The sequence below is a fragment of the Rhizobium sp. USDA 4016 genome (assembly GCF_056279705.1).
Genome location: NZ_JBWCCY010000004.1, coordinates 490,001 through 544,357 on the forward strand (window position 1 = coordinate 490,001; position 54,357 = coordinate 544,357).

General features: G+C 59.7%; 58 protein-coding genes, 1 tRNA gene, 2 rRNA genes and 6 pseudogenes (2 of these 67 only partly in view). 27 read left to right on the forward strand and 40 right to left on the reverse strand.

Going from position 1 to position 54,357, the window contains the following annotated elements; genetic code table 11:
- The 3 genes from ACZ9DP_RS17595 to ACZ9DP_RS17605 all read left to right on the forward strand — a co-directional run.
- Positions 1-2,196: ribosomal RNA gene (locus ACZ9DP_RS17595) — 23S ribosomal RNA — on the forward strand; it begins 617 nt to the left of the window's first position.
- Between the two features lie 131 nt (positions 2,197-2,327).
- Positions 2,328-2,442 (forward strand): 5S ribosomal RNA (rrf, locus tag ACZ9DP_RS17600).
- Positions 2,443-2,552: 110 nt separating this feature from the next.
- Positions 2,553-2,629, forward strand: a tRNA-Met gene (locus ACZ9DP_RS17605).
- A 236-nt stretch (positions 2,630-2,865) separates the two neighbouring features.
- Here the strand turns inward: ACZ9DP_RS17605 and ACZ9DP_RS17610 are convergent.
- Positions 2,866-3,252, reverse strand: coding sequence for a winged helix-turn-helix transcriptional regulator (locus ACZ9DP_RS17610; RefSeq protein ID WP_476203050.1), 387 nt, complete (start codon positions 3,250-3,252; stop codon positions 2,866-2,868).
- 126 nt (positions 3,253-3,378) lie between these two features.
- Between ACZ9DP_RS17610 and ACZ9DP_RS17615 the strand changes: the two genes are divergently transcribed.
- Positions 3,379-4,212 carry an enoyl-CoA hydratase/isomerase family protein gene (locus tag ACZ9DP_RS17615; RefSeq protein WP_476203051.1) on the forward strand — a complete coding sequence of 278 codons (834 nt, stop codon included), beginning with the start codon at positions 3,379-3,381 and terminating at the stop codon, positions 4,210-4,212.
- 482 nt (positions 4,213-4,694) lie between these two features.
- On the opposite strand, the gene ACZ9DP_RS17620 is transcribed toward ACZ9DP_RS17615, so the two are convergent.
- The 3 genes and pseudogenes from ACZ9DP_RS17620 to ACZ9DP_RS17630 all read right to left on the reverse strand — a co-directional run bounded on the left by ACZ9DP_RS17620 (position 4,695) and on the right by ACZ9DP_RS17630 (position 7,434).
- Positions 4,695-5,045 carry an ethanolamine utilization protein gene (locus ACZ9DP_RS17620; RefSeq protein WP_476203052.1) on the reverse strand — a complete coding sequence of 117 codons (351 nt, stop codon included), beginning with the start codon at positions 5,043-5,045 and terminating at the stop codon, positions 4,695-4,697.
- Positions 5,046-5,176: 131 nt separating this feature from the next.
- Positions 5,177-6,009: pseudogene (locus ACZ9DP_RS17625) on the reverse strand (alpha/beta fold hydrolase).
- A gap of 531 nt (positions 6,010-6,540) precedes the next feature.
- Positions 6,541-7,434 carry an AraC family transcriptional regulator gene (locus ACZ9DP_RS17630; RefSeq protein WP_476203053.1) on the reverse strand — a complete coding sequence of 298 codons (894 nt, stop codon included), beginning with the start codon at positions 7,432-7,434 and terminating at the stop codon, positions 6,541-6,543.
- A gap of 173 nt (positions 7,435-7,607) precedes the next feature.
- Here ACZ9DP_RS17630 and ACZ9DP_RS17635 point away from each other — a divergent pair, with 173 nt between their 5' ends.
- The 3 genes from ACZ9DP_RS17635 (at position 7,608) to ACZ9DP_RS17645 (ending at position 11,449) form a co-directional block, all read left to right on the forward strand.
- Positions 7,608-8,348: an SDR family NAD(P)-dependent oxidoreductase gene (locus ACZ9DP_RS17635; RefSeq protein ID WP_476203054.1), complete on the forward strand. Its 741-nt coding sequence runs from the start codon at positions 7,608-7,610 to the stop codon at positions 8,346-8,348.
- Between the two features lie 329 nt (positions 8,349-8,677).
- The gene (locus ACZ9DP_RS17640; RefSeq protein WP_476203055.1) at positions 8,678-10,441 is read left to right on the forward strand and encodes a monovalent cation:proton antiporter-2 (CPA2) family protein; all 1,764 of its coding nucleotides are present in this window, start codon (positions 8,678-8,680) and stop codon (positions 10,439-10,441) included.
- Positions 10,442-10,492: 51 nt separating this feature from the next.
- A complete protein-coding gene (locus ACZ9DP_RS17645) occupies positions 10,493-11,449 on the forward strand; it encodes a quinone oxidoreductase family protein (protein ID WP_476203056.1) in 957 nt (318 codons plus the stop codon).
- Positions 11,450-11,535: 86 nt separating this feature from the next.
- Here ACZ9DP_RS17645 and ACZ9DP_RS17650 read toward each other — a convergent pair whose 3' ends face one another.
- Positions 11,536-12,432, reverse strand: a complete 897-nt coding sequence (locus tag ACZ9DP_RS17650) for a LysR family transcriptional regulator (RefSeq protein WP_194730420.1) — start codon at positions 12,430-12,432, stop codon at positions 11,536-11,538.
- A 154-nt stretch (positions 12,433-12,586) separates the two neighbouring features.
- Here ACZ9DP_RS17650 and ACZ9DP_RS17655 point away from each other — a divergent pair, with 154 nt between their 5' ends.
- The 8 genes and pseudogenes from ACZ9DP_RS17655 (at position 12,587) to ACZ9DP_RS17690 (ending at position 19,145) form a co-directional block, all read left to right on the forward strand.
- The gene (locus ACZ9DP_RS17655) at positions 12,587-13,246 is read left to right on the forward strand and encodes a hydrolase (RefSeq protein ID WP_476203057.1); all 660 of its coding nucleotides are present in this window, start codon (positions 12,587-12,589) and stop codon (positions 13,244-13,246) included.
- Positions 13,247-13,425: 179 nt separating this feature from the next.
- Positions 13,426-14,457 (forward strand): LLM class flavin-dependent oxidoreductase, encoded by a 1,032-nt coding sequence (locus ACZ9DP_RS17660; RefSeq protein WP_476203058.1) that lies wholly within the window; start codon positions 13,426-13,428, stop codon positions 14,455-14,457.
- Between the two features lie 40 nt (positions 14,458-14,497).
- The gene (locus ACZ9DP_RS17665) at positions 14,498-15,373 is read left to right on the forward strand and encodes a LysR family transcriptional regulator (protein WP_476203059.1); all 876 of its coding nucleotides are present in this window, start codon (positions 14,498-14,500) and stop codon (positions 15,371-15,373) included.
- A 166-nt stretch (positions 15,374-15,539) separates the two neighbouring features.
- Positions 15,540-16,475, forward strand: coding sequence for a pirin family protein (locus ACZ9DP_RS17670; RefSeq protein WP_476203060.1), 936 nt, complete (start codon positions 15,540-15,542; stop codon positions 16,473-16,475).
- A gap of 636 nt (positions 16,476-17,111) precedes the next feature.
- Positions 17,112-17,885 (forward strand): DeoR/GlpR family DNA-binding transcription regulator, encoded by a 774-nt coding sequence (locus ACZ9DP_RS17675; protein WP_476203061.1) that lies wholly within the window; start codon positions 17,112-17,114, stop codon positions 17,883-17,885.
- A 162-nt stretch (positions 17,886-18,047) separates the two neighbouring features.
- A complete protein-coding gene (locus ACZ9DP_RS17680; RefSeq protein ID WP_476203062.1) occupies positions 18,048-18,263 on the forward strand; it encodes a hypothetical protein in 216 nt (71 codons plus the stop codon).
- Positions 18,260-18,559: pseudogene (locus ACZ9DP_RS17685) on the forward strand (ABC transporter substrate-binding protein); the annotation flags it as partial. The gene ACZ9DP_RS17680 and the pseudogene ACZ9DP_RS17685, both read left to right, overlap by 4 nt.
- A 67-nt stretch (positions 18,560-18,626) precedes the next feature.
- Positions 18,627-19,145, forward strand: coding sequence for an ABC transporter substrate-binding protein (locus ACZ9DP_RS17690; RefSeq protein WP_476203063.1), 519 nt, complete (start codon positions 18,627-18,629; stop codon positions 19,143-19,145).
- A gap of 91 nt (positions 19,146-19,236) precedes the next feature.
- Here ACZ9DP_RS17690 and ACZ9DP_RS17695 read toward each other — a convergent pair whose 3' ends face one another.
- From ACZ9DP_RS17695 to mdcA, 7 genes are read right to left on the reverse strand one after another with little or no spacing between them, the layout of a single operon-like run.
- Complete coding sequence (locus ACZ9DP_RS17695) at positions 19,237-20,163, reverse strand: acyltransferase domain-containing protein (protein ID WP_476203064.1); 927 nt, start codon at positions 20,161-20,163, stop codon at positions 19,237-19,239.
- Positions 20,160-21,014: a triphosphoribosyl-dephospho-CoA synthase MdcB gene (gene mdcB, locus ACZ9DP_RS17700; protein ID WP_476203065.1), complete on the reverse strand. Its 855-nt coding sequence runs from the start codon at positions 21,012-21,014 to the stop codon at positions 20,160-20,162. Before mdcB ends, ACZ9DP_RS17695 begins: the two co-directional genes overlap by 4 nt.
- Positions 21,011-21,664, reverse strand: coding sequence for a malonate decarboxylase holo-[acyl-carrier-protein] synthase (gene mdcG, locus ACZ9DP_RS17705; protein WP_476203066.1), 654 nt, complete (start codon positions 21,662-21,664; stop codon positions 21,011-21,013). The genes mdcB and mdcG overlap by 4 nt, the downstream gene beginning before the upstream one ends.
- Positions 21,657-22,379, reverse strand: a complete 723-nt coding sequence (locus ACZ9DP_RS17710; RefSeq protein ID WP_476203067.1) for a biotin-independent malonate decarboxylase subunit gamma — start codon at positions 22,377-22,379, stop codon at positions 21,657-21,659. The genes mdcG and ACZ9DP_RS17710 overlap by 8 nt, the downstream gene beginning before the upstream one ends.
- Entirely contained in the window at positions 22,366-23,286 is a 921-nt protein-coding gene (locus tag ACZ9DP_RS17715) for a biotin-independent malonate decarboxylase subunit beta (protein ID WP_476203068.1), read from the reverse strand. Before ACZ9DP_RS17715 ends, ACZ9DP_RS17710 begins: the two co-directional genes overlap by 14 nt.
- Positions 23,283-23,600, reverse strand: a complete 318-nt coding sequence (mdcC, locus tag ACZ9DP_RS17720; RefSeq protein ID WP_476203069.1) for a malonate decarboxylase acyl carrier protein — start codon at positions 23,598-23,600, stop codon at positions 23,283-23,285. The genes ACZ9DP_RS17715 and mdcC overlap by 4 nt, the downstream gene beginning before the upstream one ends.
- A 13-nt stretch (positions 23,601-23,613) precedes the next feature.
- Positions 23,614-25,260: a malonate decarboxylase subunit alpha gene (gene mdcA, locus ACZ9DP_RS17725; protein WP_476203070.1), complete on the reverse strand. Its 1,647-nt coding sequence runs from the start codon at positions 25,258-25,260 to the stop codon at positions 23,614-23,616.
- A 123-nt stretch (positions 25,261-25,383) separates the two neighbouring features.
- On the opposite strand from mdcA, the gene ACZ9DP_RS17730 reads away from it, so the two are divergent.
- Positions 25,384-26,091 carry a GntR family transcriptional regulator gene (locus ACZ9DP_RS17730; protein WP_476205391.1) on the forward strand — a complete coding sequence of 236 codons (708 nt, stop codon included), beginning with the start codon at positions 25,384-25,386 and terminating at the stop codon, positions 26,089-26,091.
- A 58-nt stretch (positions 26,092-26,149) separates the two neighbouring features.
- Positions 26,150-26,355: pseudogene (locus ACZ9DP_RS17735) on the forward strand (SLC13 family permease); the annotation flags it as partial.
- Between the two features lie 310 nt (positions 26,356-26,665).
- Here ACZ9DP_RS17735 and ACZ9DP_RS17740 read toward each other — a convergent pair.
- The 10 genes from ACZ9DP_RS17740 to ACZ9DP_RS17785 form a co-directional block, all read right to left on the reverse strand.
- Positions 26,666-27,700: a Gfo/Idh/MocA family protein gene (locus tag ACZ9DP_RS17740; RefSeq protein WP_476203071.1), complete on the reverse strand. Its 1,035-nt coding sequence runs from the start codon at positions 27,698-27,700 to the stop codon at positions 26,666-26,668.
- Between the two features lie 15 nt (positions 27,701-27,715).
- Positions 27,716-28,165, reverse strand: coding sequence for a type II 3-dehydroquinate dehydratase (gene aroQ / locus ACZ9DP_RS17745; protein WP_476203072.1), 450 nt, complete (start codon positions 28,163-28,165; stop codon positions 27,716-27,718).
- 28 nt (positions 28,166-28,193) lie between these two features.
- The gene (locus ACZ9DP_RS17750; protein WP_476203073.1) at positions 28,194-28,562 is read right to left on the reverse strand and encodes a 5-carboxymethyl-2-hydroxymuconate Delta-isomerase; all 369 of its coding nucleotides are present in this window, start codon (positions 28,560-28,562) and stop codon (positions 28,194-28,196) included.
- A 2-nt stretch (positions 28,563-28,564) separates the two neighbouring features.
- The gene (locus ACZ9DP_RS17755) at positions 28,565-29,467 is read right to left on the reverse strand and encodes a shikimate dehydrogenase (protein WP_476203074.1); all 903 of its coding nucleotides are present in this window, start codon (positions 29,465-29,467) and stop codon (positions 28,565-28,567) included.
- Positions 29,468-29,479: 12 nt separating this feature from the next.
- The gene (locus ACZ9DP_RS17760; RefSeq protein ID WP_476205392.1) at positions 29,480-30,202 is read right to left on the reverse strand and encodes an amino acid ABC transporter ATP-binding protein; all 723 of its coding nucleotides are present in this window, start codon (positions 30,200-30,202) and stop codon (positions 29,480-29,482) included.
- 64 nt (positions 30,203-30,266) lie between these two features.
- Positions 30,267-31,109, reverse strand: coding sequence for a transporter substrate-binding domain-containing protein (locus ACZ9DP_RS17765; protein WP_476203075.1), 843 nt, complete (start codon positions 31,107-31,109; stop codon positions 30,267-30,269).
- 51 nt (positions 31,110-31,160) lie between these two features.
- Positions 31,161-31,811: an amino acid ABC transporter permease gene (locus ACZ9DP_RS17770; protein ID WP_476203076.1), complete on the reverse strand. Its 651-nt coding sequence runs from the start codon at positions 31,809-31,811 to the stop codon at positions 31,161-31,163.
- A gap of 11 nt (positions 31,812-31,822) precedes the next feature.
- Positions 31,823-32,491, reverse strand: a complete 669-nt coding sequence (locus tag ACZ9DP_RS17775) for an amino acid ABC transporter permease (protein WP_476203077.1) — start codon at positions 32,489-32,491, stop codon at positions 31,823-31,825.
- A gap of 75 nt (positions 32,492-32,566) precedes the next feature.
- Positions 32,567-33,397 carry a sugar phosphate isomerase/epimerase family protein gene (locus ACZ9DP_RS17780; protein WP_476203078.1) on the reverse strand — a complete coding sequence of 277 codons (831 nt, stop codon included), beginning with the start codon at positions 33,395-33,397 and terminating at the stop codon, positions 32,567-32,569.
- A complete protein-coding gene (locus ACZ9DP_RS17785) occupies positions 33,398-34,114 on the reverse strand; it encodes a GntR family transcriptional regulator (protein ID WP_476205394.1) in 717 nt (238 codons plus the stop codon).
- A gap of 308 nt (positions 34,115-34,422) precedes the next feature.
- On the opposite strand from ACZ9DP_RS17785, the gene ACZ9DP_RS17790 reads away from it, so the two are divergent.
- The 4 genes from ACZ9DP_RS17790 to ACZ9DP_RS17805 are packed head-to-tail and all read left to right on the forward strand — an operon-like array spanning position 34,423 to position 37,660.
- Entirely contained in the window at positions 34,423-35,316 is an 894-nt protein-coding gene (locus ACZ9DP_RS17790; protein WP_476203079.1) for a dioxygenase family protein, read from the forward strand.
- A 21-nt stretch (positions 35,317-35,337) separates the two neighbouring features.
- Complete coding sequence (gene hpaH / locus ACZ9DP_RS17795) at positions 35,338-36,120, forward strand: 2-oxo-hept-4-ene-1,7-dioate hydratase (protein ID WP_476203080.1); 783 nt, start codon at positions 35,338-35,340, stop codon at positions 36,118-36,120.
- Positions 36,121-36,128: 8 nt separating this feature from the next.
- Entirely contained in the window at positions 36,129-36,896 is a 768-nt protein-coding gene (gene hpaI / locus ACZ9DP_RS17800) for a 4-hydroxy-2-oxoheptanedioate aldolase (RefSeq protein ID WP_476203081.1), read from the forward strand.
- A gap of 35 nt (positions 36,897-36,931) precedes the next feature.
- Positions 36,932-37,660 (forward strand): transporter substrate-binding domain-containing protein, encoded by a 729-nt coding sequence (locus tag ACZ9DP_RS17805; RefSeq protein WP_476203082.1) that lies wholly within the window; start codon positions 36,932-36,934, stop codon positions 37,658-37,660.
- Between the two features lie 345 nt (positions 37,661-38,005).
- Here ACZ9DP_RS17805 and ACZ9DP_RS17810 read toward each other — a convergent pair.
- Positions 38,006-38,560 (reverse strand): annotated as a pseudogene (locus tag ACZ9DP_RS17810) (IS110 family RNA-guided transposase); the annotation flags it as partial.
- A 436-nt stretch (positions 38,561-38,996) separates the two neighbouring features.
- On the opposite strand from ACZ9DP_RS17810, the gene ACZ9DP_RS17815 reads away from it, so the two are divergent.
- The gene (locus tag ACZ9DP_RS17815; protein WP_476203083.1) at positions 38,997-40,538 is read left to right on the forward strand and encodes a Fic family protein; all 1,542 of its coding nucleotides are present in this window, start codon (positions 38,997-38,999) and stop codon (positions 40,536-40,538) included.
- 211 nt (positions 40,539-40,749) lie between these two features.
- Here the strand turns inward: ACZ9DP_RS17815 and ACZ9DP_RS17820 are convergent.
- From ACZ9DP_RS17820 to ACZ9DP_RS17870, 11 genes and pseudogenes are all read right to left on the reverse strand, one after another.
- Positions 40,750-40,960 (reverse strand): annotated as a pseudogene (locus tag ACZ9DP_RS17820) (IS66 family transposase); the annotation flags it as partial.
- Between the two features lie 7 nt (positions 40,961-40,967).
- Entirely contained in the window at positions 40,968-41,192 is a 225-nt protein-coding gene (locus tag ACZ9DP_RS17825) for a hypothetical protein (protein ID WP_476203084.1), read from the reverse strand.
- Between the two features lie 240 nt (positions 41,193-41,432).
- Complete coding sequence (locus ACZ9DP_RS17830) at positions 41,433-42,476, reverse strand: aldo/keto reductase (RefSeq protein WP_476203085.1); 1,044 nt, start codon at positions 42,474-42,476, stop codon at positions 41,433-41,435.
- A 235-nt stretch (positions 42,477-42,711) separates the two neighbouring features.
- The gene (locus ACZ9DP_RS17835) at positions 42,712-43,536 is read right to left on the reverse strand and encodes an aldo/keto reductase (RefSeq protein WP_476203086.1); all 825 of its coding nucleotides are present in this window, start codon (positions 43,534-43,536) and stop codon (positions 42,712-42,714) included.
- Between the two features lie 198 nt (positions 43,537-43,734).
- A complete protein-coding gene (locus ACZ9DP_RS17840; protein ID WP_194728023.1) occupies positions 43,735-44,631 on the reverse strand; it encodes an NAD-dependent epimerase/dehydratase family protein in 897 nt (298 codons plus the stop codon).
- Between the two features lie 72 nt (positions 44,632-44,703).
- Complete coding sequence (locus tag ACZ9DP_RS17845) at positions 44,704-44,958, reverse strand: hypothetical protein (protein ID WP_476203087.1); 255 nt, start codon at positions 44,956-44,958, stop codon at positions 44,704-44,706.
- A gap of 25 nt (positions 44,959-44,983) precedes the next feature.
- Entirely contained in the window at positions 44,984-46,015 is a 1,032-nt protein-coding gene (mgrA, locus tag ACZ9DP_RS17850) for an L-glyceraldehyde 3-phosphate reductase (protein ID WP_476203088.1), read from the reverse strand.
- Positions 46,016-46,147: 132 nt separating this feature from the next.
- Entirely contained in the window at positions 46,148-47,050 is a 903-nt protein-coding gene (locus tag ACZ9DP_RS17855; RefSeq protein ID WP_476203089.1) for a LysR family transcriptional regulator, read from the reverse strand.
- A gap of 232 nt (positions 47,051-47,282) precedes the next feature.
- Entirely contained in the window at positions 47,283-47,489 is a 207-nt protein-coding gene (locus ACZ9DP_RS17860; protein WP_476203090.1) for a hypothetical protein, read from the reverse strand.
- A gap of 97 nt (positions 47,490-47,586) precedes the next feature.
- Positions 47,587-47,832, reverse strand: coding sequence for an SDR family oxidoreductase (locus ACZ9DP_RS17865; protein WP_476203091.1), 246 nt, complete (start codon positions 47,830-47,832; stop codon positions 47,587-47,589).
- Positions 47,738-48,148, reverse strand: coding sequence for an SDR family NAD(P)-dependent oxidoreductase (locus ACZ9DP_RS17870; RefSeq protein WP_476203092.1), 411 nt, complete (start codon positions 48,146-48,148; stop codon positions 47,738-47,740). Before ACZ9DP_RS17870 ends, ACZ9DP_RS17865 begins: the two co-directional genes overlap by 95 nt.
- A gap of 588 nt (positions 48,149-48,736) precedes the next feature.
- Between ACZ9DP_RS17870 and ACZ9DP_RS17875 the strand changes: the two are divergent.
- Together ACZ9DP_RS17875 and ACZ9DP_RS17880 are read left to right on the forward strand one after the other, a co-directional pair.
- Positions 48,737-49,123: pseudogene (locus tag ACZ9DP_RS17875) on the forward strand (copper resistance protein).
- Between the two features lie 78 nt (positions 49,124-49,201).
- Complete coding sequence (locus ACZ9DP_RS17880; protein ID WP_476203093.1) at positions 49,202-49,702, forward strand: cytochrome b; 501 nt, start codon at positions 49,202-49,204, stop codon at positions 49,700-49,702.
- A gap of 211 nt (positions 49,703-49,913) precedes the next feature.
- Here the strand turns inward: ACZ9DP_RS17880 and ACZ9DP_RS17885 are convergent, their stop codons facing one another.
- From ACZ9DP_RS17885 to ACZ9DP_RS17900, 4 genes are all read right to left on the reverse strand, one after another.
- Entirely contained in the window at positions 49,914-50,117 is a 204-nt protein-coding gene (locus tag ACZ9DP_RS17885) for a hypothetical protein (RefSeq protein WP_476203094.1), read from the reverse strand.
- Positions 50,104-50,343, reverse strand: coding sequence for a hypothetical protein (locus ACZ9DP_RS17890; RefSeq protein ID WP_476203095.1), 240 nt, complete (start codon positions 50,341-50,343; stop codon positions 50,104-50,106). Before ACZ9DP_RS17890 ends, ACZ9DP_RS17885 begins: the two co-directional genes overlap by 14 nt.
- A 129-nt stretch (positions 50,344-50,472) precedes the next feature.
- Positions 50,473-50,784 carry a hypothetical protein gene (locus tag ACZ9DP_RS17895; protein WP_476203096.1) on the reverse strand — a complete coding sequence of 104 codons (312 nt, stop codon included), beginning with the start codon at positions 50,782-50,784 and terminating at the stop codon, positions 50,473-50,475.
- Between the two features lie 108 nt (positions 50,785-50,892).
- Positions 50,893-51,261, reverse strand: a complete 369-nt coding sequence (locus ACZ9DP_RS17900) for a PepSY domain-containing protein (RefSeq protein WP_476203097.1) — start codon at positions 51,259-51,261, stop codon at positions 50,893-50,895.
- A gap of 188 nt (positions 51,262-51,449) precedes the next feature.
- On the opposite strand from ACZ9DP_RS17900, the gene ACZ9DP_RS17905 reads away from it, so the two are divergent.
- The 3 genes from ACZ9DP_RS17905 to ACZ9DP_RS17915 all read left to right on the forward strand — a co-directional run bounded on the left by ACZ9DP_RS17905 (position 51,450) and on the right by ACZ9DP_RS17915 (position 53,479).
- On the forward strand, positions 51,450-52,271 hold the full coding sequence (locus ACZ9DP_RS17905) for a glycosyltransferase family 25 protein (RefSeq protein WP_476203098.1): 822 nt from the start codon (positions 51,450-51,452) through the stop codon (positions 52,269-52,271).
- A gap of 97 nt (positions 52,272-52,368) precedes the next feature.
- Entirely contained in the window at positions 52,369-52,740 is a 372-nt protein-coding gene (locus ACZ9DP_RS17910; protein WP_476203099.1) for a response regulator, read from the forward strand.
- Between the two features lie 247 nt (positions 52,741-52,987).
- Positions 52,988-53,479 carry a phosphatase PAP2 family protein gene (locus tag ACZ9DP_RS17915; protein WP_476203100.1) on the forward strand — a complete coding sequence of 164 codons (492 nt, stop codon included), beginning with the start codon at positions 52,988-52,990 and terminating at the stop codon, positions 53,477-53,479.
- Here the strand turns inward: ACZ9DP_RS17915 and ACZ9DP_RS17920 are convergent.
- Positions 53,445-54,014 carry a dual specificity protein phosphatase family protein gene (locus ACZ9DP_RS17920; RefSeq protein WP_476203101.1) on the reverse strand — a complete coding sequence of 190 codons (570 nt, stop codon included), beginning with the start codon at positions 54,012-54,014 and terminating at the stop codon, positions 53,445-53,447. The two genes, ACZ9DP_RS17915 and ACZ9DP_RS17920, sit on opposite strands and share 35 nt — an antisense overlap.
- A 103-nt stretch (positions 54,015-54,117) precedes the next feature.
- A protein-coding gene (locus ACZ9DP_RS17925; RefSeq protein ID WP_476203102.1) for a sensor histidine kinase crosses the window boundary here: on the reverse strand, positions 54,118-54,357 show its 3' portion. 84 nt of this gene lie beyond the right edge of the window; 240 of the gene's 324 nt are visible here — the last part of the coding sequence; its start codon lies beyond the right edge, outside the window; the stop codon is at positions 54,118-54,120.

A 54,357-nucleotide genomic window follows, 5' to 3' on the forward strand; every position in this document is an offset into this window, starting at 1 on the left:
TTGTATAATGGGTCAACGACTTAGTGTAACAAGCAAGCTTAAGCCGGTAGGTGTAGGCGTAGCGAAAGCGAGTCTGAATAGGGCGATTGAGTTTGTTGCATTAGACCCGAAACCGAGTGATCTAGCCATGAGCAGGTTGAAGGTTGGGTAACACCAACTGGAGGACCGAACCCGCATCTGTTGCAATAGATTGGGATGACTTGTGGCTAGGGGTGAAAGGCCAATCAAACTCGGAAATAGCTGGTTCTCCGCGAAATCTATTTAGGTAGAGCGTCGAGCGAATACCCCCGGGGGTAGAGCACTGGATGGGCTATGGGGACTCACCGTCTTACTGATCCTAACCAAACTCCGAATACCGGGGAGTACTACTCGGCAGACACACGGCGGGTGCTAACGTCCGTCGTGAAAAGGGCAACAACCCTGACCTCCAGCTAAGGTCCCCAAGTCATGGCTAAGTGGGAAAGGATGTGAGGATCCCAAAACAACCAGGATGTTGGCTTAGAAGCAGCCATCATTTAAAGAAAGCGTAACAGCTCACTGGTCTAAATAAGGGTCTTTGCGCCGAAAATGTAACGGGGCTGAAGCCATGCACCGAAGCTGAGGATGTGTAGCAATACACGTGGTAGCGGAGCGTTCCGTAAGCCTGTGAAGGGACAGTCGTGAGACATCCTGGAGGTATCGGAAGTGCGAATGTTGACATGAGTAACGATAAAGAGGGTGAGAGACCCTCTCGCCGAAAGACCAAGGGTTCCTGCTTAAAGTTAATCTGAGCAGGGTTAGCCGGCCCCTAAGACGAGGCGGACACGCGTAGTCGATGGGAACCACGTTAATATTCGTGGGCCTGGTGGTAGTGACGGATTGCTCAACTTGTAAGGTCTTATTGGATTGATCTTGCAGGGACGCGGTTCCAGGAAACAGCTCCACCGTATAGACCGTACCCGAAACCGACACAGGTGGTCAGGTAGAGTATACCAAGGCGCTTGAGAGAACTATGTTGAAGGAACTCGGCAAATTGCACGCGTAACTTCGGAAGAAGCGTGACCCCATTTTGGGCAACCAGGATGGGGTGGCACAGACCAGGGGGTAGCGACTGTTTATCAAAAACACAGGGCTCTGCGAAGTAGCAATACGACGTATAGGGTCTGACGCCTGCCCGGTGCTGGAAGGTTAAAGGGAGAGGTGCAAGCTTTGAACTGAAGCCCCAGTAAACGGCGGCCGTAACTATAACGGTCCTAAGGTAGCGAAATTCCTTGTCGGGTAAGTTCCGACCTGCACGAATGGCGTAACGACTTCCCCGCTGTCTCCAACATAGACTCAGTGAAATTGAATTCCCCGTGAAGATGCGGGGTTCCTGCGGTCAGACGGAAAGACCCCGTGCACCTTTACTATAGCTTTACACTGGCATTCGTGTCGGCATGTGTAGGATAGGTGGTAGGCTTTGAAGCGGGGACGCCAGTTTCCGTGGAGCCATCCTTGAAATACCACCCTTATCGTCATGGATGTCTAACCGCGGTCCGTTATCCGGATCCGGGACAGTGTATGGTGGGTAGTTTGACTGGGGCGGTCGCCTCCGAAAGAGTAACGGAGGCGCGCGATGGTGGGCTCAGACCGGTCGGAAATCGGTCGTCGAGTGCAATGGCATAAGCCCGCCTGACTGCGAGACTGACAAGTCGAGCAGAGACGAAAGTCGGTCATAGTGATCCGGTGGTCCCGCGTGGAAGGGCCATCGCTCAACGGATAAAAGGTACGCCGGGGATAACAGGCTGATGACCCCCAAGAGTCCATATCGACGGGGTTGTTTGGCACCTCGATGTCGGCTCATCGCATCCTGGGGCTGGAGCAGGTCCCAAGGGTTTGGCTGTTCGCCAATTAAAGCGGTACGTGAGCTGGGTTCAGAACGTCGTGAGACAGTTCGGTCCCTATCTGCCGTGGGTGTAGGAATATTGACAGGATCTGTCCCTAGTACGAGAGGACCGGGATGGACATATCTCTGGTGGACCTGTTGTCCTGCCAAGGGCATAGCAGGGTAGCTACATATGGAAGGGATAACCGCTGAAGGCATCTAAGCGGGAAACCCACCTGAAAACGAGTGTTCCCTATCAGAGCCGTGGAAGACGACCACGTTGATAGGCCGGGTGTGGAAGTGCAGCAATGCATGAAGCTTACCGGTACTAATAGCTCGATCGGCTTGATCGTTCTCATTGACAATGCTCATCAAAATGAGCCAGGCGATAAGAAGCAGCATACAAGCGCTTCCCCGCCAATGACGTGTTCAACAAAACGAAGTGAAAACTTCACCAGCTTCTCAAATCGTTGCGCTTCGCTGACCTGGTGGTTATGGCGGGGTGGCTGCACCCGTTCCCTTTCCGAACACGGCCGTGAAACGCCCCAGCGCCCATGGTACTTCGTCTCAAGACGCGGGAGAGTCGGTCGCCGCCAGGTCTGCAAAACGCAACAACGCAATCACAATCTTCTCAACACAAAACAACGGCCATAAGCCGATATAAACCGGCCGCAACAACAGCGGTCCGTTCCGCTCAAAAAAACAATAACGCGGGGTGGAGCAGCCCGGTAGCTCGTCAGGCTCATAACCTGAAGGCCGCAGGTTCAAATCCTGCCCCCGCAACCACGCTACAGCACGCTACGCTAACCAAAGCTACGATCCAGTACGCCAGAGCACTGCGATCATTGGTGCTAAAGCCCCAGCACAAAACACAAAATCCAACATCATCAGGTCCACGGTGGGGGACCGCCAGCTCAGATCATGTCGCCTTCCTCTGGATAGGAGTAAGCGACAAGCAGGCCCATCTGGCGAGGCTCACAACGCTCACGCTAGGCGAACTGCTGTTCAACGCCACCCACCGTTCAGACTGCGGCCTGATCTTGGCGCGTGTCATAGCTGCGCTGGCAGTCCTGAATCACATCGATGTTCTCGACCGTCCAATCGAAAAGGATCGAGAACGGACCTTGCAGTGACCGGCCGAGCGGCGTCAGCGCATACTCGACGCCAAGTACGCGTCCATCCAGAACCCTGCGCGTCACCATGCCGTTGCGCTCCAGCTTGCGCAGCGTCTGGGTCAGCACGCGCTGGGTTACGCCATCAAGACGTCGCTTGATGGCGTTGAAGCGTCGGGGCTCGCTGAGCACCGCCAGCACCATCATCGACCACTTGTCCGCGATCTGGTCGAGGATCACCCGGCTCGGGCAGTCGGCACGGTAGATCGGGTCATTTTCATTTGTTGGTTCATCCATCGGTATCCTCCGGCATCCCTGGGATGCTTCAGGTGCGTAATTGACGCTAGGTATCCGATGAATACTTTAGGGTCAATGGTGCGAAACATCAGCGCCAGAGTTTCCCGAAGAATAGAGATTTTACGCATGACAGACACAGTTTTCGACCGGCTTCGAATTTCCCGGGCTGATGGTATTGCGACGATCACGCTCGACAATCCGCCGGTAAACGTCCTCGACGTCCCTCTCATGAGCGAGATTCGCCACTTTCTTCTCTCCCTTCGCGACGATCCGGACACCCACGTGCTGGTTTTCGAGAGCGCAGACCCGGAATTCTTCATCGCACATGTCGACATGACATTGATCGATGAGCCGCATGCATTCGACGATTTTGTTCGCGAGGCTCCGGAAGGCCTCAATCCGTTCCAGGCGTTTGGCGAACTTCTGCGGGAACAGCCGCAGGTGACGATCGTCAAGCTCGCCGGGCTGGCGCGCGGCGGCGGAGCGGAGTTCGTCGCGGCGGCCGACATGGCATTTGCCGCCGAAGGGCGGGCTGGGCTTGCGCAGTGCGAGGCGTTGATGGGCATCACGCCCGGAGGTGGCGCCACCCAATATCTGTCCGGTCGGATGACGCGCGGCCGGGCTCTTGAAGTGATCCTAGGCGCCGATCTCGTCGACGCGACGACGGCGGAACGCTATGGATGGATCAACCGAGCGCTGCCGGCCTCGGAGCTTGATGGCTTCGTTGACCGGTTGGCGCGCAACATTGCGGCGTTGCCCGAAGGCGTCATCGCCGCGGCCAAGAAGGTGCTGCCGCCCGCAGACCTGCGGGATGGCCTTCGCCGTGAGCACGACGCCTGGGCGGGACTGTTCGAACGCTCCGCTGCCGAAAAGCTCATCCGGGGCGGGCTCAAGGCTGGCGCGCAGACGAAGGACGGTGAGCGAAATCTGGAAGGCTTGCTCCGCGCGTTGGAGGCGTGAGGTCCCCGACTGAAGCAAGACGGCGAAACCGCTGTGGCGAAGTATCTCGCTTAGGCGTTTTCGGATGGCCTTTGCATGGCGCAGGTGCGCCCCTGAGGTGCTAGGGCTGGCTGCAAATCCTGCTTTGTCGGATGACATCGCGGCGCCTGCGGCCGATTCTGCCTCGTCCTCGATATCCTCTACTGCCTCGTGGCTCGGACCGAGGAAGAGGAAGACGACGAGAGCCGTCAGTGCCGTGATCCCGCTCAGCAGCCAGAGTGGCATGGCGAACCTGTCGCTATATCCATGTAGAAGGGCCGCCCGCTCAATCGATGGCACAAGCGCCGCGGCCTTAACAGGTCGCCGGTGACGAGCCGCTGGGTGATCGCGCCCGCCCGATCGCCGGCGGTTGTCCCGAGGTTGGCTGCGGTAAGTCCAGAAAACGCCGCCGATATTAACGCAAACCCCAAGCCCTCACCGACCGCGCGGGCTGCCTACGCCGATCAAGTTTCCGGCTGCTGCCAATGAGGATAGGTCACATAAGCGGTCACAGCGCCTGCCTCGTGGGAGCGGATAGTCACCCTGTCGCCTTTCTGCATGGCGATGATTTCTCCGCGACCAGCCGTCACCGATTTGTGAGCGTCGGAGACGGTGATCTTTCCTTCAAGGATCACCATTGTGTCGTGCACGGTCATAGTCTCCTCCAGTATCTGGTCTGGCCCATAGCGCCCGAACCCGATGGTGACCGGCCCGCCGTGGCGCTGATCGAGGAGGTTGCCGGTGAAGATGTCACCGTCCTGCCCTGGCGAGCGCTCGAATGCTGCGTCGGCAATGGTGAACTTGTGAATGGTCATGGACCGACTCCTTTGAGATTGGCTTGGGGAACTGAATGCGGCATGCTCCTCCGGACCCAACTGCAGGCCCGGGAAAGGCGATCGCTCGACTGAACTGCGGGACAGAGCCGGGCGCTCCGTCCCACAGGCTCTCAGTCGGTAATGAACTTCAAGAGATTCTCATTCAGCACATTGGCATTGACCGTCAGCATGCCGTGAGAATAACCGGGATAGGTCTTCAGCAAGCCGTTCCGCAGAAGCTTGACCGCCTTCAAAGCCGAGGCGGCGATCGGAACGACCTGGTCGTCCTCGCCGTGCAGCACCAGCGTCGGCAAAGTGATTACCTTCAAGTCCTCTGTCTGGTCGGTTTCCGAAAAGGCCTTGATGCCATCATAGTGCGCCTTGGCGCTGCCCATCATGCCCTGCCGCCACCAGTTCTGGATCACGCCTTCATGGACCGTCGCGCCCTCGCGCTTGAAGCCGTAGAACGGCCCCGACGGAACGTCGCGGAAGAACTGGGCACGGTTGCTGGCCAGTGCCGACCGAAAGCCGTCGAAGACCTCCATCGATGTGCCTTCGGGGTTGTCAGTGGTCTTCAGCATCAGCGGTGGGATGGCGGCGACCAGAACGGCCTTGGCCACCCGGCCGGCCGGCTCGCCGTGCCGCGCCACATAACGTGCGACTTCGCCGCCGCCGGTGGGCCAATGTGAACCGCGTTGCGCAGATCCAGTGCCTTTGCTACGGCAAAGGCGTCGGCTGCGTAATGGTCGATGTCGTGACCTTCGGCAACCTGCTCCGAACGCCCATGCCCACGCCGGTCATGCGCGACGACGCGATAGCCCTTCGACAGGACGAAAAGCATCTGCGCATCCCAGTCGTCGGAACTGAGCGGCCAGCCATGGTGAAATACAATGGGCTGGGCGTCCTTGGGGCCCCAATCCTTGTAGAAAATCTGAACGTTATCGTCGGTCGTGACAAAGCCCATGGTAAGTTCTCCTGGGGTGTTGATTGTGACAGGTTACGCGGCACGCACGGTGCCCGGCAATAATGTAAAGCTCGTGGCAAGTGCCGCGCCCGCGATCAAGGCATCGCGGCGGCCGAGCGGTAGGCCTGGGGTTGATATTGGAGGCATGGAGACGTTCCGTGGTTTAATCAATATGTGGCTGTTGCTCACGAAGGAGCTCTGTCCAGCATTCCATGACGGTCTCGGCGATGGCGCAGCAAGTGGATGTGCGGCTAAAGGGTATGAGTGTGTCCTTGGCTGGCTTTCGAGCTTGTAGGTTTGCCGGCAGATATGCTCCCGAATGCTGCCTGAGCCTTGATGTCATTTCGAACGGAGACGCGGTAGTGCACTGTCGCGCGAAGCTGTGTCGCTGAACGAGGAACGCCGAAATGAATTTGGCCCCCTCGCGCCTCCTGAAGCTGATAAACGCGGAAGGAAACGCCGTGATCTGCATCGCAGATCGCGGCTGGTGTAAGTCAACGCAAGAGAGCGGCGGGCTATCCGCGGCAGAATTTAGCGTTGCAGGTCAGCCACGGGCGCAGTCCCAAACATGCTTTTATACTCTCGACTGAATTGCGACGGGCTTGTGTAGCCTACCTCATATGCCACGCGCGATACATTGGTGCTCCCGGCGGCAAGAAGCTTTCGAGCTTCCAGCAGGCGTATATGACGTTGGAAGGCCAGCGGGCTAAATCCTGTGACAGCCTTGAAGTGCCTGTGAAAAGAGGTGACGCTCATGCCGGAAGAAGCCGCCAGGTCGGGGATGACAATCGGTTCGCTATGATTGGCGGCAAGCCAGTCAGCCGCCGTCTTGAGCTGTTGAAACCGGTCGTTTCGCTGGCCGACCTGACGGAGCGTATCGCCCATCGAGCTCTGCAGCAGGCGATAGTAAAGCTCGAACTCGTAGTGCGGGGCGAGCACGCCGACGTCATCGGGCGTGGCCAGGAGCCCGACGAGACGAGCGAACGCGTCGCCGACTTGGCCGTTCAGATCGCCCGCCGCGACCGCGCACGTCCAGCGATCCTCCTGTTTGGGCATATCGAGCATGACGCGCGTGAGCGTGCCGATATCCAGATGAAGGCTGATACCGACGTAAGGGAGCTCGGGCGTCGCGCCAGTCAGTTGGTGGATATAGGGCAGGCCGAAGGACGATGCGGCGCAGGCACCCGCAAGCAGTTCGAAGCGATTGGCGCCCATGGTCAAAACCTTGGTGCCCCGTAGAACAGCGTAGAACATGGGTTCGAACACGGCCGGTGTGGGTGACGTGGCGCGTGTGCTTGTCCATAGCGTCAGGCGCGGAACGGAAGTCGGGAGGCCAACAGTTCCCCCACGTCGCGCAACAAAGGGAGCAACGTCGTTCAGGAGCTGAGTGGTTGGTTTCACAGGATCGGCCATCACCTCGAGCATGTAGTGATTTGGAAGGATCAGGCAAGTCTCTGGGAAAATCGGGAATGTGGCCTCCGTCGTGTCTGCCTATCTTCTGGCTCAACGAAGGAAACCTGCCGTGATCCTCGGTACCCAAGAGGTACGGGCCTCGAAACCGCGCATCAGGGCGACACGATATTGAAAGGGTTCGGATTATGCAGGAACTGGCTGGGAAGAATGCTCTGGTGACGGGTGGGTCGCGCGGCATAGGTGCAGCAATTGCACGCGCGCTTTCCGAGAAGGGGGCGAATGTAGCGATAACGTATGAGCGGTCAGCCGACAGCGCGGCGCAACTTGTTCAAGCGATCGAAGGCAAGGGGCGCAAGGCCGTCGCGATCCAGGCTGACAGCGCCGATCCAGCGGCAATACAGCGATCCGTGGACGAAGCCGTCCGCGCACTGGGCGGTCTCGACATTCTCGTCAACAATGCCGCGATCGCACGGTATAACAATATTGCCGATTTCACGATCGAGGATCTCGACGCGCTGCTTGCGGTTAACGTGCGCGGGCCGGTTCTCGCGTCGAAGGCGGCCATTCCCCACCTCAAGGAAGGCGGCCGCATCATAAATATCGGTTCAGCGGGCGCGGATCGTATCGTCGGCGTACCCGGCACGGTCTACTATATGACCAAAGGTGCGCTTCAAGCATTCAATCGCGGTCTTGCGCGCGAATTGGGTGCTCGGGACATAACGGTCAATCTCGTTCAACCGGGATCGACAAACACCGACTCGAATCCTGAGACGGGCGAATCGGCGGATTACCAGCGTAGCCTGACCCCCCTTGGCCGTTTCAATCAGCCCGAAGATGTCGCAGCCGCGGTCGCCTTTCTCGCGACGCCTGCCGCTCGGCAGATCACCGGGACGATCCTCACTGTGGACGGCGGCGCGCTTTCATGAAGGCGCAATGCAGTTGGTGGTCGCTCGATGAAGGTCGGGCGAAGGCTGGTCGGTGCCCCAATCCTTGTAGAAAAGCCGGGTGCCGTCCTTGGTGGTAAAGTAGGTCATCTCAACTCTTATCGTTGTACTCGCGATTATTTGCAGAGTTGTATCGCTGAAGTCAGGGACTTTGCGTTCCGCTTCTTGCGACATAGTTTTGCGAATGTGGAGACTATTCAGCCTAAAATTGCAACGATACCAAACGCGGTGGAGAAACTGAATGGCGGGGCGTGGTCTTTCTTTAGCCGGCGCCCGGTTGCTCAAGCATGTGAGATCGGAAGGGCGAATGCATGGCTGAAGCGAGCTTGGGGCAGACGATCGGACCTGCGATCGTCCTGATGGGGGCGGCCGTTGTCGCGGTGCCCTTGTTTCGTCGGCTCGGCCTCGGATCGGTTCTGGGCTATTTCGCTGCCGGCGTGCTTGTCGGTCCGTCGATCTTCGGGCTCTTCGCCGATGCCCTGTCCATCTTGCATTTCTCGGAGCTCGGCGTGGTGATGTTCCTGTTCGTCATCGGACTGGAGTTGCGCCCATACAAGCTGTGGGCCATGCGTGGCCAGATCTTCGGACTGGGCCTCGTGCAGGTCGCGGCTGCAACCGCAGCCCTTACGCTGACGGGCATGCTGGTCTTTGGCCTTTCCGGCCCTGTGGCCTTCATCGCCGGGGCAGGTTTCGTCCTTTCCTCGACGGCCGTCATCATGTCGGTCCTGCAGGAGCGCGGCGAGATTTCGAGTGCCGAGGGCCAGAAATCGGTCTCCATCCTCCTCTTCGAGGATTTGATGATCGTGCCGCTTCTGGCGGTGGTCGCCTTCCTGTCGCCTCTGTCCCAAGGACAGTCGGGGTGGATCGAGGTTTTGCTGGCGCTTGGCGCGTTGCTGGTTCTTTTAGGGGTATCAAGATGGGGCCTGAACCCATTTTTCGCCTTGCTGGCGCGTGCGCGAACACGCGAAGTGATGACGGCGGGTGCGCTGATGGTGGTGCTTGGAGCAGCACTGCTGATGGCCGGCGCTGGTCTTTCCATGGCGATGGGCGCATTCCTCGCCGGGGTGATGCTGTCGAGCTCCAGCTATCGGCACCAGATCGAAAGCGACATCGAGCCGTTTCGTGGCCTGCTGATGGGCCTGTTCTTCATGGCCGTAGGCATGTCGCTCGACCTTTCCGTCGTTGCCGCGGAATGGCGGTTTCTACTGTCCATGCTGATCGCATTCACCGTCGCAAAAGGCGTCGTGGTCTATACGGTTGCGCGTTTGTTTGCCAGTTCCAGCCACCAGGCATTGCATCGCACCTCGATGTTCCTGCAGGGCGGCGAATTCGCCTTTGTGCTCTACGCCGCGGCGTCCACAGGCGGCGTGATTGATGCGCGCGAGAATGCACTGTTCACCACCGTCGTGATCTTCTCCATGGCGCTGACGCCGCTTCTCATGATTGCGGCAGACCGGCTTCTACGATGCGAGGCATCTATGGAGGGCATTGAGGCGGCCCGGGATCTCAATGGACGAGTGCTCATCATCGGTTTCGGCCGCTTCGCGCAGATCGCTTCGCAACTGCTGCTTTCCAAGGGAGTCAGGCTCTCCGTGATTGATATGAGTCCCGATCGGATCCGTGAAGCGGGACGGTTCGGGTTCAAGGTCTTTTTCGGCGACGGCACCCGGCTCGATACTCTGCGCCATTCCGGCGCGGGTTCCGCCGAAGCACTGATGATCTGCATCGACGACCCGAGGGCCGCAATGCAGATCGTGGAGCTGGCGCAGCATGAATTCCCGCAGGCAAAGATTCTCGTGCGCAGCTATGATCGCGGCCATGCGGTCGACCTGATCCGCGCCGGCGTGGACTATCAGATTCGCGAGACGGTCGAATCCGCCTACATGATGGGAGCGGAGGGCCTGCGCGCATTGGGTTACGCCGAGCTTGACGTGGAGGAAGCCGCCGAAGATGTCCGTCAACGGGACAATGAGCGACTGTCCGAGCAGGTGCAGGGAGACGCCATGTCCGGCAGCGACCGCCTGCACGTCCGGCCCGTTCCTGAGCCGTTGAGCGGAGTAGCAGTGTCGAAATAGACAGCGGCAGGTACTCCATCGCAAGCTTCCCTCATCAAAAAGGAAAAGCACATGAAAGCCGCAGTCTACGACAACCCCGGTCCTCCGGCAGTCTTGAGATATGCCGATGTGCCCGATCCGACTTGCGGGCCAGAGGATGTTCTGATTGCCGTCGAGGCGATTTCGATCGAGGGCGGCGATCTGATCAACCGCCGGTCGACGCCACAGCAAACCCCTTGGATCGTCGGCTACGCGGCTGCCGGGACCATAATATCGGTCGGTGAAAATGTTCGCGACCGGGCAGTCGGCGAAAAGGTGGCTGCCTTCGATATGCATGGATCGCATGCGGAGCTCTGGTCCGTCCCCGCCTCACGGACATGGCTTGTCCCGGACGGCGTGGACATGGCACATTCCGCCGCGCTGCCGATTTCCTTCGGCACGGCCTATCACTGTCTGATCACCAAAGGCGGCTTGGGCGAAAAAGAAACAGTCCTGATTCAGGCTGCCGCCGGCGGTGTCGGTCTGGCGGCCATCCAAATGGCGCGTGGCGCAGGGGCGATCGTCATCGCCGTGGCCGGTGGCAGCGAACGACAAGCGCGCCTGGCTGAGCTCGGCGCATCACATGTCATCGATCGCCTGGAGAAGGATGTCGTGGAGGAGGTTCTTCGGCTGACCGGGCGCAAGGGTGCCGACCTCGTCATCGATCCTGTCGGTTCGACCTTGCAGGCCTCGCTATCCGCACTCGCGCCCGAGGGTCGCCTCGTATTCGTCGGGAATGCAGGTGGCGGCAGCCTCAATGTCGACCTCTGGCAACCGATGCAGAACAATCAAACGCTTCACGGCGTCTTCATGGGGCCGCTTTTCGAGAGGCCGGCCGTATACAGGACCGTCAGCCAACTGCTCGAGGCCCTGGCCGAGGGACGCATGGAGGTTGTGATCGATCGCGTGTTTCCGTTGCATGAAGCATCAAAGGCGCATGAGTATGCGGAGACAGCCAAGCCGTTGGGGCGCGTTGTGATGGTGCCCTGATTTCCCAATGATCTGACGATCTCAAGATGCCGTTGCTGATCGCTAGCCGAGGCATCGCGGACGTCGTTGGGAAGAGTGCCGCGATACTACGGGTAAGCTGTTTTCGGCAATGCCGGGCCATGGTCGAAGCACTCGATCAGCATTTCGGTCAGCACCCGGACTTTTCTTGCAGGATGCTGCCCGGGCGGTCTGACGACATATATCCCGATCGGGGTTGGTGGATGGCGTTTCATGACCGGAACCAACTCGCCTGAGGCCAGATAATCTTTTATAAGCTCGTCAGGGAGCGCGGCGATACCCAAACCGGCTACTGCGGCGACAGCGAGAGCAACCCCGTTGTCGGCCTTGAAGCGTCCCTGTGGGCGAACGGTTATCACCTTGTCTCCATCCATCACTTGCCAGGTTTCCGTTCCCTGCATGAGAGCCTGATGGGCGACAAGCTCGTCCGGTGTCTCCGGAGAGCCATGGGCTTTGATATAGTCCGGGCTTGCAACGAAACTCCCATAGAGGGGACCGACGCGTCTTGCGATCAGGCTGGAGTCCTGAAGTGTGCCAACGCGGATCGCACAATCATAGCCTTCCGCGATCAGATCCACGAAGCGATCACTGTAACAGGTCTGGATCTGGAGATGAGGATGGCGGCGTGCCATTTGCGCAATCACCGCTGCGAAATGCGTCGGACCGAAGGAAAGCGGCGCGGCAACCCTGAGGCGGCCGCGGAGCTCACCGGCGGGCACAATTGTTTCCCTGGCCACATCGATCTCGGCGGAAACCCTGGCTGCATAGTCCCGGAACGTTGCGCCGGCCTCGGTCAGGGAAGCCCCGCGGGTGGATCGGGCAAGGAGCTGGACACCAAGCTCCGCTTCGAGCCGCATGAGCCGTCGGCTGACCATCGACTTGGAGATGCCAAGTCGCAGCGCGGCAGCTGAAACGCCTCCGGCATCCGCTACTTCAACAAAAGTCCGCAAGTCCTCAATGTCCACTTTGGCGTTCCCCGTTTTGCGACACAGCTCATCAGGAACGAGCACTACCGCATCACAAACAGGAATGACAAGTTTCGTCCCGCGGCAGCGCCTCGGAGGGCGCATGTCTTTTGAGTAAACGCGCTTCAATAAACCGCTAACATAGGATGAAACCATGACCTTTCGTAACGGCCTTGACTCACTTCTCCGCCCCGAAGACTCCGTCCTCGTTCTGATCGATCATCAGCCTTACCAGCTGGCGAACCTGAACAGCCATGATCCTCATATGGTGGTCAACAACACGACCGCGCTGGCAAAGCTGGCAAAAGCCTTCAATGTTCCGACCATTCTCACCAGCGTGATCGCGGCGCGCGGTGGACTTCTCTTTAAGCAGATCACCGACCTGTTCCCTGGCCAGGAAGTCATCGATCGCACCTGGGTGAACACCTGGCAGGACGAGAATGTGGTGAACGTCGTCAAGGCGACAGGCCGCAAGCAGCTGATCATCGCCGGCCTGTGGACCGAGGTCTGCGTCGCAATGCCTGTCATCCAGGCTGCCGGCGAAGGCTGGGACGTGACCGTGATCACCGACGCGTCGGGCGGGATTTCGAAGGAGTCTCACGAAGTTGCCATCCAGCGAATGATCGCGGCCGGCGCGAACGTGATGACCGTGATGGCGCTGGCGGGCGAATGGCAACGCGATTGGGCGCGCATCGAGCATGTCGAGGAGCTGACCGAGATTCTCATCCAGCACTTCGGCGGCAGCGGCATCGCGTATCTTTGGGAGCAGCAGCTTCTCAACACGCCGGTGCCGACCACCCAAAGCGGGCACTAGAACCTAACGGGGATGACGGGGTTCTCGATGAACGTATCGCAAAAGCCCGGACGGTGCGTTGAACCTCGTCGTCCTTTTTCAATACAGGTCGAAGTATCTGAGGCACCGGCTTGATTGTGCGCAGATGAATTTCCAGCGTCAGTCACCGGCGTAGACTGGCAAATATCCAGGGGCCAAAAATGGAAATCGGTATCGACAGTTTTGCAGCCATCCTCCCGGATCCGACCACAGTTAAGCTTCCTTCGGCGACCGGGCGTATGGCCGAACTCATCGAGGAGGTCGTCGTCGCGGACCGTGTCGGGCTCGATGTCTTCGGCATAGGCGAGCATCATCGCGGCGAATTTCTCGATTCCGCGCCGACTGTCATTCTGGCCGCGGCAGCGGCCCGGACCAGCCGGATCAGATTGACGAGTGCGGTGACCGTTCTGAGCGCCGCCGACCCTGTGCGGGTTTTTCAGGAATTCGCAACTCTCGATCTGATTTCCAAAGGCCGTGCGGAAGTCGTTGTCGGCCGAGGTTCCTTCGTGGAAGCCTATCCGCTATTCGGTCTGGACACACGCGACTATGACGACCTTTTTGCTGAAAAGCTTGACCTGTTTCTCAAGCTTGGCGAGACGACCAATATTACATGGGAAGGTCGCTTCCGTCCGGCCCTCAAAGGGCAAGGTGTTTTTCCGCGTCCCCATCAACCACAGCTACCATTATGGATCGGGGTCGGCGGCACGCCGCAATCCTTCGCTCGTGCCGGTGCGCTTGGCCTTCCGCTGATGATCGCGATCATCGGCGGCAGCTTCGAGCGCTTCCGCCCGCTTGTCGATCTCTATCGCGAAGCTGGCAAGCGTGCAGGGCACAGCACCGAGACGCTCAAGGTCGGCGTGCATGCAATGGGCTTCGTCGGCGAAACCAGTACGGCAGCGAAGGATGCCTTCTTCCCCGGATGGGCGCATCTGACGACGAAGATCGGTCGCGAACGCGGCTGGTCGCCGCCGACGCGCCAGCAGTTCGAAGGCATGACAGGTCCGCAGGGCGCATTCCTGGTCGGTGACCCGAAGACGGTCGCAGCCAAGATGCTGCAGGCCAGTGAGACGCTTGGCGGCGTCTCGCGCATCACCTTCCAGATGAGCACGGCCTCTCTCGACACGGCAGCGATGAAGACATCGATCGAACTTCTCGGCACTGAAGTCGCACCAATCGTGAGGGCAGCGCGATAGGCATGAACGCCAGGCTGTATTGCAAAGCGGGGAACACAATATGGACATCGAGGAACTGCGGACATTTGTCGAAGTTGCCGATGCCGGGGGCGTTTCTCCCGCAGCACGTCGTTTGGGTATCTCCAAGTCAATGGTCAGTCGGCGCCTCATCCGGATTGAGGAAGCGCTCGGCATCCAGCTTCTTGCACGAACGACCCGTGGCGCCGGTCTCACGGAAGCCGGGACTACGTTTCGAGAACATGCCGCCAGGATTTGTGCCGAGATCGACCTTGCGCGGGAAACGATCTCGCCTGCCGGTGATCTTCGCGGGCGCTTGCGGGTGGCCGTCCCGCTAACATCGGGCCCGATACATTTTGCACCCGTGCTCGCGGAGATGGCACGCCACCATCCGCAGCTTCAGATCCATGCCGAGTATAGCGATCGGTTCGTCGACCTCATCGCCGATGGGTTCGACTGTGCAATCCGGGTCGGTGCCCTGCGCGACTCGAACCTGATCGCAAGACGCGTCGGTCAGATCTACGGCAAGCTGGTAGCGAGCCCGGACTATATCAGAACGTATGGTTCGCCTGAAACGCCGGACGAAATCGCCGCTCATCAAGCCCTGGTCGGTGCCGAGGCGTGGCGGTTTATGGATGGCGACAAGGTCGTCACTGTGCAGCCGCAGGGGCGCTTCAGTTCCGACAACGGCGCGGCGCTCGCCAGCGCGGCCGCAGCAGGGCTTGGTATAGCGTGGCTTCCCGATTGTGTTACCCATGAATATCTTGCGTCCGGCGCGCTCGTTCCAGTCATGACCCGTTTTCCGCTACCGGTCGGTGGGGTCTACGTCGTGCGGCCACCCAGCCCGCACCCGGCGCGAAAAGTGCGCATCCTCTCGGAGTTCCTGATCGAAGCATTCGAAAGAAATCCGCATTTGTAGGATCTGCGTGTTGACACATCGACTGCGCGTTCCGCTTTTTGCGACACAGCTCACCGCGCCACGCAACTAGTCGTGAGGGCGCTCACCCGTTAGTCACTTGGGGCCATGCAGCGACCCCTGCGCTCTACGCAGGCAGGAGATCGCCCAACGGATGAGGTGAAGGCGCATGAGTTGGAACCCTGCAATCGAACCAGGCTGTCCTGACGAGGTCGGCATCGACGCGATCGAGACCCTAATCGTTCCTCGGGCCCGTGACCTTGGCGGCTTCGAGGTTCGGCGCGCCCTGCCGGCGCCGAAGCGGCAGATGGTGGGACCGTTCATTTTCTTCGACCAGGCTGGCCCGGCCGAGCTGTTGACCGGCCAGGGCATCGATGTTCGGCCGCACCCCCATATCGGTCTTGGCACGGTCACCTATCTGTATCGCGGTGACTTTCACCACCGTGACAGCACCGGGGCCGACCAGATCATCCGTCCCGGTGAGTTGAACTGGATGGTCGCAGGGCGAGGTGTTTCTCATTCCGAGCGGACATCCGCAGCGGCGCGGACAGGGCCGAACGGCTTGTTCGGGATCCAGACCTGGCTGGCTTTGCCGGAAGCCCACGAGGACATGGCGCCGATGTTCGAACACCACGGCAAGGAGACGCTTCCGTTGATCGAGGACCATGGTGTCTCGGTGAGGCTCATTCTCGGGAACGCCTATGGCAAGTTCGCTCCCGCGACCATGTTTTCCGAAACATTCTATGCTGATGTTAAGCTTGAAGCAGACGCTCGCCTGCCGATGCCGGACAATCATGAGGACCGGGGCATCTACATTGTCGAAGGCTCGATCTCGATCGCTGGCCGGGAGTTCGAAGCACCCCAGATGATGGTGTTTCGTCCTGGTGACAGGATCACGGTCGCAGCCGGGGAAAAAGGCGCGCGACTGATGATCTTAGGCGGGGCGACACTTTCCGGCCCACGCTACATCTGGTGGAACTTCGTCGCCTCATCTAGGGAGCGTATCGAGGAAGCCAAGGCTGAATGGCGGGCACAGAACTGGGGCGAGGGGCGTTTCGATCTTCCGGTCGACGACCGGGATGAGCACATTCCGCTTCCAGAGTGATGAGGGCGACCTTTCATCGGATAATAAATTGCAAAAGATCGCCTAACCCGTTACCGAGCGCATCGATGTTGCAGATGCCTGTTTTGGCGGGACGGTCGTGATTGATCTCGATGGTTTGAGTACAATGCCGCCAGCCGTACAGGAAGAGTGGTCCTTGGGTCCGGTGATACGTCCGCATTCGGCGAAACGGTATGAGCGCCGATGCGCCGCAAAGCTTGAGAGGTTGAGCCCTCGGTTGGCGACATGTGTGCCCGCGAAGACCGAATGCGGAACAGGCTTATTGAATCGATGGGTTGAAATCAGGCTCGTAGCGAACTGGCCTCAGGGCGCTGCTCGTTGCAATAAACACTTCCACGTTCCTTCCCTTTCGATAGCTGGTTAGAGCGGCAACCTTTCCATCTTCAGGTCTCGCAATGGTAAACGGTGCCTCTGAATACGGGCCAGCCAAACGTAAGTTGCCGCAGCGGCGTAGTGATCGATTTCGCTCATTTGGTGTCCTAAAAGCTAAGTCGGCGCAGACATCTGCATGAACACGCCCAAAATCCCGCAATATGTCACATCATTGTCACTGATAGGCGATAGATATCGCTCGCAAATGAGCGATATGCATCATTTCGGTGACAAGGAGTCAGACCATTGTTGACACAGGCCGAAGATCGTCAGGCAAAGATTGTCGAACTGTTGGGCGAGCAGAATTTTCTCAACTTGCGCACGCTGACAGAGCGCTTTGACGTTTCGGTAGCGACGATCCGTCGCGATCTCGGAGACCTGGAGAGCGCCGGATTGCTCCGCCGCACCCACGGCGGCGCCGTGAGTATCAATCAGGTCGCTCAGGACAAGACGAATGCGGCCCGTTCCGTGTTGAACCAGGAGGAGAAGGCCGCCATTGCAGCCGTTGCATCCGGCCTGATCGTCGATGGCGACACGGTTCTCCTCGATGCCGGAACGACTGCGTTGGAAGTCGCCAGGAAGCTGGCCGGCCGGAGCAATCTCACGTTCATTTCAAATGGGCTGGACATCATTGCCGAACTGACACGCGGCGAAGGGCAGAACATCTATTCCGTCGGAGGCGAATATACCGACACGAACCGCTCCTTCTGGGGACCCTTGGCAGAACAGTTCATTCGCCAGTTCAATGTCGACAAGCTCATCCTCAACGCCGCCTCGATCGACGTCGATCGCGGCCTGATCTGCACGGTTTCGCCCGTGAACGCCAGCGTCGCCCGCGCCATGATCGAGGTGTCGCGGCGCGTGATCGTGGTGGCGGACCATTCCAAGTTCACGAAGTCCAGCCTGTCGGTCACGGCAAAAATTGAGGACATCGGCGTCGTCGTCACCGACGCCGGCGCGAAATCCATCATCGACGCGGCTCCTGAGAAGCTGCGCAAGAAGTTCATCATCGCAAATTAGGCGCATCCACCTTTCCCTCAACAGCATCTCGCCAAGCAGGAGACAACAGATGCTCAAGACCAACCGCAGAAAATTCATCATCGGTGCAGGCGTCGCGGCGCTGGCATCCTTCCCCTTGCCTTCGCGCAGGAACGGCGCGCGCTGAGGATCGGTGTCAACGGCGTGCCCGCGTCGCTGGAGCCGGTGAATGCCATCAGCAATGTCGGCCCCCGCATCGTCAACCAGATCTTCGACACCCTTATCACCCGCGACTGGTTCGCCAATGGCGCTCCAGGCAACAGCATCGAACTGGTGCCGCAGCTTGCCGAAAACTGGGAGCGGCTCGACGACAAGTCGGTGCGCTTCAAGCTGCGCCAGAACGTCAAGGCGTCGATCTGACCGCCGACGATGTCGCCTACACCTTCTCGTCCGAGCGTCTTTGGGGCGACGAGGCGATCAAGACGGTCCCGAACGGCCGCAATTTCTCGCCGGATTGGGACGAGCCGCTAGTCGAGGACAAGCACACCGTCGTGCTGCGCACCAAGACCCCGTCCTTCCTCATCGAGCGGTTCCTGGCCTCTTGGCTCGGCCGCATCGTTCCGAAGGAATATTACAAGAGCCTCGGCGCCGTCGCCTTCGGCAACAAGCCCGTCGGCACGGGTCCCTATAAGTTCGTCGAGTTCGTGGCCAATGACCGCGTCGTGCTCGAAGCCAACGACGCCTATTGGGGCGCAAAGCCGACCGCCTCGAAGATCCTATCAGGTGGTGGCCGAGCCCGCGACCCGTGTCGTCGGCCTCATCAGCGGCGAATACGACATCGTCACCACCTTGACGCCCGACGACGTGGCGCTGATCGACAGCTATTCCGACATCGAGACCCGCGGCACGCTAATCGAGAACTTCCATATGTTCACGTTCAACATGAACAAGCCGATGTTCAAGTCGAAGACCCTGCGCCGTGCGCTGGCTCTTGCCGTCAACCGCCCGCTGATGGTCGAATCCCTGTGGAAGGGCAAGGCTTCCATTAACTTCCCGCATATGGGCAAAACGTTCGATCCCAATCGCCGCGCCATGGAATACAATGTCGAGGAAGCCAAGCGTGGTGTCGTCAGGCTGACATGCTCCTCCCGGCAGGCTTCGTTCACCAGGAAGCGGCTGCGCGAAGTCTTTGTGGTCAGGGCGGCCGGAAAGCGTGCCGCCTCTCGCATCGAGATGGGCTCGGTTCCTGCCAGCGGATCACTGCTGGAGACCAGCGCGACCCTATGCTTGACGGGTAAGTGATAGGTCTCCACCGCCCACCGCTACCTCTAGGGCCATATCTGTGCAAAGCGAGGTCTCGCTCTGCGTTTAAGGAGCCTCTTTCTGAATTACTTCAGAAGAGCCCGGCAAGCCAAGCGCGCACGCCATCGGTGCTGCGAAAATCCTCGATGCTGCGTGCCGGGATGGTTGAGTAGGCCGACGCTGCCATCTCTGCGAGGGCGCGGCCGGGTCCGAGCTCGAGGAACATTCTAGCCCCGCGCTCCACTGTGGCCTCGAGGCAGATGTCCCAGCGCACTGTGGTGCTGAGTTGCCGGGCGAGCCCGTCCGCTCCGCTTGCGGTGTCGAGGACTGCCGAACCGTCGAGCCCGCTCAACAGGATCTTGCTGCGGTCTGACCGTTTCGGTTCATGAGCGTCGATGACATCGCGGAACGGGGCGACGGCACGCTTGAGGCGCGAGGTATGCGATGCCACAGCAACGGGCAATAGCCCCGCGCGCGTTGCCCCGGCGGCAAGCGCGGCGTCGCAAAAGGCCAGGAGCGATGTCCGCGATCCGCCGACGATGAACGCGTCACCGGGATTGACGATGGCGATTTCGACGTCGTGCTCAGAGCCGAGCGCCACCACCCGTTCACGGGGCAGTCCACGCAAGAAGCCAAGACCATCGCCGTCGCTGCTCGCGCCATCCATGATTTCCGCACGGATCCTGGCGAGGTCGATGGTGGCCGGAAAGCTCAAGAGACCGGCAATGCCCCAAGCGGCGACCTCGCCGACACTGTAGCCCGCGACGATGATCCGGCGGGGGAGCGCGTCCGCGATCATCGCCGCAGCGGCCAATGCCTGCGTCACGCACAGAATCTGGGCAGCGCGGTTGGCGTGCAATGCCCTGTCGTCGACAGCAAGCACGAACTCGCGTGGATCGGTGCCCAATGCTTTCGTCGCTGCGGCGAAAATGCCAGCGGCTGCGGGCAGGCCGGCCGTGAGCCGGAACATCTCGCGATGCTGCACACCCTGTCCCGAACACAGCAGCGCGACCGTCAAAGCCGGCTCTCCATCATTCGTGCGAACAACGCCATCGCCAGGATGTCGGCGGCCCCGCCCGGGCTGAGATTGCGCGCGACAAAGGCGACATGCGTCGCCACGGCTCGCTCTCGCCAACCGGATCCACCGATACCTCCGGCAGCGATGAATGCCTGGGCTTCGGCACGTGCGAAGGCGAGGCCACCACAGCCACCACGGTGGAGGAGATTGGTGTCCTCGACGGTCGCGATGAGAGCAAAGCACGCATGGACTCGTGCGGCCTCGGGATTAGACGGCACCAGCCGTTCGCCATCGGCGAGTGCGGGCAGTGCAATACCGTAAACCGAGGGAAAGCCGGTTGCCGCCTCCATTCGCGCGCCACCAGCGCCATAGCGTCGCCCCACCTGCGCGCCATGGCTGCGCAACGACACAGGCCCGTTGAGGATCGCATCACCCCAGCGATCAGCGACAATCCGGCCGAGGCGGGTGGTGCCGCCATAGCTACTCCGAAAACCCGCCGCTGCGGCGAGCAGGCCAAGCCCGAAGATCGCGCCGCGATGCGTGTTGACACCACCGGTCGCAAGCAACATCGCCCGCTCGGCCTCTATGCCGATTGTCCGTAAACGGTTCATCTCGGCACCTGAAGCGCCAGCGGTTGCGAGATCAGCGAAGTAAGGACCAAGCACATCGGCGCTGTGGCGAAGGAGCGCGGCGTCCATATCGGCATGCGCCCCTGGGTCAACGGGACTGACGAGACCAGGCTTTGGATAGGTGTCGACCTCCAAGTGCAGCGCGTGGACGGCGCACGCGGCTATTTCGGTTGCTGCGAGATCGGCATCGGGTAACCGGCACAATTGGAGCGGTGCGTTCATGACCTGAAATGTCCTGTGATGAAGTCGTCGCTTCGCATCGCAATAAGCGCGTCCAACCGTTTGCCGATCACCTCGGTCTGTCCCGACTGCAACTCGCGCCAGTTCACGGCTGTCCCGTCCGCGGCGACGAATTCGCCGTCGACGCGCATCGGCGCGGCGGTATCGATCGCTTTTAGTCCGGCAAGAAGCGTCCTTGTGGCTTCCGGATTCCGCCAAGCCCAAATGAGGTCGATATCCGAACGATCGGAGAGATAGGCGAGTGCGGTCAGGTGCTCCCAGGCAAGGCTCCCGTAGGCGCGGACACCGGCATCCAGGCGCAGCAACGCCTCGATGCACGCCCGCCACGACGAAGGCGCCGAAGTCACTATGTCGGCCAGTAAGGGCGGTGGCGTGGTGCGGGTGATCGCATATGGGGATACCACAAAGGCCACCCTTTTCTTGCCGGCTTCCGGCGGCAGCGGCACGCCGACCGGCACGAGGCCTGCGGCATCGTCGCAAAGTGGCCGCCGCACGATCAGCGGCCACCCGCGCTCGACCCAGTCGGCCAATAGAGGTTCGCCGCGCCATTGGGGCGCCGCATCGAGCGTCGCTGCCCAGGCAGAAGGTTCGATCCAGACCAGATCGTGTCGCCGCAGCTGTGGTTCACGCATTGCCCGCTGCCTGTTGCGCCACGCGCGCAGCTATGGCGGCGGCCTTGGGACGGCCCTGTCGCTGTTGTCCGAGAATGTCGCGCGTATCCTCGCCCGCCGGTCGAGCAAGCAGCATCTCCAGTTGCGTGGCAAGCGACCGTTCCGGATCCCAGATTTCTTGAACGCCTCCCATACGTGCGAGATTGTCGAGCCCGGGCGCAAAGACCGGGGTCGCTTTCGCCTTCTCCCGCAGAAGATCGATCGAGAGTTTGGTCACTCGTGCCATCGAGGGCAGATCCATCACCTCCGGGTGCGCACCCGGCAGCGCAACCAGCGTACCGGTCGCAAGCGCAGTGGCGATGAAGGCTCCGGCGGCACTGCCGCCGTAGAGCAGGCCGATGGTGCGGTGCCCCGCGTTTTCGGCAAGCAGCAATGCCTTCGCCAGATGAGCCAGATATTCGTTGAGGCCAAGAAGTTCGTCCCGCCGGCTCATGCGCTGGCTGGACGAGTCGATCAACATCAGGATCGGGGTTTCGTCCGCTGTCCGCGCGATTTCCAGAACCTGTCCAGCGAGGATCGAAGCATCGTCGATGCCGAGGGCAATACCGTGCGACAAGCCGAGGACATGAACGCGGCGTGCCCCACCAAGGCCGCCTTGGCCGGTGATGCGGCCGTTTTCTACCCACACCTCGCAGCCGGCGGGAAAGAGCGAAACGAGTATATCATCGAGCGTCATCGGCGGTCTCCTGTCTACCGGCGGTGAGGGCCAGGAAAGTTTGCGTGGCGAGTGCGGGAATTTCGTCCGCGTCGTCAATGCCGAGCGCGGTCCAGATCGCGGTCGCATCCGTCTTGTCGCCGAAGCGGGCGAGGCGACCTTCCAGCCGTGTCTGCTCCGCGGCAAGCGTGGCAAGGTCGAATTTGGCCGGCTCCGATAGCGCAGCAAGCGTGGCCTCGCGGAAGGCGGCGCAGTTGTCCTCGACGAAACGGTTCGCTCCGCCCATCAAATATCGATGCTTGCCGCCCATGGTCCGCCATACGAGCGCACGATCCCTGGAATCGAACTCCTCCACCCCCCTGTTCGTCTCGATCACCTCGGGTCCCGAGACGCTGATCCGGCCTTGTTCCGAGACAATCAATGTCGAGCAGCACCCGGCAATGAGGCCGCCGCCGCCGTAGCATCCCGCTCGTCCGCCGATCAGCCCGATGACGCGCACGCCGGCAAGCCGTGCCAGGACGAGCGCGCGCATGATTTCGGCGATAGCGAGTTCGCCGGCATTGGCTTCCTGCAGGCGCACGCCGCCGGTATCGAAGAGGATGATCAGGTCGCGATTGGTCGCCCGGGCCGAACGCAGCAGACCGACAAGCTTGGCGCCATGGACTTCACCGAACGCGCCGCCCATGAAACGGCCCTCCTGAGCGGCCACCAGTACCGTCTTCCCTCCGACCGTCGCGCGTCCGACGATCATACCGTCATCAAACTGCTCCGGCAGATCGAAGATCGCCAGATGCGGACTGGTTTCCCGTTCGTCGGGGCCGACGAATTCAGTAAAACTGCGCGGGTCGACCAGTCCGGCGATCCGTTCTCGAGCGCTTGCTTCGTACCAGCTTATTGTTTCGTTGCTCATGGAGGCGGAGATTCTCATTGCTCGTCCTCCTCGATCAGGCGCACGCCTTGGGCGAGCCGCAGTGCAACGGTGTCAGGTCGCGCACCGCCGTCGTTGATGGCGATGCGCAAGCCGCCGGCTGAGCGGCGCGAGACAAAGTCCTGGAGCACCGCTTCCCAGACGGGGCCGAAGCCATGCGCAGCGGTCGCGATCTCAATCGTGCATGTTCCGGCTGGGCCATCGCGTTCCAGAAGCACTTCCAGATTGCCGGAGGCGACGACACCGATGATCGCCTGGCGCCTCGTCCCGCCGGCGGGTGTGGCTGCCATCAGCGTATAAGACAACTTCTCCATGATTTGTCCTTTCTCACCAGTTCCGGAACCGGCTGGGGGGGCGATAGAGCCCGCCGGAGGAAAGCATAAGGTCCTTGATCGAGTGTGCAGCGAGCATCCTGCGGTCGACGTCCAGCGGATCGATGCCGAGATCCTCCGGCCTGCGGATGACACCTCGCTTGCGCAGCCGCTCGACCATCTTCCGATCGCGGTTGCGACCGACATCCGTGTAACCGGCGACGCCACGGATCGCTTGCTCGCGCTCGTTCCGGTCGCGACAGAGGAGAAGGTTGGCTATCCCCTCCTCGGTGACGACGTGAGTGACGTCGTCACCGTAGACCATGATGGGCGCAAGTTCGAGATCGAGCTTTTCAGCGAGCGCCAGCGCCTCCAGACGTTCGACGAATAGCGGCACGTTCTTTTCGCCGAAGGTTTCGCCGATCTGGACGACGAGCTTGCGGCCGCGTCGCAGATGGGCAGGCGTATCGGGGTCCGCCTCGGCACCGGCCTTTAGCCAGGGCTCGCTCGGATGTCGCCGCCCGCGCGGGTCCGACCCCATGTTCGGCGCGCCGCCGAAACCGGCGATACGGCTCGCGGTCACCGTCGAGCTGTGGCCTTCAAGATCGATCTGCAGGGTCGAGCCGATGAACATGTCGCAGGCGTAGAGCCCTGCTGTCTGGCAGAAGGCGCGGTTGGAGCGGAGCGACCCATCTGCCCCGGTGAAGAAAATGTCGGAGCGGGCGGCAATATAGTCTTCCATGCCCACTTCCGAGCCGAAGCAGTGGATCTGCTCGACCCAGCCGGCCTCGATCGCGGGGATCAGCGTCGGATGCGGATTGAGTGCCCAGTGGGTGCAAATCTTGCCCTTGAGACCGAGCTTCTCCCCATAGGTTGGGAGGAGAAGCTCGATCGCGGCGGTGTTGAAACCAATGCCATGATTGAGCCGGCGGACACCATAAGGAGCATAAAGCCCCTTGATCGCGAGCATTGCCGTCAGAATCTGGGTTTCGGTGATGGCGGCCGGATCGCGGGTGAAAAGCGGCTCGACGTAGAAGGGCTTGCCTGCCTCCACGACGAAATGAACCTGATCGCCGGGAATGTCGACGCGCGGCACCCTGTCGACGACCTCCTTCACTTGAGCGATGACGAGGCCGCCCTTGAAGCTGGTCGCCTCGACGATGGTCGGCGTATCCTCGGTGTTGGGGCCGGTATAGAGATTGCCTTCGGCGTCGGCGCTTACCGCCGCGATCAGAGCGACGTTTGGAGTGAGGTCGATAAAATAGCGCGCGAAGAGTTCCAGATAGGTATGAACCGCGCCAAGCTCGATCTGACCGTCAAACAGCATCCGCGCGATGCGCGCCGACTGCGGCCCCGAATAGGAATAGTCGAGTCGTCTGGCTATGCCGCTTTCGAACACATCCAGGTGTTCGGGCAGCACCACGCCGGACTGCACCATGTGGAGATCATGGATATTCGCCGGATCGAGGGCAGCAAGGGCAGCAGCGAGAACATCAGCCTGCTTCTGATTGTCTCCTTCCAGGCAGACCCGATCGCCCGATCGCAGCACTGATCCGAGCAAAGCGGAAACATTATCAAGCGTCACCAGCTTACCGCGAGCGTATCTGGAGCCGGCGTTCAGGCGGTCAGACCGGGCCACCTTTTGTGTTTGCCAGACCGTCATTCTTGTTCTCCGATCGTGCATTTATCTTTATAATGGTATGCATTATTGCCAGTATGTCAAGTTTACGTATACTTAATGTCGAAGAAGTTGATATTTGGTATGCAATAGGAGGGTGTTGTGACGATGTTGACCGCAGTGGATGAATATCACGGGGAAGACCGGGAGCTGCTCTCGGACCGTATCCGTAACGCGCTTACCGACGAGATCGCCGCAGGCGTTCTCGCGGCCGGTTCCGCGCTCGACGAGCAGCAGCTTGCCGATCGTTTCGGGGCCTCACGCACGCCTGTTCGCGAGGCGCTGCGCCAGCTCGCAGTGAGCGGCCTCGTGGAGATACGCCCGCGCCGCGGTGTGGTCGTTACCCGCATGACGGCCGAGCGGATCATGGATATGTTCGAGACCATGGCCGAGATCGAAGCCTTGTGCGTGCGTCTTGCGACCTATCGCATGACGCCGCTCGAACGAAGCCATCTCCTCACGCTGCATGACGCCTCGCAGGCGATGGTCGAGGCCGGAGACTATGATGCCTATGACGCGTTTAATCGCGAATTCCACGAAAGCATCTACCGTTCCACCCACAACGAGTTTCTCGCCGAGCAGGCGATGGCGGTCCGAACGAGGCTCAGCGCTTTCCGCAGAACGCAGCTCCGTCAGGGAAATCGCATCGTCCGTTCGCGCGACGAGCATGACGGCGTGATGGAGGCTATTTCGCACGGAGACGGCGAGTTGGCGGCGCGGCGAATGCGGGCGCACATGCTGAATGCGGCGAGCGCCCTCGACCGCTATGTCGCGGCGCATGACGGCGAAGCACAGGGCCGGACATCAGAGGAATGATAGACCCGCAATAGATGTGGCGGGAGGAGCCGCTACATCGCCACAGCAATGGGGACCGGCCGCCGGGCGGCTGGGCGCCATCGCGATCTCGACGACCATCGTCGACACCAGCCCGTTCTCAACCAACGGCGCTCTCGTGGTGGCCAACGCTCCCGAGGCAGAACGTGACAGCGTGCTGCGCAAGCTACTCGTTTACAGCGCACTATCGCGATCATCGGACCCATCTCTGCCTGGCTGGAGTTCGTCGTGCCAGGCGCGATCTGAGAGCAGGATTGTGAAGCGGTACTAAAGATTCCCCTACCAGAACTAACGACAACAATTTGAAATTGCTGAGGAAATGAGAATCCAAAGAGTCACGATCGGCGCTGGCGGTGACCCTTGAGAACAACGAGTTGTCGCCCTCCAGAAGGGGCAAGCTTTGGAGCCGCTTCACAAATCTGCGAAATCAGGGTGAAGACTCGGGATTTCAGATGGGTGGATCGAGGCCCGTGACATAAGACGACAGGCCCAATATGGCGCCCACGATAGGTTGAATTCGCCAAGAATCGCTGGGAGATGCCCCCGGTATCGGTTTCTATAGGAAGATGCGTTCGCCGCTTGCTGCGGATTGCTTGACGGCCATAATGACCTTCAGCGTGTTCAGCCCTTCGCGCCCGCTGACTAGCGGCGCTTCCTCACCGCGGATCACCTTGCAGAACTGCCGGATCTGCAGCACGAGCGGGTCTTCGTCCTGAACGGCGACGCGGCGCTTTTCGAAGGGCTCCCACCAACTGCGTTTTATGCCGTTCTTCCACACGTCGAGGGCCGGGATCGTCAGGGATCCGTGCGTCCCGCCGATCAGGTAGCATGCCTCTTCCGTCTTCGGATAGGCGGGATTTTCGCCCGTCGTCATCTCCCAGCTCCAGGGTGCGACGACGGCATCCGAAACGGTGGCCGTGGCAAGAAGACCGCTCGCGAACTCCATCAGGATCACCGAGGTTTCCTCGACAACATTGCCGCGGACGGCGTTGGATTCACGTGCCTGCACGGCAACGATATCGCCGAAAAGGTAGCGCAGGTTGTCGACGTCGTGGATCAGGTTGAGGAAGACCGGGCCGGCTCCGGCCTGGCGCCGCCAGTCGATGTCGAAATAGTCGTCCGGCTTGAACAGCCAGAACATCGCATTGGCCACGAGGATGCGGCCAAGCGCGCCGCTGTCGATGATCTCTTTCGCCTTCTGGATCATCGGATTGTGGCGGCGATGGTGGCCGACCAGAAGCGGAACGCCAGCGGCTTCCGCCGCGCCGATCAGCTTTTCACCGGCAGCGATATCGTCGGCAATCGGCTTTTCGATTAGCGCCGGCACCCCTGCGGCTACGGCTTCGAGGCCGTTGGCGACATGCACCTGATTGGGCGTCGCGACGATGATGCCGTCGGGACGATGCGTTTCGATCATTGCCGCAAAGCTTGGAAACCATTTAGCGCCGGATTCCTGGGCGATCTTCTGCCCAAGCGGCATCGGATCGATGACGGCCAGAAGTTCCGCCTGCGGCTCGGCAAGCACATGCTGGATATGTCGCTTGCCGATCAGGCCGGCGCCGAGCACCGCAAGTCTCACTTTCCGTTCCATGCTGAGCCCTTCCCGTCACTTCTTTTCGGCAGACGTAATCAGGCTTGCCACCCGGCGGATCGCAAACTGATAGCCTTCGGTTCCAAGCCCGGAGATGATCCCGTCGGCGCGGTGCGAGACGAAGGAATGATGGCGGAATGCCTCTCGCTTGTGGACGTTGGAAATATGCACCTCGATGACCGGCTGCTCGAAGGTGTTCAGCGCGTCGAGAATGGCAACGGAGGTGTGGGTGAAGCCGGCTGGGTTGATCACGATACCGGCGCCGTCCTCGCGCGCTTCATGGATCCAGTCGATGATCTCGTATTCGCGGTTGCTCTGGTGAAAGCGGATGTCATGGCCTAGTTCGGAAGCCACCCGGCGGCAATCGGCCTCGACATCGGCGAGCGTCTCATGACCGTAGATATGCGGCTGGCGCTTGCCGAGCAGATTGAGATTCGGACCGTTGAGAACATAGATTAGGCTCATGCATCTTCCCTTCGACTTGCCGGAATGGTCACGGCAGTGTGGTCTCGTGGATCGCAAAATTGGGATCCGACTGGATAAGATCGGCGCGCAAAGCGCAGCGTCCCTCGTTCAGGGCCGGACGCGCGATGCTGGCCGCGGCGTCATAGACCGTTTGCAAGATCTGTTGCTTCTCGGCGGCCGGGCGGCCGGGGGCGATCCGCAGGATAATCTGCACGAAGTCATTGGCCGGGTCCTCATCGGCGACAAGCGAATACGTCGCCTCGCGGGCAAAGGTACGGACGGCGTTCGGCTTCACCGCACCGCTTTCGCGGATACTACGATGCACCGCCTTGACGAGTGCTGGCATGTCGATGCGACTTCCGGCTCCCTTACTGTATTCGATAACGATGTGTGGCATTCTCAATTTTCCCTTCGCGTGCGGCCGCTTTGGGCGCCGATGCACAATTCGGTAAAGTGAGCGCTCATCCGATCGGCGTCGGGCTCAATGCCGCAGAAGAGCTTGAAGGCTGCTGCCGCCTGAAACACCGTCATCCCTCCACCCGGCAAGGTGCGGCAGCCGAGACGGGTGGCAAGCGCCAGAAGCTCGGTCACCAGCGGCATGTAGACGATGTCGGCGACCCAATGATGGGGCTCCAGCCACCTTTCCTCGATCGGCAACCCGGGATGGTTCTTCATTCCAGTCGGCGTGGCGTGGATGAGTCCGTCGGCGCTCTGCATCGCCTTGCCGACATTGGCGATGGCGACGGCCCGCTCAGAGGAAAACCGCGTGTTCAATTCCTCGGCCAGCTTTGTCGACCGTGCAATATCCTGATCGAAAATCGCCAGATGCTCGATGCCGAGTTTCATCGCGGCGTGTGCGACCGCGACGCCCGCGCCGCCGGCGCCCAGAAGGACAGCCCGATGCCGCGGGATGTCAGGAAGGCCGCGCCGAAAGTTTTGATAAAAGCCGTACCAGTCCGTGTTGTGACCGGTCCGTCTTCCATCCTTGAACACGACCGTGTTGACGGCGCCCAGCATGCGGGCATCCTCGGACAGATCCGTCAGATGCGGAATCACCGTCTGCTTGCAGGGGTGGGTGATGTTGCTGCCGGCAAAGCCGCGCGCCTCCTCTTCCGCCAGAAGGTCAGGCAGGGCGGTGGCCGGAAGGCCGCGCTCCGCAAGGTCGAGGAGTTCATAGCGATAGTCGAGCCCCTGAAGCAGACCTTCGCGCTCGTGCAGGGCAGGGGATTTCGACATCTGGATATCCGCGCCGATCAGTCCCACCAACACAGCGCGCTTCATCGTTTCGTTTGAAACAGTCATGTGGGGATCGCCTTAATGATGGGCCAGGATTTCGCCGAGGAAGGCTTGGGTGCGCGGATGCGACGGATTGCGAAAGAAGGTTTCCGGCGGCGCTTCTTCGACGATCTCGCCCGAGGCCATGAAGATCACGCGGTCGGCAACCTGCCGCGCAAAGCCCATTTCGTGGGTGACGCAAATCATCGTCATGCCGTCTCTGGCCAGACCAATCATCGTGTCGAGGACTTCCTTGACCATCTCAGGGTCGAGTGCACTGGTCGGCTCATCGAACAGCATGGCTTTTGGTTCCATGCAGAGCGCACGAGCAATGGCTACGCGCTGCTGCTGCCCGCCCGAAAGCTGCGCCGGGAACTTCTCAGCCTGGTCGAGAATGCGGACGCGTTCGAGATATTTGCGGGCGACTTTCTCGGCATCCGCCTTGCTGGTGCCGCGTACGCGCATCGGCGCAAGCGTGCAGTTTTCCAGGATTGTCATGTGCGGAAACAGGTTGAAACTTTGAAACACCATGCCGACTTCGCGCCGGACGGCGTCGATCGACTTGCCGCTGTCATCCAACTTTGTCCCTTCGACCATGATCGTGCCTTTCTCGATTTTCTCGAGCGCATTGATGCAACGGATCAGCGTGGATTTACCTGATCCTGACGGTCCGCAAAGGACGATTTTCTCGCCTTTGCGAACCGTAAGGTTGATGTTCTTCAACGCATGGAATGCGCCGTACCATTTATCCACCCCTTCCATGGAGAGGAGCGGGCTTCGATTGTCAGCTGCGTGCGGCACGGCGACCTCCTGCATAGAACGTGTATCAGTTGATGGTGAAGGGGATGTTCGGAATGGACTCGGGAAACTTCGGAACCTCCACTTTCATCCACTTCGCGTAGACCTTGGCGTGCTCGCCGTTCGCCATGATCTTGTCGAGAAAGGCGTTGACGGTTTCATTCCAGTCCTTCTCGCCAAGTCGTGTTCCGACGCCATTGAATGTCGTGAGGAAATCGATCTTGCGTTCATATGTGCCGGCACTGGCCGCTTCCAGACGGTCGAGGTAGAACTGGTTGCCGCCGACAGCCTGAACCTGGCCGGAAAGCAGCGCCTGGATGGTCGCCGCATCGTCGTCGAAGCGGCGGACTGTTGCGTTGGAGCCGACCGCGTCGGTCACCGCCTTGTCCTGAGAGCTTGAGCGTGGAACGCCGATGTCGATGCCGGCAAGATCTTCGACCTTGGCCATCGTCTTGTCCTTCGGTCCGTAAAGCGAAATCGTGTTGCCAGCATATGGCTTGCTGTACTGGATCGACTTGGCCCGTTCCTCCGTCATTGCCATGGTGGCAAACAGGATATCGACCTTGCCGGTGACAAGCGCCGGAATGCGGTTGGCGACCGCGAGCGGTGCGAATTCGACCTCCACGCCCAGTTCCTTGGCGAAGAGCTTGGCGATGTCGGCATCGAAACCGTCCTGAACGCCGCTCGAATTGACAAAGCCCCAGGGCGCGTTGTCGCCCTGAATGCCGACGATGATCTTGCCCTTGGCTTTGACCTCCTCCACCGTCGCGGCTTGGGCAGACATCGGCGATAGCCACGGGGCCATCATCAGAGCTGCTACTGCGAACAGAATTCCACGGCGCTTCAGACCGGTCTTAAAGCTGCTGATCATTACCTTCTCCTCCTTGGTTGATAGAGCTTATGCGTTCGTTGGATTGCCAACTTACCGGACGGCCTTTGCCATCCGATTTTCGAGCCAGGCCCCATAGAGAGACAAAGGCCAGCAAATGACGAAGTAGATCGCGCCGACGATGCCGAAGATAAGCAACGGTCTGTAGGTCTGGTTCGAGACGATCTGTCCGGCGCGGGCGAGCTCGATAAAGCCGACGATGGCGGCAAGCGACGTGCCCTTGATGAGCTGAACGAGAAAACCGATGGTTGCCGGCAACGAGACTTTGAACGCCTGGGGAAGGACCACGTCCTTCATCCGCGACACATAGTGAAGCCCCAGCGCATTGGCGGCCTCGGTCTGGCCCTTCGGGATTGCCTGGATACCACCACGCCAGACCTCGCCCAGGAATGCGCTGGCATGCAGCGTGAAGGCGATCGCGACAGCCACCCAGGCCTCGACGCTGACGCCGAGAAGCGCGATCCCGTAGTAGACGACGAAGAGCTGCATCAGCAGCGGTGTACCCTGGAAGACTGAGATATAGCCCGCCGCCGTCTTGCGGAGGGCTGAGAGTTCAGATGTGCGGGCAAGCGCGATGACGAGTCCGAAAACCCCGCCGCCGATGAAGCCGATCGCAGATAGAAGCAATGTCCACTTCAGGCCCTGCAGCAGGAATAGCATTTCGTTTTGGCCGATAACACCCATTGTCCTGCTCCTCACCGCACCGGATAGCTGAAGAAATGCCGCGAGATCAGCGCAAACAGCCCCATCATCATCCAGGAGATGACGAGGTACATCAGCGTGATCGTGAAATAGACCTCGAAGCTGCGGAACGTGTCGGACTCGATGATCTGCGCGACGGAGGTCAGCTCGTAAGCCGCGATAGACGTGCAGACCGATGTCGTCAGCGTCAGCATGATGAACTGGCTGGTCAGCGAGGGGTAAATTGCCCTGAGCGCCGGTTTCAGAACGATCAGGCGAAACACCTGCGCCTTGTGCAGGCCGAGTGCCAGACCGGCTTCAACCTGACCTTTGTGGATGCTGTCGACACCGCCACGAATGATTTCGATGGCATAGGCGCCGCCATTGATGGCGAGCGCGATGATCGCCGTGACAGTGGGATTGAGGCGAACACCCATCATCGGCAGGGCGAAGAAAATGAAGAAGATTTGCACCAGGAAAGGGGTATTGCGGACCACTTCGACGAAGGCGATGACCGCCGCGCGCAAGGGACGGACTTTCGATGACCGGGCCGCGACGCCGATCACGCCGATCACCAGCGCCAGCGACATGCCGGCCAAGGCCAGACCGATCGTGGCCAGAGCCGCCATCAGCAGGTCGGGCATCTTTTCGAAGACAACGCTGAAATTCAGCACGTAGTTCATGACAATATCTCTCTCCGCCGACAGGCTCCTCTGCCTGTCCCCGTGTCGTATTAGCTTTTGCGCTGTTGTTCGTGGTTAGCCGGTCAACGCACGGGTGGTATCGTGAAGGTGCCGCAAATGCTCCTCGGGCGTCTGGCTGGAATGGATAGGCACCTCCACCGAAACGGCAGCGCCTGCCGGCAACACTTGAATCAGGCTCACGACGGCAAGCTCACCCAGCCCCGGCGCAAAGCGTCCCGTTCTGGCCTCGCTAATCATTTGTTCCACCATGAGCGGTGCAGGTCCGCGGGCGTCGCAGAGTTGAATGCTCCTGACCATGCCTTCAGGAGCAGAAGAGACGTCCTTCGCCTGCCCGCCATTGCGGAAGAAGTGCAGCGCATCGACCAGCGCACCGCCATTGTTCCGTTCGGAATCCTGCACGATCGACAGGCTGTCATGGAAGCTGGCGACGGTGCGCCAGCCCATGTTCTCAAGATCGACGCCCATGCCGAACGTGGCCGCGAGGTCGCAAAGCGCTGCGAAATTGGCAACAAGGCGCTCCCGATCCGGGTCGTCGCCGCAAACACTGAGACGCCGCGCACCGAGCGCGCTGGCGGCTTCAAGCATGGACGTCAGAGCAGCGGCATCAAAGTCCGGTCCTATGACAACGAATTCGATGTCATAGAGCGAAATCCCTTCGCCCTCCAGCCGGGCCCTTACCTCACGCGCTGAGTCGCTTCCCGCCGGGAGATCATAATAGGGAGCGCCGGGAAAGGCCGGATGAAGGCGCAGACCGACCGATGAAAAACCGGCTATGGCTGCGAGCGACACAAATTTTGCCGGCTCGACATCAATCGCTGAAAAATGCGCGACCCCCAGCAGTGGCGCGGAAGTCCTGGCTGCTATGGTTTCCTCCCGGGTCTCCATTCAGGTAATTCCCTTTTCAGCGAGATGCCGTCGCAGATTTGTGCCGGTGCGATGGATGTGTTCGCGCAGCCGGTCGCAGGCATAGTCCATATCCCGCGCCACCGTTCCCTGTGCGATTTCGCTGTGTTCGACACTGACATTGCGGTCGCCGGATGTTCGGGTGAGAAATGTGCGCCGGTAGCGGTCGTTCAGGTTCAGCATGGTCTTGCAGAAACTGAGAAGCAGCGGTTTACGGCAGCCCGAAATCAATGTGAGATGAAACTCCCGGTGGACGGCCTCCCACTGCTCAAGCGTTTCGGGTTTGGAAGCATCCCGTTCCGTGCGATTGAGACGATGAAGCGCACGCATGACGTTGCCTTCCCAATCGACATCGCCGACGCGCATGGATTCCCGCAGCGCATAAGTTTCGAATTCCTCGCGCAAACTGGTGATCTCTTCGAGGTTCGACAGCGAAACGGGCGAGACGCGGTAGCCGCGATTGTCTTCGAACTCGACCAGCCCGTCCGAAATCAGACGCGCCAATGCCTCGCGCAAAGGGCTGAGGCTGACGTTAAAGCTCTGTTTTGCCCGATCGAGATTGATCTTGCTGCCGGCCTCGAGCTGGCCGGAAATGATCGCTTCGCGCAACCGCGATACGAGCTGGCTGGCGATCGTGTTCTTGCCGTCATCCGGAAAGGATGGCGTGGGCGTTGCCGCCTCAACGCCGCTTTCCGAAATGAGGCTTCCAGGCCCTGATCGCAATCGACATCCTCCCAGATGGTTTCGCCACGTTTTCTGGTGGCGGATTTCATTATCGACGATCGATATAATAAACGATTATTTATGTCAAATTGTTTTGGAGAAATTTATCCAGGATCTCCATGCTCGGCCGCAGGAAGCTCATAATATGTAATTAAATCAGTATTTTGGAATCAGATACTGAGTGAACTAAGCGTATTTTCCCTAAATCGCGTAAGTTGAAGTCGTGTCAGGCTTGACAAATAATCGATGATTTATCAAAACAGGCCTCCACAGGGAGGCGTGAGATGGTGATACGGACGCAAGAGGATGTGACGGCCGCTGTTTTGAAGGTTATGGAGCAGACCTCGGATGACCGACTTCGCGAGATCATGACGGCGCTTGCGAAGCATCTGCACGCATTTATTCGCGAAGTCCGCTTAACGGAGCCGGAGTTTCGCGATGCCACGGCGGTCCTTAACGAAATCGGCCAATTGCAGACGGACAGCCATAACGAGTTCGTCCTGATGTCGGGGTCTCTGGGTGTTTCGACGCTGGTTTGCCTGCTCAACAATGGCGACCAGGGCCAGACGGAAACGTCCCAGTCGCTGCTTGGCCCCTTCTGGCGCCTCAACTCGCCGCGCGTTGAAAATGGCGGCACCATCATCCGGTCGGATACGCCGGGTTCGCCGCTGTTCGTTCACGCGCGGGTGGTGGATGCGCAAGGCAGCCCCATTGCCGGCGCCGAAGTGGATGTCTGGCATGCGTCGCCCGTCGGTCTCTACGAGAACCAGGATCCCGATCAGGCCGAGATGAACCTGCGGGGCAAATTCACCACGGACGCAGACGGTCGCTTCTGGTTCAGCACGGTCAAGATGGTGGGCTATCCGATCCCGGTGGACGGTGTCGTCGGCCGGCTTTTGAAAGCGCAAGGACGTCACCCCTATCGCCCGGCGCACCTGCACGCGCTGATCTTCAAGGAAGGGTACAAGACTCTGATTTCGCAAGTCTTCGATCCTAGCGATCCGAATATCGATTCCGACGTTCAGTTCGGCGTTACCTCGGCGCTGACCGGGGATTTCGTGCAGCATGACGAACCGCATCCGGACGATCCGAATGTGAACGTTCCCTGGTTTTCCCTGGAATACACATACGTGATGGAGCCCGGCGAGGCAGTTCTGCCGCGTGCGCCAATCAAATAAACAAACGGGAGAACGACACCCATGTTGACGGATGAAGAGCGCCGCGTTGCGGCACAGGCACTGCTGACCGCCGAGGAAAGCCGGGTGCCGATCCCGCAGCTCAGCAAGACCTATCCGCACATCGAGATCGAGGACGCTTATCGCATTCAGGATCTTTGGGCGGAAGGCAGGATTGCCAAGGGTGCGCGCGTGGCAGGGCACAAGATCGGACTGACCTCACGCGCCATGCAGATGGCATCGAAGATGACCGAGCCGGATTACGGGCGCATCCTCGACGACGCTCTGTTCAATGACGGTGCCCAGATCAGGGCCGACCTTTTCATCAAGCCGCGGCTCGAGGTTGAGCTGGCTTTCATCATGGGCGAAGATCTCCAAGGCCCAAATTCGCGCATCTATGACGTCATGCGCGCCACTGAATTCATTGTTCCGGCACTCGAAATCATCGATTACAGAACCGAGGTCCCCCGCGCGATCACCGATACGATCGCCGACAATGCCGCCTTTGGCGCCATCGTTGTCGGTGGCCGTGTCATTCGTCCGATGGATGTCGATATCCGATGGATCGGCGCAACGCTCTCCAAGAACGGGATCATCGAGGAATCCGGCGTTTCGGCGGCCGTCATGGGACATCCCGCAGCAGGCATCGCCTGGCTCGTCAACAAGCTCCATGCGGTTGGCGGCAAGCTGGAGAAGGGGCAGATCGTGCTGGCGGGTTCTTTCACGCGGCCTGTCGACATCGCGGCGGGAGACGTCATCCATGCGGACTATGGCCCGGTCGGTGCGATCGGCGTCGCTTTTGTATAGGGGAAAACATGAATCTTCCGGAAAATCGCTTCAAGCGGGCGCTGCGCGAAAAGGGGCAGCAGATCGGTCTCTGGTGCAGCCTGCCGGGCAGCTATGCCGCGGAGATCGTGGCGCCTTCGGGCTTCGACTGGCTGCTGTTCGACACCGAACACTCGCCGAGCGATGTGCTGACAGTCTTGCCGCAATTGCAGGCGGTCGCCGCCTACGACGTCTCGGCGATCGTGCGGCCTGCCAGCAATGACGCGGTGCTGATCAAGCGGTACCTCGATATCGGCGCGCAGACGCTGCTCATTCCCTATGTGCAGAACCGTGCGGAAGCGGAAGCCGCGGTTTCCGCCATGCGCTATCCTCCGGCCGGTATCCGAGGCGTGTCCGGGCTAACGCGGGCGACGCGTTTTGGGCGTGTCGCCGGTTACGCGAAGCGGGCAGAGGAGGAGTTGTGCCTGCTGGTGCAGCTGGAAACCCGTGCGGCACTGGAGGCCTTGGAGGCCATTGCACAGGTTGATGGTGTCCATGGTGTCTTCATCGGCCCGGCGGATCTTGCCGCCAGCCTTGGACATCCGGGGGAGCCCGGCCATCCTGAGGTCGTGGCTGCCGTCGAGGATGCGATCAGCCGCCTTGCGGCTCTCGGCAAGCCGGCCGGCATTCTGACGCCGGACATCACCTTCGCTGCACGCTGTATCGAACTTGGCACGACCTTTACGGCGGTCGGTGTCGACGCCGGCCTTCTCGCACGCGGAACCGAGGCGCTGGCAGCGAAATTCAGGCAACAGTGACCGCAAGATTGCGCTGTCCGGCAGGAGATCGAGACATGACCGACGATATCGCAGCTTCGCTCACCGCACTGATCCCGAAAGGCTATCTGCGGGCGGCGGTAAACCTCGCCAATATGGCTTTGGTGCAGCTCGATCCGAATACAGGAGCCTTTGAAGGTGTCAGCCCACAACTCGCTAGAGAGTTTTCAGAGCGCCTTGGCTGTCGTGTCGAATTCGTCGCCTACCCTTCGGCAGCCAGTATCCTGGACCGGGTCGATCAGGACGAGTGGGACATCGCCTTCCTGGCCGCCGACCCGGCGCGCGAAGACAGGCTGCTGTTTTCGCCTGCCTATGCGCTGATCGAGGGTACGCTTGTGGTTCGAGAGGGAACACCGTATCGCACCATTCAGGACGTCGACGCGGAGGGCGTGGAAATTTGCGTCACCCGAAACGCTGCCTATGAGCTATATTTGTCCCGGCGTCTCGCGCATGCCAAAATCGTTCATTCGTCTACGCCGGGGGAAGCCCTTGAAATGCTTGTCGAAGGTAAACACCACGCCGCGGCGGGTGTATGGCAAGCGCTTGAGCGCTTTGCGAGCGCGCGTAAGGGTTTCCGCGTCTTAGCGGAACCATTCCTCATTATCAGGCAAACGATCGCTGTCAGTTGTTCCCATCCAGCTGCGGGTCTCTTGGTGCGCGAATTTGTCGAGGAGGTCCTTCGAGGAGGTTTCTCGGAAAACGTCATCCGCGATGCGCAACGCAATGGCGTTGCTTTGGCAAATTGAGCTAATCCAAATTGGGATAGCGACCGCAGGACCCGTTCATTCGAGCATAGAGGTGATGGGTTGTTGTCTTCTCTATTCGGCGTGGTGAGGTCAAGCACCTTCTGACTATCCGTACCTATGGTTGATGTCTTCGCAGTATCGCGCTTCTCTCCGGGCTCGGCCTGTGTGGCCCTCCCATTATGGGACCAGAAGAATGGGGCGAAACAATCTAATCGGCGACCTGATCGCGATGAGCGACCGCAACAGACAACCACGCGAACTTACCCCATCCGTCGTCCTGCGAAGGACATCTTTCCACCGGCGGCGGAATCTCTTGTCTCCTCTGGTTCTCGTTACCCTGGTTGCTTACGCAGCAACAGGCAAGCTCTCCCGTGTCCAGCAGAATTCGGTTCCGTCACTCCACATGCGATGCATGATCACCGCAAGCCGTCGGGCCAGGGCTACAACCGCCTTTTGCCGGCCGCGGCGTTTGGCGATATTCATCGCCCAGGCTCTTAGCCACGACCATTTCTTAACTTTTGCCAGCAGGACTTGCGCTGCTTCGTAAAGCAGGGATCGCATCATCGCGTCACCACAACAGGATACTCGCCCGACCCGTTTGCTTTCACCAGACTCGTTCAGTCTCGGCGTCAGGCCGAGCACAGAACCGACCGCTTTTGAATGTGCAAACCGCGCAGGAATATCGATGGTTGCCACATAGGTGAGAGCGACAACGGGGCCGACGCCGGGGATCGTCGTCAACCGGCGGCAGACTTCATCCTCACGGACCAAATCCAAAACCTTTTTGTGCAGCCTGGTGAACTCTTCACGCAGCAGTTTGCGTGCAGTCAACAAAGGCTGCATGATTTCGCGAAGATCAGGCCTGTCTTCGACGAGCTCATTGATCCGCTCCTCGAATTTGTGTTGTTACCAGATGTTCGTTTCATGATGTATCGCCGAATAGGCGATACCGCGTGTCCCCTCAAGGACCGCTTGGCGGAGCACCTCAATGGGATGGGACGACTGGGGTAGACTCGCAGTCACTTCGCCTGTCCGATCTTGTAAAGCCACCTCCCTCTCAGGGGCGCGCTGCGGGGTCTCCCTGCAGATGGGGGGTGTAAGAAGCCCGAGACGGTTCCTAGCCGCCAGCAATACCCGCATAGGCAGGGCACCCATGGTTGCTGCAAGTTAAGATGAAATCCCCGACCGGCCTGCTGCTATTACCGCGAAACCTATCAAGCGGGCGAGAATCAAAAATCACGCACGTGCGCCATAGTCATCAAAATTCATTGCCTATAATTGTTTTTCAGGCGATGCTTTCTCTAGTATGGATTCTCAGGCGCGAGCATCGAAAATCATGGAACAGGGGCAGAAGAAGCCGTTTTCAGGGCCAGTCAGCGTTCTTCACGGCCGCTGGCTGCCGAAAACGGCTATCCCGGCCGGTTATGCCGCTCTGATTGACGCCTTCGATCTGGCCGTGCCGATCCCCATCACCCTCGCTGCGATTGGCCCCCGACATAAGGTCTATCAGGCGGAGGGCTGGAAACTCTATACGCCCCGCCATGAGCCCGAAGCCAGTCTGACCGGCCACCTGACCTTTGCGTTGCGCTACGAGGGGCTGGATCTCGCTGTCCTGAAAATGCTCTTTCGCGCGACGGGTCCGGAAGCCATCGTCGAGATCGTTCGCGCGGCCCCGACTGGGGCCTATGCGCGACGGCTCTGGTTCCTCTACGAATGGCTGCTCGATCAGCCGCTCGATCTTCCCAACGCCACCCGCGGCACCTATGCCCTTGTCGTCGATCCTGAACAGCAATGGACATCGGAGGGTGAGACCTCTTCACGCCATCGTGTGAAAAACAATCTGCCCGGAACACGTGCCTGGTGTCCGATGATTTTCCGCACGCCGGAGCTGGATGACTTCGTCGCCCGGAATCTGGGCGAGGAAGCCCGTCGCGTGATCGCTGAGGTTCCGGCAGACCTTCTGGCCCGCACCGCCGCCTTCCTCCTGCTCAAGGACTCGCGATCCAGTTTCCAGATCGAGGGCGAAGACCCGCCTCAAGACCGCATCCAGCGTTGGGGCCAGGTTATTGGCGAGGCGGGGCGCCGCCCAGTGGACCGCATGGAACTGGAGCGATTGCAGCGCATCGTCATTGGGGATGCCCGCTTCGTTCACCTCGGCCTGCGTCAGGAAGGCGGGTTCGTCGGTGAGCATGACCGCGTGAGCGGTGCTCCGATCCCCGACCATATCAGCGCCCGGCATGAGGACCTGCCGGACCTGATCGACGGGTTGACCGCATTCGATCAGGGGCCGGCCCGGCATCTCGATCCGGTCCTTGCCGCTGCCGCGCTCGCCTTCGGATTCGTCTATATCCATCCTTTCGAGGACGGGAACGGCCGCCTGCACCGCTATCTCATCCATCATGTGCTTGCCGAGCGTGGTTTCAATCCGCCCGGGCTGGTCTTTCCTGTCTCAGCCGTCATCCTCGACCGCATCGATGAGTATCGCCGCGTACTAGAAAGCTACTCGCGGCGTTTGCTGGCCCATGTCCTCTGGAGGCCGACCGACCGGGGAAATGTCGAGGTGTTGAACGACACCGCGGATTTCTACCGCTATTTTGATGCGACGCCGCATGCGGAGTTTCTCTTCCGATGCGTGGCGCGTACGATCGATGTAGATCTGCCGGAGGAGGCCAGGTTCCTGAGGGCCTATGACGGATTCAGGGCCGGCCTGTCGCTTATGATCGACATGCCGGATCGTCTGCTCGATCTTCTTTTCCGCTTCCTGCATCAGAATGGCGGGACACTCTCGAAGCGGGCGCGGGAGAAGGAATTCGCCGCGCTGACAGAAGACGAGATTGCAAGGATCGAGGCGCTCTACGCGGACCAGCGGCACGATTGACGCCCTCTGAACCTCCAAGAACGGCTGGCATCGCTGCTAAACGTTGAGATGCGCTCGGAAATGCGTTGATAAACAAGGGAGTTTTCGCGTCTCAAGCCTGCAACCATTATTACTTGCGGCGAGCGCGAGTAATAATTAAATCCTCCCACCAACCACGCTACTATAGGCTGTAGCGGCCGAAACTGCGATCCCACACGATACGCTGCGCGCTCAGATGCCCCATCCACTGCACTATCAACGACCGGCTGATTGGATGCCGTCGCGCAGGTAGATCGCCTCCTGCCGGTAAAGCGAAGACCGCCAGGGTATTTGGAGACTGCAATATAGGCAAGCAGTCGTTCTGTCGGCAGACCGCTTTCGACGATGTGCGCCGGCGCCAGGGCCTGGATCACGCCGTCGCGGCCCCGGAAGGCGTATTGGGGCGTCCCGTCAGCCGGTGATCATCGGCGAAAAGGATAGTTTCTCGCAGAATCCTATGAGCTTCCGCACCGCATCGGAACCCGGCTCCGTCACTGCGGGGTCCGTGCCTATGAGGGTGATCACGCATTGGGCTCTACCCTGCCAATCGAGGATAGGTGCGGCAATCGCAACGAGGCCGGGAATGAAGCGTCCTTCCACTGATGAGAATCCACGCATTCGGAACGTCTCGGTCATTCTCTCGATGTCCTGCTCCGTTCGCAATTGGCTGTTCACGGTGGATGATGCCTTGCGTGCGGCGCGTAGTTCCTCTTCGCGGAAGAGGCAGCCGCGGGTCGCCGATTTGAAGATCGACCGCCGGGCCCAGCGCCAGCTTGAGTCCTCTAAGAACGGCAAGAGAGTACGAGCCTCGGCGCAAGCTCCCCGGCAAACCGAGGAGCCGCACCTGCGTGCTTATTTGGATCATCGCCACTGCCATCACATTCCAGGCTGCATCGGCCCAGAACCGGCACCAGTGGTTTCGATGGCGGCAGCGATCTCGGCCAAATCCTGTCTTGACAATGCGAGGCTTGCCGCGTCGAGCCAGCCGTCCACCTGGGCCGGGCTGCGGGCACCGACGATCGCCCCAGTCACCCCGGGCCAGGCCAGCGTCCAGGCAACCGCGACTGCGGCCACGCTCACCCGGTGACGCTCGGCAATTGGCTTCAGGGCATCGGCGAGCGTCAGATTGCGGGTAAGATGCTCCCCGGAAAATTCAGCGTTGCGGGACCGCCAGTCATCCTGCGACAGGGACTTGGCGCGTTCGACCGTAAAGCGACCGGTGAGAAGGCCGGATTGCATGGGACTATAGACAATGACGCCGGTCTCATGGGCATGGCACCAGGGCAGCTCGGCGCCGGCGACAGTCCGGCGGATGGCAGAGAATGGCGGCTGAAGCGTATCGACGTGGCCGAGGCGCTCGGCGACCTCGAGCTGTGCCACGGTGTGGTTCGACAAGCCGACGGCGCGGACCTTTCCTTCATTTTTTAAGTCAAGGAGCGTCTGCCAATACTCCTCCAGCGCTGAGCCATCATCGGCGGGCCAGTGCATTTGATAAAGATCGATGCGCTCGACGCCGAGGCGTCTTAGTGAAGCCTCCACCTCGCGGCGGATGCTTGCAGCCGCGCCGACACGGCGAGGCGTCGCCTGGCGTTCCTTTTCGTCCCAGACGAGGCCGCATTTGGTGAAGACATAGGGCCGATCATCGGCCGGGATTGCGGCGAGCGCCTCCCGCACGACCTCTTCTGAGTGTCCAAGGCCGTAGACAGCCGCCGTGTCGATCCAGTTGATTCCGCGCTCCACCGCGTGGCGGATGGCGGCGATAGAATCGCGGTCGTCCTGCGCGCCCCAACTGGCGGCCCAGTCGGCGCCGCCGATCGCCCAGGCACCGAACCCTGCACGTGTGATCTCCATGTCGGTGCGCCCGAGGCGGCGGGTGGGCAGCGCCGTAGCGACGGATTTTGCGGCTTGCTGGATAGTCATCTGTCTCTCCTGTTTCTGCAGTTGCCTGCTTTCGCGTGGCAACATTTCGCGATGTTTCGCGACGACGCCTTCATGGTCGTATTCGCAGGCGACGTAGAACTCCGCGTCGTCCGCTTCGACCGCCAATGACAGCATTGAGTTTCGATCAGTCACTTCCGTTGCGTCTCGGGTCAGCATTCCGCCTCGGCTTCGACCAGCTTACGAGCGACACTCGTCGCACGCGCTTTTTGGGGCTTCATAGGTCCCAAACGGGGCACCAGTCGCCGTTCACCAGTCGCATGCCCTTTTCGAGACCTGCGATCCGTCTGACTTCATCCGGCGTCAAAATGATCTTGCGGGCCGCGAAATTCGAGACAATGCGGTCCTTCTTGCCGGAAGAGGGTATGACGATGTGCCCCTTGGCCATCAGGAAAGCGAGAGCGATCTGCTCGCCCGTGACATCGTGCGCTTTGGCGATTTCTTCGAGAACCGGATCACCGACGACGGCACCGCGCGCCAGCGGCGAATAGGCGGTAATGGCAATGCCGAGCCTTTCGCAATGATCGATGATCGGCCGGTTCTGCATGTAGACGTGGCATTCCACCTGATTGGTGGTGATCGTGCGGTCTCCGAGCAGGCGGATGCTTTCATCTATCAACGCTTTCGTGAAGTTCGAAACGCCGATTCGCTTGGCGAGACCAGCGTCGAATACTTCTGCAAGCTGGCCAATGTAGTCGGCCAGTGGATATTTTTTGTGGGGCGATGGCCAATGCAGGAGGAGCAGATCAACCTGGTCCGTCTGCAGCTTTTCGAGACTCTCCTTGACGGAGGACATGACGGCGCCGGGTCCGTAATTTTCGGGCTTCACCTTTGTCGTGATGAAGATTTCGCCGTGGGGCACACCGGCGTCCTTGATGCCGCGGGCGACGTCCTGCTCGTTACTATAGCCCTGGGCGGTATCGATGTGCCGATAGCCCGCTTCCAGCGCCCAGATGACACCCTGATAAGCTTCTTCCGCGGAGCGGTTCCACGTACCGTAACCGATCTGCGGGATACCGGCGACCGTTGCTTCTATTGTCATATCGTCTTCCTTCTTCCTTTGCTCGGAATCCGTCCACGTAAAGCGGCACACATGGCCCAATCCGGCCGGACACCTTGATGGCGAGGCATGATGTCCTGGCTAGCGCTCGTTCCTCTAGCAAAACGCCGGACATGACTTCGCTCTTCCCTGTGCGGACGCATTTGCCGTATCGAAGAAATTTCGACGTGCCGCCAGGGATCACTGGCCAGACACGTATTTCCGCCAATTGTGTTCTTCCTTGAATCCGAGAACTTCACGGATCTTGCGGTTCGAGAGGGGTGCTTCCAACTCGCCGAGTTCTCGAACGATGGGTGTGTCCGGGGCCCAGCGCCTCAGAAAGTCGCGCGTTGGCATAGTCGCCGTGATCGTGTCATTGACCGCGTTAAAGACCTGAAAGCCAAGACCGTCGACCTGCAGGCAAAGGTCGACGATTTGCCCCAGGTCGCGGGCGTCGATGTAACTCCAGGCGTTCCGTTTGCGCGACGCTGGCTCGGCCAGGAAACCGGGAAAACGGTCGTACTCCTGAGGTTCGATGACATTGGCGATCCGCAAGGCGTAAATGTCCGCGCCGCTGCGCATCGCGAACGCTCGCGCCGTCTTCTCATTGACGACCTTGGACAAGCCGTAGCTGTCCATCGGGTCGGTGTCATAGTCCTCTTCTAGCGGGAATTGCTGGAAATTCTTGTCTCCCTCGGCAAAGCACACCCCATAGGTTGTCTCGCTGGAAGCGATGATTACTTTTCGGATGCCAAGTTTCACGGCGGCTTCTATGACATTGTAGGTCGAGATCACATTGACCTCGAAGGTCCGATTATCCGGTTTGAGCAGAAGGCTCGGAATTGCCGCGAAATGCACCACGGCATCAACCGGAGCCGGCCCGCCTCCAGGCTGGAGATCCTCGCCGCTAAAATGCATCGACAAAGCGTTGAACGTCTGGCCACCATCGGTGAGATCTGTGATCAGTGTTTGGACGCCCGGACAGTTCAGCGGGACGAGATCAAGGTTGCGAACCTTGTATCCCTTGTTCACCAGATAGGAGACGGCATGGCGGCCTGCTTTGCCGCTCCCACCGGTAAATACGATTCGCTTGTTCATTTTGACCTCCGATTCTTCCGTAGTCGAAAATTCCTCGCTGCTATTGCGCCGGCGATCCGCCTACCTGGGGCACTACACGCGTGTAAGCGCGCCATTCTGAACAGCAGGTCGACAGTTCCCTTCCGCCTGACAATAAGCCACTTTCTGCGCGTGTCCCGTTGCCCGGCGACGGGCGATGAAGCTCAGTGCGCGGCCGATTGCAACGATGAAGGCGGGCGGATCGGCGCCGAACTCCTCATAAAATGCATCCTCGTCGCGGCGGCAGCGTTCCTTGTCCTTCCGGCCGCTCAACTCGGACAGCCTGGCCAATGCGAGCAGGTCGAGCATGGTTAATCCTTTTCGGCCGTGCGGCTCACACTTGCTTGCTGACGCCGCGCCAAAGATCGATGCCACCTTCGGTGGCGTAATGGTCGATCTCCTGCAGATCCTCCGGGGAGAACTCCAGATTGTTGAGAGAATCGAGGGAGTCATCAAGCTGGGCGATGGTGCGCGCGCCGATCAGCGCCGAGGTGACCCGTGGATCACGCAAAGTCCAGGCAATCGCCATCTGCGCCAGTGATTGACCCCGCCGTTTTGCGATCGCGTCGAGGGCCTGGACACGACTTAGGTTATCCTCGGTCAAGAGGCGCGCATCAAAGGAACCGCCTTTGGCTGCTCGGGCGTCCTCCGGGATTTTGTTGAGATACTTCGAGGTCAGCAGTCCCTGGGCCAGCGGCGAGAAGGCGATGCAGCCCACCCCGAGCGCCCCCAACGCGTCGAGGAGTCCCTCCTCGATCCAGCGGTTCAGCATGGAATAGGAGGGTTGGTGAATCAGCAGCGGCACGCCCTCGGCGCGAAGAATGCGCTCTGCTTCGCGCGTCCTTTCCGGACCGTAGGACGAGATGCCTACATAGAGCGCCTTGCCCTGCCGGACCATCTGCACGAGCGCACCCATAGTCTCTTCGAGCGGCACATCCGTGGTCGGCCTGTGTGAGTAGAAGATATCGACATAGTCCAGACGCATCCGCCGCAGGCTTTGGTCCAGAGAGGCGAGAACATGCTTCCGAGAGCCTCCCGATCCATAAGGGCCGGGCCACATGTCCCAGCCGGCCTTGGAGGAGATCACCATCTCGTCGCGGTGATGCTCGAAGTCCTTCTTCAGGATCAGGCCGAAGTTTTCCTCGGCGGATCCAAATGGCGGGCCATAGTTATTGGCGAGGTCGAAGTGGGTGATGCCGCGGTCAAATGCGCGCTGGATAATGGAGCGGCCGGTTTCGAAGCAGTCCGTGCCGCCGAAGTTCTGCCATAGGCCAAGCGAAATCGGCGGAAGCTTGAGGCCAAAGCGCCCGCACGGGCGATAATTGACGTTCTCGTTCCTGTTCGGAGCTGGAGCATACATTTTCATAACCTCGACGTAGAATCGCTGGGCTCTTCGGAGCTGCCGGATTGTCGAGACGGACCTATTGCGCAACGAACGTTGAATCAATGCCGCCGGCATCAACGGATCGTTGAGCCTAATTCAATGATGGTGATGCAGCTATGCTAGCCGCTCGCTTTCCCGAATTGTCTGGATGAGTGCGCTGATGCCGAAGGGGAGCTGGCGCCGGCTGGAGTAATAGATCGAAAGGGGAGGGCCGACCGATGACCATTCCGGCAGCGCGATTTCGAGGCGTCCTGCCTGAAGGTGAGGACGAACCAGCCTTTCCAGGCAATAGGCGAGGCCAGCGCCGTTGATCGCCGCACCGACGGCGAGGTCGGTTGCGCCGGAAATGATCGACCCTGGTACCTCGATTTGGCGACGATCCTCGCCGCGCTCGAATTCCCAGTGATAGATCTGGCCACGTCCGGTTCGGATGCGAATGCATCTGTGCCTGTTCAGATCCTCCGGCACCACAGGTCGGCCATGACGAGCGAAATAGTCCGGTGATCCGACGGCAATCCATTGCAGGGGCGAAGTCAAGGGCATCGCGATCATGTCCTCCGGGATCGTGCCGCTGTAGCGAAGCCCGGCATCAAAGCCTTCCCCCGTAACGTCGACGAAATGGTCGTCGACGGCGATTTCTAGTTCGATGTTCGGAAATCTTTGTGCGAAAATTGGCAGTGCCGGGCTCAAAAGCAGAGGCACCGCATCGCGCAGAACATTGACGCGGACACTTCCGACTACTCCCTCGGATTGCGCCTGCAGCTCTTCCAGGCCTGAATTGATGAGGTCAAGACCCGCAGCTATTTTTTCGGCGAGCGCCTCCCCCGCAACGGTCGGGGCGACACTGCGGCTTGTGCGGTTGAGAAGGCGGACGCCCAGCCGTTCCTCGAGGGACTTCATGCGATGGCTGAGTGCCGACACCGTCACGTCCAGATGATCGGCGGCCTTTCGAAAGCTGCGATGCTGGACAATCAGTAGGAAAATCGAGAGGTCCGATAACTGGCTTCTATTCAGCATTCGTCCGACTTCCTCCGAAGATATCTTATTGTTGCAGCGAGCATGCTTTTATCGCGATCTGGTGGCGTGTAACCATGATGGCGGGAGCAGCCCGTGCTCCTTTTATAGAAGTTCCTAAGCGAATCTAAGCGCCCTTCCGTCGCCGTGCGACAGCCGGAGCCGGATCACCGCGTCGGAGCGCCGTTGCGACGTCCTTCGGAACGGTCGGCGGATCAAGCAACGAGTTGTCACTCTATTGGGACAGCAGAGGCAGCCGGGCAAGTTGCGAAAGGGCGGGCGTATCGAGGCGACGCCCGTCCTGCATCGCCCAATCGGTGAAGCTGAAGCCTTCCATTAAACTCAAAAGGAGATAGGCTTTTTGCGGGGTATCACTGCTAGGTGGCACTTCACCGGCCGCCACTGCATCGTCGAGAAATTTTGTAAGCCATTTGAGCTGCAAGTCAAAGAATTCCCTAGTGATTGCAACTTCGAAGGAATTTGACCTGCGAAAAAACCGAGGGCGCGCCCCTGGGCGAAGCCCCCGGCTGCAGTTGCATTCAAAGTTCGCCGAACCCACCGTCGACGACCATTTCGGATCCGAGCATGTAGCTGGATGCGTCGCTGGCAAGGAACAGCACGGCGGCAGCGATTTCTTCGGGCTGTCCAAGCCGCCCGATCGGAATCAATTTACTTGCGCCAGCGAGGTAGTCACCAAACTCCTCTTCGGTCTGCCCAGGATGCTCCGATTGGCTTACGCCGCGAAGAATGGGCGTCTCTATGAGGCCCGGACTGACGGCGTTCACGCGGATGCGCCGGTTGAGCAGTTCCGCCGACAGCGTGCGGGGCGAGGGATCGCACAGCCGCCTTTGATGCTGAAAGCATCGCTCGACCAGGCACGCCGACATGGTTGAGCCAGGCTGTGTTCAGGATGATCGAGCCCCCTCCCTCATGATCGGCTCCACCGCTTGGATGGAAAAGAACACGGACGTTCGTATCCATGAGACGGTCGTATTGAGCTTCGTCGGTAGTGGACAGAGGCGTCACATAAGCGACGCCCGCGTTCGGTTGGACTGGAATGTTGCCCGCTTGACTCGTGTTAAATTGCGAACGGGATGTCATGAAAAACCGGCAACGATGCGTGCTAGCCTCTGGTTTCTTGTACTAAAAAGAATCCGGAGGCTCGTGATGCATTGACAGTCAGGTAGATCACCCATCGCGGACAAATGCGAAGGTCGTTGCACCGTCACTTGCAAGAGTTCGCCAGCACAGGTCGCCCCGCTGCTCGGCATCCCGCGGAACAACTTGTCGCCCTTCTGGTGGACGCCAGCACCGCGGTTCGGCGGCCAGGTTTTCGCACTATTCGGCGAGTGACAGGCCGATCGGCGCTGTTGGCGAGAGTCGCTGGGATCCTTGCCGCCAGTAGCAGGAGCTTGACCGATGACGTTAGAGCTACATGGAGGCGAGCAATCGCTACCGGAGAGCCACAGCCGCAGTCACCCCGATCCGTATCTGGGGAGATGATCGACAATGACCGACCGTCCGCAGAAGTCCCCTGAATCACGATCGAATTACAGTTGTCTACTGCACCGCCCTTCACTCTTGTTCAGGCAGCTGTCAGGTCTGCCTCCTACGTAGGTCGCCAGGATGCTCCATTGAGGTGAAATATATGCGATATAGGTTTTAGGTGTTTGCGGCTCTGGCCGTTGCTTGCTCGTCCGTGTCCTCTCATTTGCCGCGACGACAGTGAAGATGACGGAGGGCGGCGAAGGCGGAGGTCCGATGACCCTTACGCTCGATCAGCCGACGGTGAAGGCAGCCGAGACGACCGTCATGGTTCACAACGATGCCATGACCGAAGAGCATGAGATGGTGCTCGTGAAGTTGAAGTCACCCGACCTGATGGTTCCCATCGTCAACGCGAAGCATCGGGTGGACGAGAGCAAGCTTAAGAGTCTTGGCGAGGTTTCAGAACTCAAACCCGGCGCTGATGGCTAGTTGAAGGTCAACCTTGTTCCCGGTTCCTACCTGCTGTTGTGCAACATCAAGGGCCATTACGAGGCGGGCATGCATACCGTGCTGACCGTCACGAAGTAGGAAGCAGCTGGAAGACCATTGCGGCGATCGGTGATCTCATCAAAGATCGCGATCCCGGCAAAGCAGGAGAGACTAAAATTGGAAAAACCGAGTTCAGCCGCGTTTTCTTTACCGCAGCGGGGTCTTCACTGGCTGACCGCCGCATTGGTGTTCTTCAACCTGCTGCTGCCGGATGGGATGAACGGTTGGCATCGCAGCATCAGGCAAACGGGTACGGCAACGGCCGATCAGGTTGCGAGTGCAAACATCCACGCCTATGCAGGTATCGCCATTCTTGTCGTTGTCGGCATTCGCCTTTGCCTGCGCCTTGTCCAGGGCGCACCCGCATCACCATCCGAAGAGCCGCCTTTCTTCCGGTGGGTCGCGATGGTTGCTCATGGCAATCTCTATTTTCTGCTGGTTGCGATGCCGCTTACGGGCATCGCCGCCTATTATCTCGGATATAGCGGAGCCGGAGACGTGCATGCCGACATCCTGAAGGTCATTCTCTGGATCGTGATTGCAGGCCACGTTCTGGGCGTCCTCGTCCACCAGTTCTACTGGAAGACCAATGTGCTCAGGCGCATGACAATCGGCTGATATCGCCGGATATCAGTGACCGTCCGGTGCAACGCGATTCGTATTTACCGCCTTTACCCCTGTCGCATTGGCGTTCACCCAACCTAAAAAGTGGATTGCAGAAGGTAATCTCTTCAGAGCTGTCGAATTGACAGCCGCAGCGGTCGCGACTCGCGACTTTGACCGGTCTCTGCGGCTTTTATGAAGAACAGCATGATGCTGATGATGTACATCAGAGAGGTTCCCAATGCTTAGCACCGTCGGTCCGGAACAAGGTTTGCCGATCAATGCGGACTGCCACCGCGTTGCTTTGCTCCTGAAGCGAGACCAGTCGGTGGGCGGCGTCCTGGATCATTGCGTCCTCGACGGATTGTAGCTGCGTGATCTTGCTGTATTCGGCGCAATCGCTTGCCGTGATCGCATCATAGGGAGCCATGCGCTTTCCAACCCTCTGGGTAGAGGATCGCTGCGACCCGGCGCATTGAGTCCTGGGCGTTTAACCGGAACAGCTTGTCTAGCGAATATTTGAGATTGGTCTCCGCGTTCATTGAGTTGAGGAGCAGGTGCATTGAGGCGCGATCGAGCTGATAGCGTTCGAGGTTCTCTTTGAATGTATCGAGCTCAGAGGATGTTGCGGCCAGGACGTCGCGTCTCTGGTTCAAGGGCGGCAATGTCCCGATCGATCCATCGCCCGTGACGAGGCTCTTTGCTTGTTGAATTGCTGTCTGACACGCATGAGCGCGAAGATCATCTATCGGCGTAGACAGGTGAGATGAGCTCAATGCTTATTGCTATCCCATAGACCGTCTGCGGGTCTTCCGCAGGACCATATAAGACCGGAGCCAGCTCCGCAATGTGGCCCGCGGGTTGATCATCGGAAGACCGAATTCTTTTCTGCCTTTCCCGGTGATCTGCAGGGAAAGGTAATCTCCGAGATCGAAATGGCGTTGCACGTCGAGATAGCCCTGCCGTTCCGCTCGCTCGATTGCCTCTTCCTCCTCGCCGGTAAAGGCGGCCTCAGCGACAATCCATCTGCTGCCTGCGCCGGGGGAGGCGCAGCGGTAATGAATTTCGAGCATCAGCGGGTACAAGGGCTGCGCCATGAGTGTTTTCCTTACGGCCGTTCCCGGGCCGATTGTGCATTCCTGATCGTTTTGCAGATCGCCGAATGCCGCGGTCTCAGCTTAGGAGACCGCGGCTTCGAGGATCGGTTACTCGACGTCTTCCTTCCCGCCTTCGCCGGTATCGGGCGCTGACATGGCCTCGCCGGTCGTTCCATCGACCGCGACGGTTTGGGATCCCTTGTCGGTCATCAATTCGATCTCGAACGCAGCGCTCGCCTGCTCGTTGTCAAGCGCGGCGTTGACTGCCTTGCCGCCGAATTTTTTCTCAGCGGCATCGATAGCTTGCGACAGGGTGATTTTCGACGCCGCAAGTTTCCCGTATTCGGCCCCGTCGTCCTGCCCGGCGTGCTGCTCTGCAGCGAATGCCGGACCGCTGGCGGCCGATGCGGCCAAGCCGATCGCGCCCGTTGCGATCAATGCGGCCATGGCGGAGTTCAGTGTGCGGTTATTGCTCATAGTCGTCTCCTTTCGGGAGCCCATCATTGGGCTGGTGAAGGTATGACGGCCACACATTGGTAGACGCGCGCTTTACCGATCAGTAAGGCAGCGGATAGGGGCTTTACGAATCCGTATGAATGCAGAAAACAGCCGGTGAGGTTCGCGGCGCAGGGTCATGACATGACCACTGCGACCACGAGGCCTCTATGAACATGTATGCAGCGGCGCCTGCCCGCTACGACGATCTCTGTGAGCTCGTGAATGCCAGGCTGACCACCTATCTGATCAATCTCGACCGCTCGCCCGAGCGGCGCCTTCGGATGGAAGCGAGGCTCACAAGTACGGGTCTCAACTTCGAGCGTATCTCTGCGGTCGACGGCCGGACATTGTATTTGCCGATACCGGCCTTTGACGAACATGGTTATCGCCTGCGGCACGGCCGCAGATCCAACCCGTTCGAGATCGGATGTTATCTCAGCCACGTCGCATGTGCGGAACGCATGCTGGAGAGCGGCGCGGCACATGCGCTTATCCTGGAGGACGACCTGACATTCGATGCCGATCTGATCGAAGTGCTTGATGCGGCTTTGGATAGCCATCGCGACTGGGACATCCTTCGACTTTCCACCGTCAACACCGGCCGCAAATTCAAAATTCAGGATCTGACGTCGAGCCGGTCTCTCGCCGTTGCGCTCACCCGCGAAAAGGGCTCGGGCGCCTATATCATCAACCGGAAAGCAGCCCGATGGATAACGAAGGCCCTCGTTCCTATGCGGCTTCCCTACGATCTCGCGTTCGACCTGGAGCACTTGAGCGCATTGCGGGCGATGTTCGTCGAACCGGTGCCCGTCAGGCAAAGCGCCGAAAGGACGTCACTTATTCAGAACGGCCTCTCTTCGCTCAAGCTCGGAAGGATACGCTACGCTTCGGTACTGCCGTTTCGGATCTATTATGAGGCAAGCCGGTTTAAGGCGCGTGCCATACGTCTCATCGCGTCGAAGCTACGAAGTCTGGCTACTGGGCGATGATGGCCGTTCCGTCGACCTTCAGGTCAGCGTCAGAAATCACCGTCAGATCAGGGCCTGCAGTTGCGTCTGCAGGCCTTGGCGATTGTGTAGGTGATGTTTGGACGTTTTGCTCGTCGAGGATAATGCGTTGATCGGGGATGCAGTGCGCGAACATATTGTTTCTGACGGCGGCCGCGTGGATTGGAGCGTGGACATTAAGCAGGCCACCGGAGCCATTGCGGCCAGATCCTATGATTGCATCGTCCTGGATCTGCGGCTTCCCGACGGAAACGGGCTTTGTTTTCTAAAGCGCATCCGCGAAATGGGCGAAACGGCCCCGGTGATCATCCTGACGGCATCCGATCAGGTAACTGACCGGCTGGAGGGAATGCGCTGCGGCGCCACCGACTACCTGGTCAAACCGTTTTCGCTGATCGAGTTGAGCCGGCGGATCGCATTGGTGGCGGGAGACTACCCGCCTTGCGCTTGAGAGCGTATCTCGCAAACCGGCTAGGCAATCCGGTAACCGGTACATGGACGGTGATCGGAGCGATCTGCGGCGCTTTCCTTGGCTTGCAATGCGTTGCCCGGGAGGTTCTGGAAGGCGAAACGCAGCGACTCGACGAGGCCGTGCTTCTGGCGTTACGACACGGCGGCGATCCCGGTACGCGATCGGACCGGCCTGGATCCTTGGCGTCGCCGAGAACATAACCAGTCTCGGCAGCCTCGCGATCATAATGCTCGTCACAGCATTCACCACGATATTTCTGCTCATTGCCGGCCGGTGGATTGCCAGCTTCTATCTCGTGGCGGCCGTTACGGGCGAATTGCTGATCAGCAACGGACTGAAGATCGCAGTTGCGCGCCCAAGGCCAACGGTCTTGGCTCACCTCGCCACTGTGAACGACTTCAGCTTCCCAGCGGACATACAATGGACTGTGCTTTATCTGGCTCTGGCTCTTCTGGCAGGTTCCATGCAGGCCGATAGGACACTAAAGTCATATCTTATAGCCGTGGGCGTCCTGCTTGCTTTTCTGATTGGCATAAGCCGGATCTTTCTGGGGGTGCATTACCCGACCGATGTACTTGCAGGATGGTGTAGTGGCGCAGCTTGGACGCTTCTCTGTTGGCTGTCCATGCGGCGGCGCATAGTTTCGGAGAGCCGGAAGGCAAGCGCTTGGGAAAGCTGCAAACCTACCCCCTGTGATCTTCCAGGTTCTCCCAGCTGATATCCATCGCATAGGCGGACGAGACGTGCGGCAGGCCGACATGGCCGTAGTAAAACGACAACTGACGCTCGGACCGGCCCTCGGGCATGCCGGCAATGCGATGGCTATAAATCGCCGAAACAAGCCCCGTGCGATCCGAACCGGCCTGGCAGTGAATCAGGATCGGCTTCGGCGCCGCTTCCATGATGGCAACGAGTTGATCCGCGCGGTCGAGCGTCAATACCTTGGATGCCGACATGGCAAAGTCGATATGTTCGACGCCAAGTTCCCCTGCAGTCTTGATCTCCGCGGCGTACCATGCGGCATTCGACTTCTCGCCACGCAGATTGATGATGGTCTTGATTCCATGTGTCCGAACGTAGGCGGACAGTTGTGCCGGCGTCGGCTGTGCAGAACGGTAGAGCTGGTCCTTGATCACGGTGTGGAAATTCCCGGCAATCTGCAGATATCCGGCATATCCGCCGAGACCCGCCGCGGTAACTGCAAAAGCGGCGCATACCCGCAAGATAGTTCTTCTCGGATAATGAATATTCATCAAGGCGTTCCGGTGGCTTGTCGGGTTCTGCCGCCTGAATGCATTGGATATCTGACAGGCACCTGAACAACCGTTCGGCGGAACCACGCAACTCGTAAGCGTGTCAGCGTTCCTCGCCAGGATTGGCGGATGCGATCATGATCATGATCGATAGGCCGGGATTGTTGTCGCTCACGCTGATCTGCGCGTCATGCAGATCGGCGATTGCCTTCACCAGACTAAGCCCCAGCCCGCTTCCGGGCGTGGTTCGGCTCTTGTCCAGGCGATAGAGCCGCTGGAACACTTTCTGCCGTTCGGTCTTAGGTATGCCCGGGCCGTTGTCGGCGACCGTGACTGCGATAAA

Excerpts from the sequence above, each read along its gene's own strand:
- ACZ9DP_RS17610 (WP_476203050.1), bottom strand. The coding sequence starts at position 3,252 with ATGGATGAACCAACAAATGAAAATGACCCGATCTACCGTGCCGACTGC.
- ACZ9DP_RS17615 (WP_476203051.1), top strand. The coding sequence starts at position 3,379 with ATGACAGACACAGTTTTCGACCGGCTTCGAATTTCCCGGGCTGATGGT.
- ACZ9DP_RS17620 (WP_476203052.1), bottom strand. The coding sequence starts at position 5,045 with ATGACCATTCACAAGTTCACCATTGCCGACGCAGCATTCGAGCGCTCG.
- ACZ9DP_RS17630 (WP_476203053.1), bottom strand. The coding sequence starts at position 7,434 with ATGCTCGAGGTGATGGCCGATCCTGTGAAACCAACCACTCAGCTCCTG.
- ACZ9DP_RS17635 (WP_476203054.1), top strand. The coding sequence starts at position 7,608 with ATGCAGGAACTGGCTGGGAAGAATGCTCTGGTGACGGGTGGGTCGCGC.
- ACZ9DP_RS17640 (WP_476203055.1), top strand. The coding sequence starts at position 8,678 with ATGGCTGAAGCGAGCTTGGGGCAGACGATCGGACCTGCGATCGTCCTG.
- ACZ9DP_RS17645 (WP_476203056.1), top strand. The coding sequence starts at position 10,493 with ATGAAAGCCGCAGTCTACGACAACCCCGGTCCTCCGGCAGTCTTGAGA.
- ACZ9DP_RS17655 (WP_476203057.1), top strand. The coding sequence starts at position 12,587 with ATGACCTTTCGTAACGGCCTTGACTCACTTCTCCGCCCCGAAGACTCC.
- ACZ9DP_RS17660 (WP_476203058.1), top strand. The coding sequence starts at position 13,426 with ATGGAAATCGGTATCGACAGTTTTGCAGCCATCCTCCCGGATCCGACC.
- ACZ9DP_RS17665 (WP_476203059.1), top strand. The coding sequence starts at position 14,498 with ATGGACATCGAGGAACTGCGGACATTTGTCGAAGTTGCCGATGCCGGG.
- ACZ9DP_RS17670 (WP_476203060.1), top strand. The coding sequence starts at position 15,540 with ATGAGTTGGAACCCTGCAATCGAACCAGGCTGTCCTGACGAGGTCGGC.
- mdcB (WP_476203065.1), bottom strand. The coding sequence starts at position 21,014 with ATGAACGCACCGCTCCAATTGTGCCGGTTACCCGATGCCGATCTCGCA.
- mdcG (WP_476203066.1), bottom strand. The coding sequence starts at position 21,664 with ATGCGTGAACCACAGCTGCGGCGACACGATCTGGTCTGGATCGAACCT.
- ACZ9DP_RS17710 (WP_476203067.1), bottom strand. The coding sequence starts at position 22,379 with ATGACGCTCGATGATATACTCGTTTCGCTCTTTCCCGCCGGCTGCGAG.
- ACZ9DP_RS17715 (WP_476203068.1), bottom strand. The coding sequence starts at position 23,286 with ATGAGAATCTCCGCCTCCATGAGCAACGAAACAATAAGCTGGTACGAA.
- mdcC (WP_476203069.1), bottom strand. The coding sequence starts at position 23,600 with ATGGAGAAGTTGTCTTATACGCTGATGGCAGCCACACCCGCCGGCGGG.
- mdcA (WP_476203070.1), bottom strand. The coding sequence starts at position 25,260 with ATGACGGTCTGGCAAACACAAAAGGTGGCCCGGTCTGACCGCCTGAAC.
- ACZ9DP_RS17730 (WP_476205391.1), top strand. The coding sequence starts at position 25,384 with ATGTTGACCGCAGTGGATGAATATCACGGGGAAGACCGGGAGCTGCTC.
- ACZ9DP_RS17740 (WP_476203071.1), bottom strand. The coding sequence starts at position 27,700 with ATGGAACGGAAAGTGAGACTTGCGGTGCTCGGCGCCGGCCTGATCGGC.
- aroQ (WP_476203072.1), bottom strand. The coding sequence starts at position 28,165 with ATGAGCCTAATCTATGTTCTCAACGGTCCGAATCTCAATCTGCTCGGC.
- ACZ9DP_RS17750 (WP_476203073.1), bottom strand. The coding sequence starts at position 28,562 with ATGCCACACATCGTTATCGAATACAGTAAGGGAGCCGGAAGTCGCATC.
- ACZ9DP_RS17755 (WP_476203074.1), bottom strand. The coding sequence starts at position 29,467 with ATGACTGTTTCAAACGAAACGATGAAGCGCGCTGTGTTGGTGGGACTG.
- ACZ9DP_RS17760 (WP_476205392.1), bottom strand. The coding sequence starts at position 30,202 with ATGGAAGGGGTGGATAAATGGTACGGCGCATTCCATGCGTTGAAGAAC.
- ACZ9DP_RS17765 (WP_476203075.1), bottom strand. The coding sequence starts at position 31,109 with ATGATCAGCAGCTTTAAGACCGGTCTGAAGCGCCGTGGAATTCTGTTC.
- ACZ9DP_RS17770 (WP_476203076.1), bottom strand. The coding sequence starts at position 31,811 with ATGGGTGTTATCGGCCAAAACGAAATGCTATTCCTGCTGCAGGGCCTG.
- ACZ9DP_RS17775 (WP_476203077.1), bottom strand. The coding sequence starts at position 32,491 with ATGAACTACGTGCTGAATTTCAGCGTTGTCTTCGAAAAGATGCCCGAC.
- ACZ9DP_RS17780 (WP_476203078.1), bottom strand. The coding sequence starts at position 33,397 with ATGGAGACCCGGGAGGAAACCATAGCAGCCAGGACTTCCGCGCCACTG.
- ACZ9DP_RS17790 (WP_476203079.1), top strand. The coding sequence starts at position 34,423 with ATGGTGATACGGACGCAAGAGGATGTGACGGCCGCTGTTTTGAAGGTT.
- hpaH (WP_476203080.1), top strand. The coding sequence starts at position 35,338 with ATGTTGACGGATGAAGAGCGCCGCGTTGCGGCACAGGCACTGCTGACC.
- hpaI (WP_476203081.1), top strand. The coding sequence starts at position 36,129 with ATGAATCTTCCGGAAAATCGCTTCAAGCGGGCGCTGCGCGAAAAGGGG.
- ACZ9DP_RS17805 (WP_476203082.1), top strand. The coding sequence starts at position 36,932 with ATGACCGACGATATCGCAGCTTCGCTCACCGCACTGATCCCGAAAGGC.
- ACZ9DP_RS17815 (WP_476203083.1), top strand. The coding sequence starts at position 38,997 with ATGGAACAGGGGCAGAAGAAGCCGTTTTCAGGGCCAGTCAGCGTTCTT.
- ACZ9DP_RS17825 (WP_476203084.1), bottom strand. The coding sequence starts at position 41,192 with ATGACCGAGACGTTCCGAATGCGTGGATTCTCATCAGTGGAAGGACGC.
- ACZ9DP_RS17830 (WP_476203085.1), bottom strand. The coding sequence starts at position 42,476 with ATGACTATCCAGCAAGCCGCAAAATCCGTCGCTACGGCGCTGCCCACC.
- ACZ9DP_RS17835 (WP_476203086.1), bottom strand. The coding sequence starts at position 43,536 with ATGACAATAGAAGCAACGGTCGCCGGTATCCCGCAGATCGGTTACGGT.
- ACZ9DP_RS17840 (WP_194728023.1), bottom strand. The coding sequence starts at position 44,631 with ATGAACAAGCGAATCGTATTTACCGGTGGGAGCGGCAAAGCAGGCCGC.
- ACZ9DP_RS17845 (WP_476203087.1), bottom strand. The coding sequence starts at position 44,958 with ATGCTCGACCTGCTCGCATTGGCCAGGCTGTCCGAGTTGAGCGGCCGG.
- mgrA (WP_476203088.1), bottom strand. The coding sequence starts at position 46,015 with ATGAAAATGTATGCTCCAGCTCCGAACAGGAACGAGAACGTCAATTAT.
- ACZ9DP_RS17855 (WP_476203089.1), bottom strand. The coding sequence starts at position 47,050 with ATGCTGAATAGAAGCCAGTTATCGGACCTCTCGATTTTCCTACTGATT.
- ACZ9DP_RS17870 (WP_476203092.1), bottom strand. The coding sequence starts at position 48,148 with ATGACATCCCGTTCGCAATTTAACACGAGTCAAGCGGGCAACATTCCA.
- ACZ9DP_RS17885 (WP_476203094.1), bottom strand. The coding sequence starts at position 50,117 with ATGGCTCCCTATGATGCGATCACGGCAAGCGATTGCGCCGAATACAGC.
- ACZ9DP_RS17895 (WP_476203096.1), bottom strand. The coding sequence starts at position 50,784 with ATGGCGCAGCCCTTGTACCCGCTGATGCTCGAAATTCATTACCGCTGC.
- ACZ9DP_RS17900 (WP_476203097.1), bottom strand. The coding sequence starts at position 51,261 with ATGAGCAATAACCGCACACTGAACTCCGCCATGGCCGCATTGATCGCA.
- ACZ9DP_RS17905 (WP_476203098.1), top strand. The coding sequence starts at position 51,450 with ATGAACATGTATGCAGCGGCGCCTGCCCGCTACGACGATCTCTGTGAG.
- ACZ9DP_RS17915 (WP_476203100.1), top strand. The coding sequence starts at position 52,988 with ATGCTCGTCACAGCATTCACCACGATATTTCTGCTCATTGCCGGCCGG.
- ACZ9DP_RS17920 (WP_476203101.1), bottom strand. The coding sequence starts at position 54,014 with ATGAATATTCATTATCCGAGAAGAACTATCTTGCGGGTATGCGCCGCT.